Source organism: Williamsia sp. SKLECPSW1 (assembly GCF_054332755.1).
Map to the genome: position 1 here is coordinate 121044 of NZ_JBTGLI010000003.1, position 57461 is coordinate 178504.

General features: G+C 71.6%; 52 protein-coding genes and 1 pseudogene (1 of these 53 only partly in view). 16 read left to right on the forward strand and 37 right to left on the reverse strand.

Going from position 1 to position 57461, the window contains the following annotated elements:
- Positions 1-188: 188 nt before the first annotated feature.
- Positions 189-665: pseudogene (locus ACXVUM_RS19955) on the forward strand (MFS transporter); the annotation flags it as partial.
- A 208-nt stretch (positions 666-873) separates the two neighbouring features.
- Positions 874-1356, forward strand: coding sequence for a hypothetical protein (locus ACXVUM_RS19960; RefSeq protein ID WP_458523795.1), 483 nt, complete (start codon positions 874-876; stop codon positions 1354-1356).
- Here ACXVUM_RS19960 and dnaE read toward each other — a convergent pair.
- The 4 genes from dnaE to lspA form a co-directional block, all read right to left on the reverse strand.
- Positions 1346-4888 (reverse strand): DNA polymerase III subunit alpha, encoded by a 3543-nt coding sequence (gene dnaE / locus ACXVUM_RS19965; RefSeq protein ID WP_458523673.1) that lies wholly within the window; start codon positions 4886-4888, stop codon positions 1346-1348. The two genes, ACXVUM_RS19960 and dnaE, sit on opposite strands and share 11 nt — an antisense overlap.
- 145 nt (positions 4889-5033) lie before the next feature.
- The gene (locus tag ACXVUM_RS19970; protein ID WP_458523674.1) at positions 5034-5741 is read right to left on the reverse strand and encodes a hypothetical protein; all 708 of its coding nucleotides are present in this window, start codon (positions 5739-5741) and stop codon (positions 5034-5036) included.
- The gene (locus ACXVUM_RS19975) at positions 5731-6657 is read right to left on the reverse strand and encodes an RluA family pseudouridine synthase (protein ID WP_458523675.1); all 927 of its coding nucleotides are present in this window, start codon (positions 6655-6657) and stop codon (positions 5731-5733) included. The genes ACXVUM_RS19970 and ACXVUM_RS19975 overlap by 11 nt, the downstream gene beginning before the upstream one ends.
- Positions 6650-7252 carry a signal peptidase II gene (gene lspA / locus ACXVUM_RS19980; protein ID WP_458523790.1) on the reverse strand — a complete coding sequence of 201 codons (603 nt, stop codon included), beginning with the start codon at positions 7250-7252 and terminating at the stop codon, positions 6650-6652. Before lspA ends, ACXVUM_RS19975 begins: the two co-directional genes overlap by 8 nt.
- 32 nt (positions 7253-7284) lie before the next feature.
- Here lspA and ACXVUM_RS19985 point away from each other — a divergent pair, with 32 nt between their 5' ends.
- A complete protein-coding gene (locus tag ACXVUM_RS19985) occupies positions 7285-8268 on the forward strand; it encodes a hypothetical protein (RefSeq protein ID WP_458523676.1) in 984 nt (327 codons plus the stop codon).
- 66 nt (positions 8269-8334) lie between these two features.
- Here ACXVUM_RS19985 and ACXVUM_RS19990 read toward each other — a convergent pair whose 3' ends face one another.
- Positions 8335-8865 (reverse strand): hypothetical protein, encoded by a 531-nt coding sequence (locus ACXVUM_RS19990; protein WP_458523677.1) that lies wholly within the window; start codon positions 8863-8865, stop codon positions 8335-8337.
- A 196-nt stretch (positions 8866-9061) separates the two neighbouring features.
- Here ACXVUM_RS19990 and ACXVUM_RS19995 point away from each other — a divergent pair, with 196 nt between their 5' ends.
- Positions 9062-10003: an asparaginase gene (locus ACXVUM_RS19995; RefSeq protein ID WP_458523678.1), complete on the forward strand. Its 942-nt coding sequence runs from the start codon at positions 9062-9064 to the stop codon at positions 10001-10003.
- Here ACXVUM_RS19995 and ACXVUM_RS20000 read toward each other — a convergent pair.
- Complete coding sequence (locus tag ACXVUM_RS20000) at positions 9969-11468, reverse strand: DNA polymerase IV (protein WP_458523679.1); 1500 nt, start codon at positions 11466-11468, stop codon at positions 9969-9971. The genes ACXVUM_RS19995 and ACXVUM_RS20000 overlap by 35 nt on opposite strands.
- A gap of 34 nt (positions 11469-11502) precedes the next feature.
- Positions 11503-11970 (reverse strand): nitroreductase family deazaflavin-dependent oxidoreductase, encoded by a 468-nt coding sequence (locus ACXVUM_RS20005; protein WP_458523680.1) that lies wholly within the window; start codon positions 11968-11970, stop codon positions 11503-11505.
- Positions 11971-12071: 101 nt separating this feature from the next.
- On the opposite strand from ACXVUM_RS20005, the gene ACXVUM_RS20010 reads away from it, so the two are divergent.
- Complete coding sequence (locus ACXVUM_RS20010; RefSeq protein WP_458523681.1) at positions 12072-12752, forward strand: TetR/AcrR family transcriptional regulator; 681 nt, start codon at positions 12072-12074, stop codon at positions 12750-12752.
- Here the strand turns inward: ACXVUM_RS20010 and ileS are convergent, their stop codons facing one another.
- The 22 genes from ileS to ACXVUM_RS20120 form a co-directional block, all read right to left on the reverse strand.
- Positions 12753-15995 (reverse strand): isoleucine--tRNA ligase, encoded by a 3243-nt coding sequence (gene ileS / locus ACXVUM_RS20015; RefSeq protein ID WP_458523682.1) that lies wholly within the window; start codon positions 15993-15995, stop codon positions 12753-12755.
- A gap of 300 nt (positions 15996-16295) precedes the next feature.
- Entirely contained in the window at positions 16296-16808 is a 513-nt protein-coding gene (locus tag ACXVUM_RS20020) for a hypothetical protein (protein ID WP_458523683.1), read from the reverse strand.
- A 45-nt stretch (positions 16809-16853) separates the two neighbouring features.
- Entirely contained in the window at positions 16854-17687 is an 834-nt protein-coding gene (wag31, locus tag ACXVUM_RS20025; RefSeq protein WP_458523684.1) for a DivIVA-like cell division protein Wag31, read from the reverse strand.
- Between the two features lie 313 nt (positions 17688-18000).
- Positions 18001-18288, reverse strand: a complete 288-nt coding sequence (locus ACXVUM_RS20030; protein ID WP_458523685.1) for a YggT family protein — start codon at positions 18286-18288, stop codon at positions 18001-18003.
- 45 nt (positions 18289-18333) lie between these two features.
- Positions 18334-19068 (reverse strand): cell division protein SepF, encoded by a 735-nt coding sequence (locus tag ACXVUM_RS20035; RefSeq protein WP_458523686.1) that lies wholly within the window; start codon positions 19066-19068, stop codon positions 18334-18336.
- 86 nt (positions 19069-19154) lie between these two features.
- A complete protein-coding gene (locus tag ACXVUM_RS20040; protein ID WP_458523687.1) occupies positions 19155-19925 on the reverse strand; it encodes a YggS family pyridoxal phosphate-dependent enzyme in 771 nt (256 codons plus the stop codon).
- On the reverse strand, positions 19922-20653 hold the full coding sequence (gene pgeF, locus ACXVUM_RS20045) for a peptidoglycan editing factor PgeF (protein WP_458523688.1): 732 nt from the start codon (positions 20651-20653) through the stop codon (positions 19922-19924). Before pgeF ends, ACXVUM_RS20040 begins: the two co-directional genes overlap by 4 nt.
- 5 nt (positions 20654-20658) lie before the next feature.
- A complete protein-coding gene (gene ftsZ / locus ACXVUM_RS20050; RefSeq protein WP_458523689.1) occupies positions 20659-21828 on the reverse strand; it encodes a cell division protein FtsZ in 1170 nt (389 codons plus the stop codon).
- A gap of 204 nt (positions 21829-22032) precedes the next feature.
- Positions 22033-22788 (reverse strand): cell division protein FtsQ/DivIB, encoded by a 756-nt coding sequence (locus ACXVUM_RS20055; protein WP_458523690.1) that lies wholly within the window; start codon positions 22786-22788, stop codon positions 22033-22035.
- Positions 22785-24266, reverse strand: coding sequence for a UDP-N-acetylmuramate--L-alanine ligase (murC, locus tag ACXVUM_RS20060; RefSeq protein WP_458523791.1), 1482 nt, complete (start codon positions 24264-24266; stop codon positions 22785-22787). Before murC ends, ACXVUM_RS20055 begins: the two co-directional genes overlap by 4 nt.
- A gap of 44 nt (positions 24267-24310) precedes the next feature.
- Positions 24311-25435, reverse strand: coding sequence for an undecaprenyldiphospho-muramoylpentapeptide beta-N-acetylglucosaminyltransferase (gene murG / locus ACXVUM_RS20065; RefSeq protein WP_458523691.1), 1125 nt, complete (start codon positions 25433-25435; stop codon positions 24311-24313).
- Positions 25432-27027 carry a putative lipid II flippase FtsW gene (ftsW, locus tag ACXVUM_RS20070; RefSeq protein WP_458523692.1) on the reverse strand — a complete coding sequence of 532 codons (1596 nt, stop codon included), beginning with the start codon at positions 27025-27027 and terminating at the stop codon, positions 25432-25434. The genes murG and ftsW overlap by 4 nt, the downstream gene beginning before the upstream one ends.
- Complete coding sequence (gene murD / locus ACXVUM_RS20075) at positions 27024-28592, reverse strand: UDP-N-acetylmuramoyl-L-alanine--D-glutamate ligase (RefSeq protein WP_458523693.1); 1569 nt, start codon at positions 28590-28592, stop codon at positions 27024-27026. Before murD ends, ftsW begins: the two co-directional genes overlap by 4 nt.
- A gap of 1 nt (position 28593) precedes the next feature.
- Entirely contained in the window at positions 28594-29691 is a 1098-nt protein-coding gene (gene mraY, locus ACXVUM_RS20080) for a phospho-N-acetylmuramoyl-pentapeptide-transferase (RefSeq protein ID WP_458523694.1), read from the reverse strand.
- A 61-nt stretch (positions 29692-29752) separates the two neighbouring features.
- Positions 29753-30256, reverse strand: coding sequence for a UDP-N-acetylmuramoyl-tripeptide--D-alanyl-D-alanine ligase (locus tag ACXVUM_RS20085; RefSeq protein ID WP_458523695.1), 504 nt, complete (start codon positions 30254-30256; stop codon positions 29753-29755).
- Entirely contained in the window at positions 30253-31866 is a 1614-nt protein-coding gene (locus tag ACXVUM_RS20090; protein WP_458523792.1) for a UDP-N-acetylmuramoyl-L-alanyl-D-glutamate--2,6-diaminopimelate ligase, read from the reverse strand. The genes ACXVUM_RS20085 and ACXVUM_RS20090 overlap by 4 nt, the downstream gene beginning before the upstream one ends.
- 279 nt (positions 31867-32145) lie before the next feature.
- Positions 32146-34092 carry a peptidoglycan D,D-transpeptidase FtsI family protein gene (locus ACXVUM_RS20095; RefSeq protein WP_458523696.1) on the reverse strand — a complete coding sequence of 649 codons (1947 nt, stop codon included), beginning with the start codon at positions 34090-34092 and terminating at the stop codon, positions 32146-32148.
- Between the two features lie 110 nt (positions 34093-34202).
- The gene (locus ACXVUM_RS20100) at positions 34203-35123 is read right to left on the reverse strand and encodes a hypothetical protein (protein ID WP_458523697.1); all 921 of its coding nucleotides are present in this window, start codon (positions 35121-35123) and stop codon (positions 34203-34205) included.
- Positions 35124-35199: 76 nt separating this feature from the next.
- Complete coding sequence (rsmH, locus tag ACXVUM_RS20105; RefSeq protein WP_458523698.1) at positions 35200-36177, reverse strand: 16S rRNA (cytosine(1402)-N(4))-methyltransferase RsmH; 978 nt, start codon at positions 36175-36177, stop codon at positions 35200-35202.
- A 176-nt stretch (positions 36178-36353) separates the two neighbouring features.
- Positions 36354-36785, reverse strand: a complete 432-nt coding sequence (mraZ, locus tag ACXVUM_RS20110) for a division/cell wall cluster transcriptional repressor MraZ (RefSeq protein WP_458523699.1) — start codon at positions 36783-36785, stop codon at positions 36354-36356.
- 396 nt (positions 36786-37181) lie between these two features.
- Positions 37182-37592: a DUF3040 domain-containing protein gene (locus tag ACXVUM_RS20115; protein ID WP_458523700.1), complete on the reverse strand. Its 411-nt coding sequence runs from the start codon at positions 37590-37592 to the stop codon at positions 37182-37184.
- A 163-nt stretch (positions 37593-37755) separates the two neighbouring features.
- The gene (locus ACXVUM_RS20120; RefSeq protein WP_458523701.1) at positions 37756-38208 is read right to left on the reverse strand and encodes an SAV_6107 family HEPN domain-containing protein; all 453 of its coding nucleotides are present in this window, start codon (positions 38206-38208) and stop codon (positions 37756-37758) included.
- A gap of 290 nt (positions 38209-38498) precedes the next feature.
- Here ACXVUM_RS20120 and ACXVUM_RS20125 point away from each other — a divergent pair, with 290 nt between their 5' ends.
- The 5 genes from ACXVUM_RS20125 to ACXVUM_RS20145 are packed head-to-tail and all read left to right on the forward strand — an operon-like array spanning position 38499 to position 43536.
- Positions 38499-39080, forward strand: coding sequence for a GNAT family N-acetyltransferase (locus ACXVUM_RS20125; protein WP_458523702.1), 582 nt, complete (start codon positions 38499-38501; stop codon positions 39078-39080).
- 35 nt (positions 39081-39115) lie between these two features.
- The gene (locus ACXVUM_RS20130; RefSeq protein WP_458523703.1) at positions 39116-40765 is read left to right on the forward strand and encodes a phytoene desaturase family protein; all 1650 of its coding nucleotides are present in this window, start codon (positions 39116-39118) and stop codon (positions 40763-40765) included.
- A complete protein-coding gene (locus ACXVUM_RS20135) occupies positions 40762-41613 on the forward strand; it encodes a carotenoid biosynthesis protein (RefSeq protein ID WP_458523704.1) in 852 nt (283 codons plus the stop codon). The genes ACXVUM_RS20130 and ACXVUM_RS20135 overlap by 4 nt, the downstream gene beginning before the upstream one ends.
- On the forward strand, positions 41610-42347 hold the full coding sequence (locus ACXVUM_RS20140) for an LppM family (lipo)protein (protein WP_458523705.1): 738 nt from the start codon (positions 41610-41612) through the stop codon (positions 42345-42347). The genes ACXVUM_RS20135 and ACXVUM_RS20140 overlap by 4 nt, the downstream gene beginning before the upstream one ends.
- Before the next feature lie 4 nt (positions 42348-42351).
- Complete coding sequence (locus tag ACXVUM_RS20145) at positions 42352-43536, forward strand: glycosyltransferase (RefSeq protein WP_458523706.1); 1185 nt, start codon at positions 42352-42354, stop codon at positions 43534-43536.
- A gap of 29 nt (positions 43537-43565) precedes the next feature.
- Here ACXVUM_RS20145 and metF read toward each other — a convergent pair whose 3' ends face one another.
- Positions 43566-44513 (reverse strand): methylenetetrahydrofolate reductase [NAD(P)H], encoded by a 948-nt coding sequence (gene metF, locus ACXVUM_RS20150; protein WP_458523707.1) that lies wholly within the window; start codon positions 44511-44513, stop codon positions 43566-43568.
- 109 nt (positions 44514-44622) lie between these two features.
- On the opposite strand from metF, the gene ACXVUM_RS20155 reads away from it, so the two are divergent.
- The 4 genes from ACXVUM_RS20155 to ACXVUM_RS20170 are packed head-to-tail and all read left to right on the forward strand — an operon-like array spanning position 44623 to position 49847.
- Entirely contained in the window at positions 44623-45705 is a 1083-nt protein-coding gene (locus ACXVUM_RS20155; RefSeq protein ID WP_458523708.1) for a polyprenyl synthetase family protein, read from the forward strand.
- Complete coding sequence (gene crtI, locus ACXVUM_RS20160; RefSeq protein ID WP_458523709.1) at positions 45705-47243, forward strand: phytoene desaturase family protein; 1539 nt, start codon at positions 45705-45707, stop codon at positions 47241-47243. The genes ACXVUM_RS20155 and crtI overlap by 1 nt, the downstream gene beginning before the upstream one ends.
- A 52-nt stretch (positions 47244-47295) precedes the next feature.
- Complete coding sequence (locus ACXVUM_RS20165) at positions 47296-48831, forward strand: alpha-(1->6)-mannopyranosyltransferase A (protein WP_458523710.1); 1536 nt, start codon at positions 47296-47298, stop codon at positions 48829-48831.
- On the forward strand, positions 48828-49847 hold the full coding sequence (locus ACXVUM_RS20170; protein ID WP_458523711.1) for a phytoene/squalene synthase family protein: 1020 nt from the start codon (positions 48828-48830) through the stop codon (positions 49845-49847). The genes ACXVUM_RS20165 and ACXVUM_RS20170 overlap by 4 nt, the downstream gene beginning before the upstream one ends.
- Here ACXVUM_RS20170 and ACXVUM_RS20175 read toward each other — a convergent pair.
- A complete protein-coding gene (locus tag ACXVUM_RS20175) occupies positions 49844-50212 on the reverse strand; it encodes an Rv2175c family DNA-binding protein (protein ID WP_458523712.1) in 369 nt (122 codons plus the stop codon). The genes ACXVUM_RS20170 and ACXVUM_RS20175 overlap by 4 nt on opposite strands.
- Before the next feature lie 145 nt (positions 50213-50357).
- Between ACXVUM_RS20175 and ACXVUM_RS20180 the strand changes: the two genes are divergently transcribed.
- Complete coding sequence (locus ACXVUM_RS20180) at positions 50358-51761, forward strand: protein kinase domain-containing protein (protein ID WP_458523713.1); 1404 nt, start codon at positions 50358-50360, stop codon at positions 51759-51761.
- On the opposite strand, the gene ACXVUM_RS20185 is transcribed toward ACXVUM_RS20180, so the two are convergent.
- The gene (locus tag ACXVUM_RS20185; protein WP_458523714.1) at positions 51717-53117 is read right to left on the reverse strand and encodes a class II 3-deoxy-7-phosphoheptulonate synthase; all 1401 of its coding nucleotides are present in this window, start codon (positions 53115-53117) and stop codon (positions 51717-51719) included. The genes ACXVUM_RS20180 and ACXVUM_RS20185 overlap by 45 nt on opposite strands.
- Before the next feature lie 72 nt (positions 53118-53189).
- Complete coding sequence (locus ACXVUM_RS20190; protein WP_458523715.1) at positions 53190-53675, reverse strand: polyadenylate-specific 3'-exoribonuclease AS; 486 nt, start codon at positions 53673-53675, stop codon at positions 53190-53192.
- A gap of 44 nt (positions 53676-53719) precedes the next feature.
- Between ACXVUM_RS20190 and ACXVUM_RS20195 the strand changes: the two genes are divergently transcribed.
- Positions 53720-55033 (forward strand): glycosyltransferase 87 family protein, encoded by a 1314-nt coding sequence (locus tag ACXVUM_RS20195; RefSeq protein ID WP_458523716.1) that lies wholly within the window; start codon positions 53720-53722, stop codon positions 55031-55033.
- Here the strand turns inward: ACXVUM_RS20195 and ACXVUM_RS20200 are convergent.
- The 4 genes from ACXVUM_RS20200 to ACXVUM_RS20215 all read right to left on the reverse strand — a co-directional run.
- Positions 54991-55713, reverse strand: a complete 723-nt coding sequence (locus ACXVUM_RS20200; protein WP_458523717.1) for a lysophospholipid acyltransferase family protein — start codon at positions 55711-55713, stop codon at positions 54991-54993. The two genes, ACXVUM_RS20195 and ACXVUM_RS20200, sit on opposite strands and share 43 nt — an antisense overlap.
- Positions 55714-55816: 103 nt before the next feature.
- The gene (locus tag ACXVUM_RS20205; RefSeq protein WP_458523718.1) at positions 55817-56794 is read right to left on the reverse strand and encodes an ROK family protein; all 978 of its coding nucleotides are present in this window, start codon (positions 56792-56794) and stop codon (positions 55817-55819) included.
- The gene (locus tag ACXVUM_RS20210) at positions 56791-57174 is read right to left on the reverse strand and encodes a hypothetical protein (RefSeq protein ID WP_458523719.1); all 384 of its coding nucleotides are present in this window, start codon (positions 57172-57174) and stop codon (positions 56791-56793) included. Before ACXVUM_RS20210 ends, ACXVUM_RS20205 begins: the two co-directional genes overlap by 4 nt.
- A gap of 76 nt (positions 57175-57250) precedes the next feature.
- Positions 57251-57461, reverse strand: partial view of an ArsA family ATPase gene (locus ACXVUM_RS20215; protein ID WP_458523720.1) — the 3' portion only. The gene runs 938 nt beyond the window's last position; only the last 211 of its 1149 coding nucleotides appear in the window; its start codon lies beyond the right edge, outside the window; its stop codon occupies positions 57251-57253.

Consider the following 57461-nt stretch of genomic DNA (forward strand, 5'->3'; position numbering starts at 1 on the left):
GGATTCGTTGTGGTGACATGGATCATAGCGACGGCAGAGGGTGATCTGACATGCATCGCGACATCGGTCGTCTGCCCAGCCCACATAGTGATGCGATGGCGCAGGATCGACGAAGGGTCACCGTCATCGCGGCGGGTATGGCGGTCGAGGGGTACGACTGGGTGACATTCCTTGCTCTGCTCCCCTACATGACTCGGGCGCTGGTGAGTGACGACGGTTCCGGGCTGACCGTCGGGTTCGGAATCTTCGCCGCCGGGTTCGTCGTTCGGCCCGTCGGGGCGTACGCGCTCGGGCGGTTCGCCGACCGACGAGGCCGCACAGCCGCATTCATCACCTCCTTGTGGATCGGGTTCGGTGCGACGGTCGGGATGGCCCTTACGCCCGCGGTCGACGGCATCGCGTGGGCAGCACCGCTGCTGCTGTTGACCTTTCGGGTGATCCTGGGCGCGGCACACGGCGGCCAGTCAGCCGTGGTCAACGCCCGCATGTACGAGATGCGTCGTGTTGGGAGTCGACTCGACCCGTCAGCATTGATCTACACCATGGCGGCATCGGGCAAGGTCGCGTCGCTGACGGTCACCCTGATGTTGATTCACTGTCTCGACCGCGTGGACATGACCACATGGGGGTGGCGGATCCCCTTCGCGGTCGGGGCGGTCGGGGGCGCGGTGCTGGCCGTCGCTGCGGCTCGCGGCACCGACGCCGAAGGACAGCGACCGGCCGACACGGTGCCGGCGATGCCACGGAGCGCGGTGCTGGCGCGGATGGCGGCGGTCGTCGCCCTCACTCTCGGCACCACCCTCACCTTACAACATCTGGATCGCGAGTACCGTCCCGTACGCTGTCGCGCACCTCGGCGTCGGCGAATCCACGATGGTGGCCACGTCTCTCGCACAGACGGTCGGGTTCGCCGTTCTCGTCGTCGGTGTCGGAGTGGTGATGCGGCACCGATCGCGTACCCGTCTGCATCTGACATTCGCTGTCGCCAACGCAGCGTTCAGCCTGCCACTGCTCTACTCGACGCGGCCGACGGCCGGCCTCACGATCTATCTGCTGGGGACGTTGCTGGCGACGATCATCCTTGCGGGACTGTGCGCCACCTTGCCCGCCGTGATCAGCTCACTGTTCCCTTGGCCGATACGCGGCGCGGGCAACGGTCTGCCCTACGCAGTCGCCGTCGCGCTTGTCGGCGGGACGGCGCCAAGCCTTCGCGAGACGTTCTCGTCGGACTACCCGGTGTTCGTCGTGTACGCCGCGACGACGTGTCTCGTCACCGCCGGCGCCGCGATCATGATCGACCGCCGGTCGACCGATGTCGACGACCAGCCCGACCGCGCACCCGCGACTACCCGCTGAGGCAACTCGGCCCGAGGAGGGCCTTGAGGTCACCCATCAACGCCGAACTCGGGGTGACGCGGTAGGTGTCGTCGAGTCGGAGCAGAGTCGCGGAGTCACCGGAGATCAGCCGGACGTGGACGTCCGCGGTCCCCGGGTGCCGGGCGAGGACGCGCTTGAGTTCGCCCACCCGATCGCGGGTGCACAGCCGTGTCGACATGCTGACAGCCACCGGCCGTGACTCCCCCGCGTGGGAGAGGTCGGGCACCGCGAGGTCGTTGGCGCTGATCATCGTGGAGTCGTCACGCTTGTTGACCCGCGCCTTGATGAGGACGACGGCGTCCGGGGTGATGTCCATGCCGTAGGCCTGGAAGGCGCGGGGGAAGAAGTAGACCTCCACACCACCGACCATGTCCTCGAGGGTGACGACGGCGTACGGCTCACCCTTCTTGTTCACCCGTCGGGTGACGGCGGAGATGATGCCGCCGATGATGATCTGCGCGCCGTCGGGCACGTTGCCCTCGAGCAGGCTGGTGATCGACGTGTCGGTCTGCGCCGAGATGACGTGCTCGATGCCGCCCAGGGGGTGGCCGGAGACGTAGAGCCCCAACATCTCCCGTTCCAGCGCGAGTTTGTGCTTGGAGTCCCACTCCTCGTCGGGGACGGGGACGGCGAACACGTCCTCGACCGCGGCATCGTCACCACCGGCGTCACCGAAGAGGTCGAACTGGCCGACGGCCTCTGCCTTCTTCGTCCCGAGCACGGCGTCGACCGCGTCGGAGTGGATGAGGAAGAGCCCCTTGCGCGGGTGGTCGAGCGAGTCGAACGCACCTGCCTTGATGAGGGATTCGGTGACCTTCTTGCTGCACGCGACGACGTCGATCTTGCCGAGGTAGTCGGAGAAGGAAGTGAACTTCCCCCGGTCGTCGCGGGCGCGCAGGATCGCCGAGACCACGTTGGTGCCGACGTTGCGGACCGCGGCGAGGCCGAACCGGATGTCCGTGCCGACGGCGGCGAAGTTGCGCTGTGACTCGTTGACATCCGGTGGGAGGACGGTGATCCCGAGCTTGCGGCAGTCGGCGAGATAGATCGCCGCCTTGTCCTTGTCGTCGCCGACGGACGTCAACAGGCCGGCCATGTACTCGGCGGGGTAGTTGGCCTTGAGGTACGCGGTCCAGAACGACACCAGTCCGTACCCGGCCGCGTGCGACTTGTTGAACGCGTACCCGGCGAACGGGAGGATGGTGTCCCACAGCGCCTTGATCGCCGCCGACGAGAAGCCGTTGTCCTTCATGCCCGCCTCGAAGCCCTCGAACTCGGCGGCGAGCACCTCGGCCTTCTTCTTGCCCATCGCGCGACGCAGGATGTCGGCTCGACCGAGCGAGTACCCGGCGACCTTCTGCGCGATCTGCATGATCTGCTCCTGATAGACGATCAGGCCGTAGGTGTCGGCCAGGATCTCCTTCAGGGGCTCGGCGAGTTCGGGGTGGATCGGCGAGACCTGTTGCCGTCCGTTCTTGCGGTCGGCGTAGTCGTTGTGGGCGTTCATGCCCATCGGACCGGGCCGGTACAGGGCGAGGACGGCGACGATGTCGTCGAACCCGGTGGGCTGCATGCGCTTCAGCAGTTCACGCATCGCCCCGCCGTCGAGCTGGAAGACGCCCAGTGTGTCACCGCGGGCGAGCAGCTCGTAGGTCTTCGGGTCGTCGAGAGGGGCGGCGTCCATGTCGAAGTCGATGCCGCGGTTGGTCTTGATGTTCTCGATCGCGTCGCCGATGACGGTGAGGTTGCGCAGGCCGAGGAAGTCCATCTTCAGCAGGCCGATGGCCTCACACGACGGGTAGTCCCAGCCGGTGATGATGGCGCCGTCCTGCGCGCGCTTCCACACCGGGATCGCGTCGGTGAGCGGTTCGGAGGACATGATCACCGCGCAGGCGTGCACGCCCGCGTTGCGGATCAGCCCCTCGAGACCCAGTGCGGTGTCGTAGATCTTCTTGACGTCGGGGTCGGTCTCGATGAGACCGCGCACCTCGGACGCCTCGCCGTACCGCTCGTGGTCGGGGTCGGTGATGCCCTTGACCGAGATGTCCTTGGCCATGATGGGCGGCGGCAGCGCCTTGGTGATGCGGTCGGCGATGGAGAAGCCGGGCTGGCCGAACTGGACGCGTGCGGAGTCCTTGATCGCCGCCTTCGTCTTGATGGTGCCGAAGGTGATGACCTGGGCGACCTTGTCGCTGCCCCACCGCTCGGTCGCGTAGCGCACCATGTCGCCACGACGGCGGTCGTCGAAGTCGATGTCGATGTCGGGCATGGACACGCGCTCGGGGTTGAGGAACCGCTCGAACAGCAGACCATGCGGGATGGGGTCGATGTTGGTGATGCCCAACGCGTAGGCGACGAGCGACCCGGCGGCCGACCCACGACCCGGACCGACACGGATGCCGACCTCCTGCGCGTGGCGGATGAGGTCACCGACGACGAGGAAGTAGGCGGGGAACCCCATCTGGATGATGACGTCGAGTTCGTAGTCGGCACGGGAGACGTAGGCCTCGGGCACGGGACCGTCGGGGAAACGTCGCTTGAGACCGGATGCGACCTCGCGCCGCAGCCAGCTGTCCTGCGTCTCGCCCTCGGGCACCGGGAACACCGGCATCCGGTCGCGGTGGGTGAACACCTCGGAGTAGTCGCCGATGCGCTCGCCGATCTCCACGGTGTTGTCGCATGCGCCGGGCACGACATCGTCCCAGAGGGCGCGCATCTCGTCGGCGGACTTGAGGTAGTACCCGTCGCCGTCGAACTTGAAGCGCGTCGGGTCCGACAGCGTCTTGCCCGTCTGGATACACAGCAGCGCCTCGTGGGTGACGGCGTCGGTCTTGTGCACGTAATGGCAGTCGTTGGTGACGATGGGCTTGATGCCGAGTGTGCGACCGATCTCCAGCAGGCCGTCGCGGACGCGACGCTCGATCTCGAGCCCGTGCTCCATGAGCTCGAGATAGAAGTTCTCCTTGCCGAAGATGTCCTGCCATTTCGCCGCGGCCTCCAGCGCCTCACGCTCGTGGCCGAGGCGCAGGCGGGTCTGGACCTCACCCGAGGGGCAGCCGGTGGTCGCGATGATCCCGGAGGCGTGCTCGGCGATGAGTTCGGCGTCCATGCGGGACCACTTGCCGAGTTGGCCCTCGATCGACGCCAGCGACGACAACTGGAACAGGTTGCGCAGGCCGGTCGCGTTCTCCGCGACCATCGTCATGTGCGTGTACGCGCCCGAGCCGGACACGTCGTCGGACTTCTGGTCGCGGTCACCCCACAGGACACGCTTGGTGTCGAAGCGGGACGCGGGTGCGATGTAGGCCTCGATGCCGATGATCGGCGTGATGTCGTGCTTCGTGGCGACGTTGTAGAACTCGCTGGCGCCGAACATGTTCCCGTGGTCGGTCATGCCGATCGCGGTCATGCCGAGGCGCTTGGCCTCGGCGAACAGTGGCGCGACCTTCGCCGCTCCGTCGAGCATGGAGTACTCGGTGTGGTTGTGCAGATGAACGAACTGACCCGACACTCCACGACCTCTCTGCGACCCACGTCCTGCGATGTGCGACGGCGGGTGTGCACCCGCGCGCTGCGACCGGCCCAGTCTAGGTGGGGGCACCCACAGAACCGACCTCCCACGCGGTGTCGTCGGGCATCGGTTGGTGGGCCGCTGGTCAGCGGGCCGGGACGGGCGCCGTGTCGGGCAGCGGGGCCCCGCCGACGGTCTGTCCCGGCAGCAGCGGGACGACCGTGAAGCGGCCGCCGGCGGCTCCGGCCGGCAGCACCTGCACGACTCGCACGCGGGGGTCGGCGGCGAGGGTCCGCAGACGTGCGACCGGTCCGCGCACCACGATCCCGACGACACAGGCGCACCCGGCGCGCAGCCGCGAGGCCACCACCCTCGCGACGGCGTCGCCGCGGGCGCCGTCCTGTCCGACGATGCCGCCCGTCCCCGCGCCGGGCGACGCCGACCCGTCCAGCAGGCCGATCGCGAGGATCCGCGCGGTCTCCCAGGACAGCGGATCCGGGGTCACCGGCACCACGGCGGTCGGGGTGGCCACGTCGGCGAGGGGGACGTGCAGGGCGACCTGCCCCGCGTCCGTCCCGGCGACCAGCGACCGTGCGGCGGGGTCGTCGAGGGCCTCCCGCAGCGACACCAACGCCCACCGTGTCCCCGTCGCCGAGGCGAGTCCGGCTGCCGCAGCGGAGCGGTAGGCCTCCACCGACTGCCCCGTGTCGGGCCCGAGGCGGTCGGTGTCCACCCCAGCCGATCGCGGTGGGTGCGTGGCACCCAGCCAGTACAGACCGCCGACCACCGCGGCCACCGTGACGACGAGGATCGCCGCCCCGCGCAGGAGATGGACGGGACCGTCAGGTCGCACGCAGGACGTCCAGGGCGTGGGCGAGATCGGCCGGGTACGGGCTGGTGAACTCCACCATGCGTCCGTCGGCCGGGTGGGCGAACGCGAGCGCCCGGGCGTGCAGCCACTGCCGCTCCAGCCCGAGGCGGGCGGCGAGCGTCGGGTCGGCGCCGTAGGTCGTGTCCCCGCAGCACGGGTGGTGCAGGGCCGAGAAGTGCACCCGGATCTGGTGGGTGCGGCCGGTCTCGAGGTGGACGTCGAGCAGGCTCGCCGCGGCGAACATCTCCAGCGTGTCGTAGTGCGTCACACTGGGTTTGCCGGCCGTCGTCACCGCGAACCGCCATTCGCTGCCCGGGTGGCGACCGATCGGGGCGTCGATGGTCCCGCTCGACGGGTCGAGATGTCCCTGCACCAGCGCGTGGTAGCGCTTGTCGACGGTGCGCTCACGGAAGGCCCGTTTCAGCACCGTGTAGGCGCGTTCGGACACCGCGACGGCCATCACCCCGGACGTCCCGACGTCGAGGCGGTGGACGATGCCCTGTCGTTCGTGCGCGCCGGAGGTGGAGATGCGGTAGCCCGCCGCCTCCAGGCCCCCGATGACCGTCGGTCCGGTCCAGCCCACCGAGGCGTGGGCGGCGACACCGACGGGCTTGTCGACCACGACGATGTCGGAGTCGGCGTAGAGGACGTCCATGTCCTCGATCGGGGCGACGGGGTTCTCGACCGGGCGGGGCGGCTCCGGCAGCGTCACCTCGAGCCACGTGCCCGCGGCCAGTCGGTGCGACTTCCCCACCGCCGCACCGTCGATGCTCACGTCGCCGGAGTCGGCGAGTGCGGCGACGACCGTCCGCGACAGACCCAGGATGCGGCTGACACCGGCGTCGAGGCGCATGCCGTCGATGCCGTCGGGCACCGGCATCGACCGGCTGTCACGCATCGCCGGACCGCTTCGCGCGTCCCGAGGGGGTGCGGGTGCCGTCGATCTCGACGCCGAACACCGTCAGCGCGACGAGGAGCACCGCCCCGCACACGACGGCCGAGTCGGCGACGTTGAACACCGGCCACCACCCCACCGAGACGAAGTCGACGACATGGCCGCGCAGCGGCCCGGGAGAGCGGAAGAAACGATCGACGAGGTTGCCCAGTGCACCGCCGAGGACGAGCCCGAGGCCCACGGCCCACCACGCCGATCGCAGGCGGCCGCTGAACCGGATGATCCCGACGACCACCGCGGCGGCGACGAGGGTGAGCACCCACGTGTAGCCGGTCGCGAAGGAGAACGCGGCACCGGAGTTGCGCACCAGTCGCAGCGTCACGGTGTCGCCGATGATCTCGACGGGACGTCCCGGGGTGATGGTCGCGACGACGACGATCTTGGTGATCAGGTCGACGAGGAGCACCACCAGCGCGACCACGGGCAGCACGGCGAGGACGGTGCGCGACCGCCCGGGCGCCGCGGGCGCCTCCGGTACGGACTCCTCCACCGGGGCTGTCTCGGGGTCGGTGCGGGGGTCGTCGGTCACGGGGTCCATCATCCCCCACCGCCGTCGCTAGCCTGAACCGCGTGCCCGCCACCCGTCTGCTCTCGTCCCGTACGGGGGGCCGCCGCCTCCCCCTGACCGTCGCGTCCGTGGTCGGCGTCGCCGTCCTGGCGATGAGCGGCTGCGGCTCGTCGGGGTCGTCGGGAGCCGGCGAGGCGACCAGCGCGAGCGCCTCGGCCGGTTGCGCCGAGCAGACGACGGTCGGGGCGCCGGGCGCCTCGCTGCTGCCCATCCCGCCGGCCGCCGTGACGGTCGAGGACGCCGGTGCCGCGCCGCAGGCCGCCCTGGCCGGCACCCCGGATCGACAGAGCCCCCAGCAGGTGTCCCTGCGTGTGGTGTCGTCGTCGACCACCGCTCGCGAGGGGGAGCAGCCGTCGACGGTCTCGCAGGACGTGACCCTGCCGCTCACGGCGCGCGTCGCGTGCTCGGACCCGACCGACGTCGAGCTGGGGGTGGGCCGACCCACCTCCCCCGACACCGGGCTGTCGGATGCCCTCTCCGCGGTCGACGGGTCCCGGGCCGGGCTGGCCGTGGCCGCCGGTTCGGTGCCGGTGTCGCTACGGATCGTCCCCGCGGCCGACGCCGGCGACGAGGCGCGAGCCGCGGTCGAGCAGACCCTCGTCTCGGCACTGCAGCGATCGGTCGCGGTGCCGACCCGACCGGTGGGGATCGGGGCGCGGTGGCGGGCCGTGCGGACGCTCGACGGTGCCGCGACCGTCACCCAGACGACGACGGCCACGCTGCGTCAGCGGGACGGGTCGCGCGTGGTCCTCGACGTGACGGTGGACGAGACACCCGTCGACTCCACCTTCACCGTCCCCGGACGCGGTGAACGGCTCACGATCGGCTCCTACAGCTTCTCTGGCAGCGGGACGGTCACCGTGGATCTCGCCCGCGGGTTGCCGGTGGCGGGGTCGCTGACGATGTCGGGCGGGCGGACGCTCATCGGCGACGACCCCGCGCGCCCGCTGGTCCAGCAGACGTCGCTGGCGGTCACCTGGCGGTGACGACGGAAGCACTCCGCCCCGTCACCGGATCGGTGACGGGGCGGAGTGTTCAGGCGATGCCGGGTGTCAGCTGGCCGGCGGGCACATCGCGCTCTGGACGTTGTTCGCGGCCAGCAGCGGGCAGACGGTGGTCTTGGCGAGCTTCCACTTGCCCTGGTCGTAGACGATCGCGGCGTCGATCGTCTGCTCGGGGACGTTCGGCAGCTTCACCTTGACCTTGACGGTGGCCTGGCCGTTGCCCGACGCGATCACCGGCGGCACCAGCTGGTAGGTGACCCCCTGCAGGTCCTCCTTGGCCTTCACCAACTTGTCGAACAGCTGCGGATCGGCTTCCGAGCCCTGCACCAGGTCGGTCTTGTCCGAGGCCGGGACGTTCGGGTCGAGCGCCTTGGTGAGAAGGGCGTTCAGCGTGGCTGCGCTCGGCGGCGTCGACGGATCGGTGACCGAGGTGCCCCCGTTGTCGGTGGTCGTGCTGGTGGCCGACGAGGTCGCGGGACCGTTGTCGACGGCGCCATCACTGCCATCGCTGCAGGCAGCGGTGAAGGTCAGGGCGGCGACGACCGCCAGCCCCGCGGTCAGGATCTTCTGCAGCTTCACGACAGGTGAACTCCTTCGTAGTCGGTGACGTCATCGTCATGGGGAAGTCGGCCACGACGGCCGTGATCCCCCCGGATCGGACACCACTATGCCAAACGCGACGCCCGGCGAGCCCCGGACGCGTGGCCGCGGCCGTCGCCGACGCGTTGTCGGCCGAGTTGACCAGCAACGTCGACGCACGGTGAGGTGGGCCCTCATGAGCACGCGCGCACGGGTCGTCGTCCTGGGCACCGGCGGGACGATCGCCGCCGTCGACGGTCCCGGCGGCGCGGTGCCGACCGTCGACGTCGGCGATCTGGTCGGTCGCGCCGACACCGTCGACGTCGTCGTCGACACACGCACGGTGCTGTCGGTGGACTCCTCCGCGATGACACCTGAGCTGCAGATGCGCATCCTGCAGGCCGTCACCGACACCCTGGTCGACCCCGCGGTCGCCGGGGTCGTCGTCGCCCACGGGACCGACACTCTGGAGGAGACCGCCATGCTCCTCGACCTCGTCCACGACGACCCCCGGCCCGTCGTCCTCACCGGCGCCCAACGCACGGCGTCGCACCCCGAGTCCGACGGTCCCGCCAACCTCTCCCGCGCGATCGCCCTGGCCGCCGATCGATCGGTACGGGAGCGGGGTGTCCTCGTCGCCGTCGGCGGTGCGGTGCTGCCGGCGCGCGGTGTGACGAAGACGTCGACCACCGATCTGAATGCGTTCGACGCGCCCTGGGACACCCCGACGCGTCCGCTCATGCCGCCGGCGACCGGTCGTACGCTGCCACGCGTCGACCTGCTGACCGCGCACCCCGGCATGGACGCCGGGCTCGTCGACGCCGTCGTCGAGCGCGGCGCCGCCGGGTTGGTGGTGGCCGGATTCGGGTCGGGGAACGTCCACCCCGACCTGGCCGGGCGTCTGGCGGCCGCCGTGCACGACGGGACGGCGGTCGTCGTCACCTCACGTGTCCCGGGCGGGCGCGTCACGCCTGCCTACGGCGGCGGTGGCGGGGCGGTCGACCTGCAGGCCGCGGGCGTCCTGATCTCGCCGTGGCTGCGTGCGCCGCAGGCGCGAGTGGTGGTGCAGCAGGCGCTCGCCCGCGGGTGGGCGGCCGAGCGGATCAGTCCGTTCCTGGATCTGCACCCGACCGACTGATGTCCCGCTCCTGCTCGACCGCCCGTCCGTCGGCCGGCTGAGGAGCAGGGGCGTCGGGAGCGGTGACGTCGGTCCAGTCGAGGCTGTCGAGCGGGTCACCCACCCGCAGTTCGGCGGTGTCGACGCCGAAGGTGCGCACCGGACCCACACCCGAGGTGCGCGTCTCGAACCGTACGGTCACCACACCGTGGCCGCTGCCCTGCACCCACCCGTGTCCGAGTTCGGGGTGCACGACATCGGTGCCGGTCGCCCACGTCACCGCACCGTCCTCGCCGACCGCGCGTCCGCTCCCCTTCTGGACGCCCTCGTCGCCGTGATCGTCGGTGGCGGTGGCGGTCTCGCCGTCGACGGCATGCACGTCCACGGGGCCCACGCTGGCATCGGCCGGGAACAGCTGGAACTGTTGGTCGGCGGTGAGCCCGCTGAACCCGACCCCGACGAGCCGGATCGGCCCGACGTCGAGCGGATCGAGAGCGAGGCGCTGCGCAGCCGCGACGAGGACCGGCAACTCGCTGCTGGCGGGGGTGAAGGTGGTCGACCGGGTCAGCACCGACATGTCCGAGCGCTTCAGCTTCAGCACCACCGTGCGCGCCCCGCGTCCGTCGGCGAGGAGGCGCCGGTGCGCACCGGCGGCCGCCGTGTCGATCGCCGTGCGCAGGCGATCCAACGACGAGATATCCTCGGCGAAGGTCGATTCCGCGCTGATCTGCTTCGCCGACGCCCGCTCGGCGACCGGTCTGTCGTCGATGCCCTGCGCCAGTCGGTGCAGGGCCGGACCGACGGTGGCGCCGAGAACCGACGCGACCTCCACCGTCGACAGGTCCGCCAGGTCGCCGATGGTGTCGATGCCCAGCCGGTGCAGTTTGTCCCCCGCGACCGGCCCGATCCCCCACAACTTCCGTACCGACAGCGGACGGAGGAACGCACGGTCCTCCGCAGGGTCCACGACGACGACCCCGTCGGGTTTCGCGAGCCCGGAGGCGATCTTGGCGATCTGTTTGCCGCTCCCGGCGCCGATGGAGGCGGCCAGGCCCAGCTCGTCGCGGATGCGGCGGCGGACGTCCTCGGCGAACCGCGTTACCTCGTCGACCGCGGCGCCGGCCAGCGACTCCGGCTCACCGAACGCCTCGTCGAACGACAGCGTCTCGATCACCGGTATCGACTCACGGACGAGGGCGAACACCCGTCCGCTGACGACCCGGTACACCGAGCCGCGCGGCGGGACGACGACCGCTCCGGGACCGACCAGCCTGCGCGCCTGGTGCATCGGCATCGCGGAGTGGGCGCCATACCGCCGGGCCTCGTAGCTCGCGCCGGCGACGACACCGCGGCCACCGACCCCGCCGACGAGGACCGGCCGACCGCGAAGGGTCGGGCGCGTGAGCTGCTCGACGGAGGCGAAGAACGCATCCATGTCGATGTGCAGGACCCACCGCGCCGTCCGAGTCCGGTCTGCCTGCCCCACCGCTCCAGCCTAGGCAGCGGGGGCCGCCCGTTCGTCAGGGCTCGAGAGTCCGGGGCGCGGGGGTCAGCAGGAACGCCGGGATGTGCGGGGCGATCGCGAGCAGCTCCTCGTCAGTCGACGTGTGGGAGACCTTCTGCGGCAGCCAGGCCGACACCTCCCAGCCCCAGCGTTTCAGGTACGGACGCAGCAGCGCCGGCTTGTCCGCGTCGGCCATCTCGGTGGCGACGTAGGCCGTGGTCGAGTGCCCGCGACGGAGGTCGCACTCCCCCGCGGCGCGCAGGTTGCGCGACCACTGGGTGTTGCCGCGCGGCGACAGGAGGTAGGTGTGCCCGGCGACGGTGAACGGGTTGACCGGCGTCGACCGGGGTTCGCCGGTCGACCGGCCGACGACGGTCAGCGTGCGGGCGCCCGCGAGGCCGAGGCCGTGGTCGGCGAGCCAGCCGACGGCTCGGTTGAACACGGTCTGGGCGGGCGTGGGCTGGACGTGGTGGGTCGTGGTCATGGCGGGCTCCTCGGATCGGATGAGCGAGAGCACTGCTCTCTCGACCGAGTCTGCACCTCCGCGGACCCAAAAGCAAGAGCAGTGCTCTCGGTTGTGACAGGATGGCTGCCATGAGTCCCACCCGCGCCGACGCCCGTGCCGAGACCGAGCGCGACATCCTGCGGATCGGGCGGGAGCACCTGATCGCCCACGGTCCCACCGGCCTGTCGCTCCGGGCGGTCGCCCGGGACCTGGGGGTGGTCTCCTCCGCGGTCTACCGCTACGTCCGCAGCCGCGACGAGCTGCTCACGCTGCTGGTCGTCGACGCGTACACCGAACTCGCCGACGCCGTCGACGCGGCGATCGAGGAGACATCGGACGTGCGACGACGGATCGTCATCGTCGGCACCGCGATGCGGACGTGGGCGCGGGCCGAACCCGCACGATGGGCGCTGCTGTACGGCACACCGGTCGCCGGCTACGAGGCGCCCGGCGACCGGACGACCGGGCCCGGCACCCGGGTGATGGTGACACTCCTCCACCTCGCCGCCGAGCTCTCGCCCGCCGACCTCGACGACGTCCCGAGCCCGGTGCACGGCGACTTCGACCGCATCCGCACCGAGTTCGGGATCGACATCGGCGACGCCGCTCTGGTTCGGGCGCTGGCACTCTGGTCGGTGCTCGTCGGCGCGATCAGCTCCGAGGTGTTCGGCCAGTACGGCCGGGACACCTTCACCGACACCGCCGCACTGTTCGAGCTCCAGCTGCGGAGCGTCCTCGAGACGGCGTTCCCGCCGGACTGATCAGGCCGGGACGACCCGGGTCAGTTCCCCGCGCACACCGTCGCCGAGGTCGGTCGCGTCGTCGCCGAGGTCCGCCGGGTCGACGACGTCGAGCCGCACCGCGAGCACCTCGCCCGCGATGAGGTCCCGGTGCCGCTGCGCCCACTCCTGCCGCTCGGCCGGCACGCCGAGGCGCACCTCGATGCGGTCGGACACGTCGAACCCGGACGACCGTCGCGCGTCCTGGAGCTCCCGCACGCGGTCCTTCGCCCAGCCCTCGGCCTCGAGTTCCTCGGTGACCGTGGTGTCGAGGACGACCAACCCGCCGCCGGAGGGCAGCTCGGCCGTCGATTCCGGCTCGACGGCGACGAGCTTCCGGCTGAACTCACCGTCGACCAGTGCGATGCCGTCGGCGACGACGGTCTCGGTGCCGTCGACCTCCCGCAGCTCCCAGTTCCCGGACTTGACGGCCTTGATGACGCGCTGCACGTCCTTGCCCAGCCGCGGACCCGCGGCGCGGGCGTTCACGACCACCTCGACCCGTCCGAACTCCTCGGCGTCGTCGGCGAGATGCACCGCCTTGACGTTCATCTCGTCGGCGACCAGGCCGGTGAAGTCGGCGAGGCGACCCGCCGCCGGACCGGCGACGGTGATCGCGGGCAGCGGGAGTCGCACCCGCAGCCTGTTCGCCTTGCGCAGGCTCGACGCGGTCGAGCAGACCCCGCGGACCTCGTCCATCGCGGCGACGAGGTCGGCGTCGGCGGGGATCTCGTCGGCGGTCGGCCAGTCCGCGAGGTGCACCGACCGTCCCCCGGTCAGCCCACGCCACATGGCCTCGGTGACCATCGGCAGGAGCGGCGCCGCGAGGCGGCAGGCCACCTCCAGCACCGTGTACAGGGTGTCGAAGGCGTCGTCGGCGCGAGCCCCGTCGACCGACTCCCCCTGTCCCGCCCAGAACCGCGGGCGCGAGCGTCGGACGTACCAGTTGGTCAGCGACTCGCACAGCTCGCGGAAGGACTCGCAGGCACCGGCGATGTCGTAGACGTCGAGCGCCGCGGTCATCTCGTCGCGGGTCGCGGCGAGCTTGGCGAGGATGTAGCGGTCGAGCACACCGGTCGCGTCGGTCCGCCATGTCGCGGGACGGTCGGAGTACAGCGCGAGGAAGCTGTAGGCGTTCCACAACGGCAGCATCGCCTGCCGGACACCCTCGCGGATGCCCTGCTCGGTGACGATGAGGTTGCCGCCGCGCAGGATCGGCGACGCCATGAGGAACCAGCGCATCGCGTCCGCGCCGTCGCGGTCGAAGACCTCGTTCACGTCGGGGTAGTTGCGCTTGGACTTGCTCATCTTCTGACCGTCGTCGCCCAGGACGATGCCGTGGGCGGCCGCCGTCCGGAAGGCGGGGCGGTCGAAGAGTGCGGTGGCCAGCACGTGCAGGTTGTAGAACCAGCCGCGGGTCTGCCCGTTGTACTCCACGATGAAGTCGCCAGGGTTGCGCGCCGGCACGCCGGCGGCAGGATCACCGTCGAACCAGTCGGCGTTCTCGAAGGGGTAGTGCACCTGCGCGAACGGCATCGACCCCGACTCGAACCAGCAGTCGAGGACCTCGGGCACTCGACGCATGGTCGAGCGCCCCGTCGGGTCGTCGGGGTTGGGCCGGGTGAGTTCGTCGATGTGCGGGCGGTGCAGGTTGGTCGGACGCACGCCGAAATCCCGTTCGAGTTCGTCGAGTGAGCCGTACACGTCGACGCGCGGGTACTCGGGGTCGTCGGAGACCCAGACGGGGATCGGCGCGCCCCAGAAGCGATTCCGGCTGATGTTCCAGTCCTTGGCACCCTCGAGCCACTTGCCGAACTGCCCGTCGCGGATGTGCGCGGGCGACCAGGTGATCTCCTGGTTCAGTTCGAGCATCCGCTCCTTGATCGGCTGGACGGCGACGAACCACGACGGCACCGCCATGTAGATGAGCGGCTTGCCCGACCGCCAGGAGTGCGGGTAGCTGTGCTCGATGGTCTCGTGGCGCAGGATGCGGCCCGCGGTCTTGAGGTCCGCGATGATCGCCGGGTTCGCGTCGAACACCATCTGCCCCTCGTAGGGCGGGACGAGCGCGGTGAATCGGCCGCCCGGGTCGAGCGGCTGCACCACCTCGATCCCGTTGGCGGTGGCGAGCTCCATGTCCTCCTCACCGAAAGCCGGTGCGAGGTGGACGATCCCGGTGCCGCTGTCGGTGGTGACGTAGTCCCCGAGCAGCGTGCGGTGGGCGCGCGGGTGGCCGACGAAGAAGTCGAAGGGCGGCGTGTAGGTCGCGTCGGCGAGGTCGGCGCCGCGGTGCGTGCCGAGGACCTCGGGACTGTCGCCGAGTTCGCGGGCGTAGTGGCCGAGGCGGGCGGTGGCCAACAGGTATTCCTGGCCGTCGTCGCCGCGGACGTGGCTGTACTCGACGTCGGGGTTGACCGCGATCGCGAGGTTCGACGGCAGCGTCCACGGCGTCGTGGTCCAGATGAGGGCGTTCACGCCGACCAGCGCGTCGGGGACACCGCCGGTCAGCGGCATGCGTACCGTGACGGCCGGGTCCTGCCGCATCCGGTAGGCGTCGTCGAGCTTGCTCTCCTGGTTGCTCAGCGGGGTCTGCTCGTACCAGGAGTACGGCAGCACGCGGTAGCCCTGGTAGACCAGACCCTTCTCGTGGAGTCGGGAGAACGCCCACATCACCGACTCCATGTAGTCGATGTCGAGTGTCTTGTAGTCGTTGTCGAAGTCGACCCAGCGGGCCTGTCGGGTGACGTAGTCACGCCACTCGCCGGTGTAGCGCAGCACCGACTCGCGACAGAAGTCGTTGAACGTCGAGACGCCCATCGTCTCGATCTCCGACTTGTCGGTGATCCCGAGCTGTCGCTCGGCCTCGAGCTCCGCGGGCAGGCCGTGGGTGTCCCAGCCGAACCGCCGCTCCACCTTCCGTCCGCGCATCGTCTGGTACCGCGGGATGAGGTCCTTGACGTACCCGGTGAGCAGGTGGCCGTAGTGCGGGAGCCCGTTGGCGAAGGGCGGGCCGTCGTAGAAGACGAACTCCTCGGCGTCGTCGCGGGCGTCGATGGAGGCGCGGAAGGTGTCGTCGGTGGCCCAGTAGTCGAGCACCGCGGTCTCGAGATCCGGGAAGACCGGGGCGCGAGACCCGGTCCCCACGACGTCGACGACCGGGTAGACGCGTGCTGCGGCCCCGGTCTCGCCGGTGTCGCGTTCGGTGTGCTCCGGTGCGGTGGACACAGACTCTCCCTCGTGTCGGACGGGCCGCGTGTGCGGCCGGCTCGGACACGGGGACGACGATCACTCGCCGCGGTACCACCCCGCTTGCACCGGATCCCGGTGCCTCTCGGTTCCGGCCACCGGTGGCGGCGCGGACAGCGGCTGTGACGGGCCGCTCCCGTCCGGGTCTACTGCGGGCCGTGGCGGCCCCTCGGGGACCACAGGTCCGGTTCTTCCGGATGCTCCCCGGTGATGGCCGGATCGACGCGTGGCCAGTGTAGGTCAGCGACGACCGAGCCCACCAACCGGTTTCGCGGGGAGTCAGTCGGGGGTTCCGTGCCGGGGATGCCGGACAGACGCCGGGTGTCCCCCGGCGTCGTCGCCCCGGGAGACGTCCCCAGCCGGGTCGTGCCCCGCGGGGGCCTCGACGTCGTCACCAGTGGCGGGTTCCCGGTCGGGTCGCTCGTGTCGGCCGTGATGTACCGCGGTCTCCGGTGCGTCCTCGCGCGGCTCTGCGCCCACCTCTGGCTCTGCGTCGCCGAGGACCACCACGTCCTCGTCGGACACCCGCGGGAACTGTTCGGTCGGAGCGTCGTCCCCGTCGTCCACGGTGTCACCGTCGAGGACAGGGGCTGCGGCCTCCCCCGCCGTCCGTCGGCGCCGCAGACGCGCGGGAACCGGCGACCGCAGGCCCAGGGTGTCGGCGAGGAGCAACAGCGCGCCCCCCACACAGATCACTATGCAGGCGACCGCGAGCCACAACGTGCCCGTGACCAGGGCGAGGACGAGCAGGGCGAACCCGACCAGCGTCGCCCCGAGAGCCGACACGAGCACGGATGGACCCTTTCACTCACAACCGCGTCCGCAGGGACGCCGGGGTCAGTTCGACGGGCCGGCGAACCCACCCGAGTTGGTGAAGCCGCCGTTGCCGGGATCCGACGAGAAGGCGTCGCCGCCGCGCGCGTTGTCGACCGGAGCCGCGCTGCCACGCTGCTGGAGTTCCTCGAGCTGGGACTCCAGGTAGGTCTTCAGGCGGGTGCGGTACTCGCGTTCGAACGTCTTGAGCTGTTCGATCCGACCCTCGAGCACCGACCGCTGCTGGTTGATGGTGCCCATGATCTCGGTGTGCTTGCGCTCGGCGTCGGCCTGCAGGGCGTCGGCCTTCTCCTGCGCACTGCGCGTGGTCGCCTCGGCGCGGGTCTGCGAGTCGGCGAGGATGGCCTCGGAGCGCTGACGGGCGTCGGCGAGCATCGTCTCGGACTTCTGACGGGCTTCGGAGACCATCGAGTCGGCGCGACTGTGGGCGTCGGCGAGCAGGCTCTCCGATTCGGTGCGCGCGTTCGCGGTGAGTCGATCGGCGGTGTCCTGGGCGAGCCCGAGCACCTTGGCCGCCCGCACGTGCGGATCGTCGCCGGTCGACGCGGGCGCCGACTCCTGGGCCGCGGGGGCTGCCGCGGCGAATGACTGCGTGGGCGCCGGAGCGGGCTCCTCGGTCCGTGCGGGCTGCTGCGCAGCCCCGGACTTCGCCTGCTCCAGGTCACCCTCGAGCTCGTCGACGCGCGCCTTCAGGTCCGAGTTCTCCTCGAGCAACCGGGCGAGCTCGGCCTCGACGAAGTCCAGGAACTGGTCGACCTCGTCCTCGTTGTAGCCGCGCTTGCCGATCGGCGGTTTGCTGAACGCGACGTTGTGCACATCAGCCGGTGTGAGCCGCATTGTCGGTCCCCTTCAACATCAATCATCGTGTGGACGTGTCGTGGTCTCGGTGCGGGCTGCTCGGGACCGGTCACCAGAAGCGTTGGGGCGTGTCTCGCCTCGCCTCAGAGTAACTGGCGTCCCATCCTGTCACACGAGAACCGTTCGTCGCACCTCTGCATCACGACGCCGGATTCACCGGACTCGCGACGATCAGCACACACGGCGGGTTCCCCTGTGCTCGCGCACAACGAGTTCTTCCTGACGTCACAGTATCCACCCCGGCGTCCAGGGCACAGTCACGGTCGATCGTCGGGCCGTCGGGAGGTCCCGATCAGGGGCCGGGCGAGACCAGTGCCATGGCCACCAGCACCACGATCATCGTGATCATCAGGGACAGGTCCAGGCGGACCGGGCCGAGCGGGATCGGCGGCAGCACCCGTCGCAACGCCTTGACGGGCGGGTCGGTGGCGGTGAACACGCCCTCGATGACCACGACGGACGCACCCGTCGGACGCCACTCCCGGGCGAACGATCGCACCAACTCGATCACCAGGCGGCCCAACAGCAACAACCAGAAGAGGAAGAGCAGGTAGTAGATGATCTCTCGAGCAACCGTCACGGCGTCAACTCTGCCTGATTCGCCCGACCTCCGCCGAACCCGCTGCTAGCTCTGGTTGTAGAAGCCGGTCTCGGCCAGCTTGCGACGATCCTCGGCCGACACGTCGATGTCGGCGGGAGACAGGAGGAACACCTTCGTGGCGACCTTGTCGAACGCCCCGCGCAGCGCGAACGCCAGCCCGGCCGCGAAGTCGACGAGGCGCTTGGCGTCCTCGTTGCTCATCTCGACGAGGTCCATGATCACGGGGTTGCCGTCGCGGAACCGCTCACCGATCGTGCGCGCCTCGCTGTAGTCGCGGGGACGCAGCGTGGTGATCTTCGCCAACGGGCTGCCCTCCTCGAACACACGGTCCATCGAGTCGATCGCCAGCGCACCGCGCGTCATCCGAGCTCCCCCACCGCGGGCGACGCCGCGGGCGGACAGCGGCTCGAGCCGACCACTGCGACCCAGACGCTCCATCGACGACCGCTCGAGGCCCGACCGCTCCATGGCGGCGTGCTCCATCGTCGCGCTGCGCCCACCGAGGGAGCCGCGGACGGCTCCGGCGTAGGCGTAGTCGGGCACGCGGTCGTACTCGTACTCGAGGTCGTCGGCGTAGCCGGCCTCGTAGCCACGTCCGCCGTCCGCGTCGAACCCGCGGGCCCGCGGACGCTCGTCGCGCGCCCAGCGCTCGTCGTAGTGGTCATCACGGCGGACCGGACCGTCGTCGAGGTAGTCGTCCTCGTAGTCGCCGGGCGGGACCATGCCGAAATACGCCTTGAACCGCTGCATGGTGGTCATCGTGTGCCCTTCTCGCCGTCGGCTGGTGCCGGGAGTCCCGTGTGAAAACTGGTGTCGCTGATCCGCATGGTGCTCATGTGATTTGGCTACGGCGAGCGTAACGGCCGCTCTCCCAGGATCGCGGTACCGACACGCACGCATGTCGACCCGTGTCTCACCGCCTCCTCGAGGTCACCGGACATGCCGGCGGAGAACACGGTCGCCTCGGGGTGTGCCGCCACCAGACGGGCGTGGGCGGCGGCCGCCTGCTCCATCCAGTGGTCGGGCGTCCGCGTCTGCGGGGCGATCACCATCGACCCGCACAGCCGCAACTGATCGGAGCCGGCGACGTGGTCGGCCACCGCGTCGAGCTCGTCGAGGACGACGCCGCCGCGCGACGGGTCACCGTCCAGGTTGACCTGGACCAGCACCTCGAGGGGACCGTCGCGGTCCCCGTCGTCGCGGGCCGCGTCGACGCCACGGGCCAGGGCCTCGACGACGACGTCACGGTCGACGGAGTGGACCCGGTCGGCCCACCTCGCGATCGACGTCGCCTTGCGGCGCTGCACCGTGCCGATCATGTCGAATCGCAGCGTCTCGCCCGTGGCGGCGCGGACCGCCGCGGCCTTGCGGCCGGCCTCGGGCTCACGACTCTCGCCGAACGCTCGACATCCCTGGTCGACGAGTGCGCGCACGTCGGACGCGGGGTGGAACTTCGTCACGACGAGCAACTCGACGTCCTCGGGGTCGCGCCCGGCGTCGCGGGCGGCCGCGGCGAGACGCTCGCGGGCCGCACCGAGCCGGTCGGCCAGTTCCGCGACCCGCTCCGGCGACGCCCCGTCGTCGCCGGCGGGGTCACCGGCCGAGGGGTCGGTCACGTGGCGTCACCGCCCTGGTCGATCCAGATGACGGAGGCGATGCGGCCGGTCGGGGCGCCTCGTCGATGACTGAAGAGCGTGGTGTCGGAGATCGTGCACCGCGGGTCGCTCGCGACGGCCGCCACACCCGCCTCCAGCAGTTGTCGGGTGATGCCCGCGCGCAGGTCGAGACCGCAGGTGCCCTGACGGGTGCGGGTCGCGCTCCCCGGCAGGTGCTGCTCCACGTCGCGCTGCATCTCCGGCGGCACCTCGTATCGCTCCCCGCTCGCCGCGGGCCCGAGGAACGCCCCGATCCTGCCCCTCTCGGCACCGAGCCCGACCATCGCGTCCAGTACGCGCGGCACGATGCCGATGCGTGCACCCACCCGGCCGGCGTGGGCGGCCGCGACGACGCCGGCCTCGTCGTCGGAGAGCAGGAGCGGCACACAGTCGGCGCTGAGCACGGCCAGGGCGAGACCCGGGGTGGCGGTGACGAGAGCGTCGGTGGCGGGCACCGCGTCGGTACGAGGTCCGTCGACGACGGCCACGGACCGCCCGTGGATCTGTTCCATCCAGATCAGATGGTCGTCGGCGACACCGATCCGCTCGGCCAGACGCGCCCGGTTCGCCGTCACGGCGACCGGATCGTCGCCGACGTGGTCACCGAGGTTGAAGGAGTCGTACGGGGCGACCGACACCCCGCCCGCCCGGGTCGTGGTGACCCGGCGGACCCGTCCGGGACCGCTCACCGCGCTCAGCGCTTCATGAACGGCGGCACGTCGACGTCATCGTCGTCGTCGAGCTGGACCGCGTTGCGCCGGGGCGCGGGGGTGTCACTGTAGGACTCACCGCGGGCCGAGGCGTTGGAGGAGAAGATCGCATCCGACGCGGGCGCCGAACCCCCGACCGACCCTGCCGACGCGGCCTCCACCGCCGAACGCCCCGAGGCGGCCGTCGCCGGCCGCTGCCGCTGCGGCGTGCCGCCGTCGAAACCCGCCGCGATGACCGTCACCCGGACCTCGTCGCCGAGGTTGTCGTCGATCACGGTGCCGAAGATGATGTTCGCGTCCTCGTGCGCGGCCTCCTGGACCTGCGTGGCCGCGTTGTGGATCTCGAACAGACCGAGGTCGCTGCCACCCGCGATCGACATGAGCACGCCGCGCGCACCCTCCATCGACGCCTCGAGCAGCGGCGAGTTGATGGCCGACTCGGCGGCCTTCTTCGCACGGTCCTCGCCGCGGGCCGAGCCGATGCCCATCAGCGCGCTGCCCGCGTCCTTCATGACGCCCTTGACGTCGGCGAAGTCGACGTTGATCAACCCCGGGGTCGTGATGAGGTCGGTGATGCCCTGCACGCCGTTGAGCAACACCTCGTCGGCGCTGCGGAACGCGTCCATGAGGGACACGGCCGCGTCGCCGAGCTGGAGCAGACGATCGTTCGGGATCACGATGAGCGTGTCGCACGACTCGCGCAGCGACGCGATACCGGCGTCGGCCTGTCCGCCACGACGCTTGCCCTCGAACGAGAACGGCCGCGTCACGACTCCGACGGTCAGAGCGCCGAGCTTGCGCGCGATGCTCGCGACGACGGGCGCGCCGCCCGTGCCGGTGCCGCCGCCCTCACCCGCGGTGACGAACACCATGTCGGCACCCTTGAGCAGCTCTTCGATCTCGTCCTTGGCGTCCTCGGCGGCGCGACGACCCACCTCGGGGTCGGCACCGGCGCCGAGACCGCGCGTCGAGTCGCGGCCGACGTCGAGCTTGACGTCGGCGTCGCTCATCAACAGCGCCTGGGCGTCGGTGTTGATGGCGATGAACTCGACACCCTTGAGGCCCTGTTCGATCATGCGGTTGACGGCGTTGACGCCACCACCGCCGATGCCGACGACCTTGATGACGGCCAGGTAGTTGTGCGGTGGCGTCATGAGACTCGCCTTCTCCTCGGGTCATGCCCCCCGGCGGCTGCGTGCCGGGAGTACGTCTCCACCCGCTCCGACAAAAGTCTCAACCTCAACCACAGGTTTAGAGTTATGTCAAGTAGCGGCGTGATGGGGGAAACGCTAGGCATGGAACACGGTGGGAGCCAGCAGGCGCGCCGCGTGTCGCGCGTGTTGTCGCGCCGAGGGCTCTCAGCGGTACGTGGGGAACGACGGCGCGGACACGTTGTACTCGGTCCCGTCACGCGTCAGCAGGTAACCGAGGGTGCGTGCCTTGGCGGCGCCGTCCTCGTCGTCACCCCAGATGACCTTCTTGCCGCCCGCGAGCGTCAGGTGCACACCCGCCACCCCGTCGGCGCCCACCTCGGTGACGCGCCCCCGCAGGTCGGCGGGCAGACCGGCCACCACGGACAGGGCGGCGAGGTCGGCGGCGGAGTCGGTCGAGCGGTCGTCGGTGAGACGGGGCAACCGCGGGAGTGCCTTCTGCTGGGCGAAGTCGACACCGTCGACGTCGACGAGGTGCCACCGGCCCTCGCGCGCGACGAACGCGACGGCCACCCGTTCGACCACGGTGATGTCGATGGCGGAGGGGTAGGCGCGCTGGACCCGCACCGACTTGACCCGCGGGATGGCCGCGATCCGCTCGGCGGCGGGTGCGGTGTCGACCTGGAGCAACGGCGTGCCCCGGACGATCTGCGAGGTCGCGACGATCTGGGCGGGGTCGAGGACGTCGGTGCCGGAGACGTCGATCGACCGCACCGACATCAACGGTGTGAAGTACGAGACGAGTGCGGCGGCTACGACCACCACGATGGCGACGACGGTCCACAGGAGCCGCTTGGCACCACCGACCGGCCGACGACCCCGACGATCGCGTCGGTCGAGCGGGCCGTCGCGGACGTCGTCGCGAGGGCGCTCGCGGATCTCGTCGTCGACCGATGCGGTCATGTCTGTTCTCCCTGCTGTGCCTGCGCCGTCCGGTCCGCACCGGGCCCGTCGACCCGCGCCTGCAGCGCGGCGACGATCTCGGGCCCCTGCATGGTGATGTCACCGGCGCCGAGGGTGAGGATCACGTCGCCCGCCCGGGCGAGACCCGCCACGGCATCCGCGACCTCCGACAGGTGCGGGACGTAGGTCGTGCTCGCCTGCACCCGATCCGCGATCGACCGGCCCGTGACCCCGTCGATGGGTTCTTCCCGCGCGCCGTACACGTCGAGGACGACGACCTCGTCCGCGCCGTCGAGTGCGGAGGCGAACTCGGCCGCGAACGTCGCCGTGCGCGAGTACAGGTGCGGCTGGAACACGGCGACCACACGTCCGCCCGTGGTCTGCGTCGCGAGTTCCCGTGCGGCGGTGACCACCGCCGCGACCTCCGTCGGATGATGGGCGTAGTCGTCGTAGACCGTGATCGACCCGACCCGCCCCCGGAGCTGGAAACGACGGTGCACACCGGTGAACGACTCGAGACCGGCGATCGCACCGTCGACGGGGGCGCCGGAACAGACGGCGGCGGCGATCGCACCGAGCGCGTTGAGCGTCATGTGGATGCCCGGCACACCCACGGTGACGGTGTGCGCGGTGGACTCCCCCGCCCCGGAGAGACCCGGGTCGACGACGACCCGGCCGCGGCCACCGGATCCGTGGGCGGACCAGTCGACCAGTCGCACGGCGTGATCCACCTCGGGGACCCGATCGGCGTGCAGTCCGCGTCCGTAACCGATCACCCGGACACCACGGTCGAGGAGACCGGCCGCCGTGCGCTGCGCGAGTGCGACCGACCCCTCGTCGTCGAGGCACACGACGAGGACACCGCCCGCGTCGAGGCGGTCGACGAAGGCGTCGAACACCGCCACGTAGGCCTCGACGGTCCCGAAGTGATCGAGGTGATCGGCCTCGACGTTGGTCACGACGACGACGTCGGGCCGGTAGGCCAGCAGCGAACCGTCGCTCTCGTCGGCCTCCGCGACGAAGACCTCGCCGGAACCGTGGTGGGCGTTGGTGCCGGACTCGTTGAGTTCACCCCCGACCGCGAACGACGGGTCGAGCCCGCAGTGCTGCAGCGCGACGACCGTCATGGAGGTGGTGGAGGTCTTGCCGTGTGTACCGGCGATGAGGGTGGTGCGGTAGGGCGCCATCAGGTCGGCGAGGACCTGCGGGCGGAGTATCACCGGGATCCCCCGCCGGTTCGCCTCCACCAGTTCGGGATTCGTCTTGGGGATGGCCGCGTGCGTGGTCACCACCACGGTGGGGCCACCGTCGAGCAGGTCGAGTGCGGACGGGTCGTGACCGACACGGATCAGCGCCCCCCGCGCCCGCAGGGCCAACACGCCGCGACCGTCCTTGGCGTCGGACCCGGACACCGCGGCACCGCGGGCGAGCAGGATCCGGGCGAGACCGGACATCCCGGCACCCCCGATGCCGACCATGTGCACCCGACGGAGTTGCTCGGGCAACGCCGCGCTGTCGTCGATCACCGCCGCCCCCGATGCGCGCGCGCCGCCTCCAGACCGGCCCGCGCGACGACCGCCGCGGCGTCGCGGTGGCCCACACCGGATGCCGCGCGGGACATCTCGGCGAGGCGGCCCGGATCGGTGAGCAGGGCGACGATCTCGGTCGAGACGCGGTCGGCGGTGAGGTCACCGTCGTCGACCAGCAGTCCTCCCCCGGCCTCGACGACGGGCAGCGCGTTGAGTCGCTGCTCGCCGTTGCCGTGCGGGAGAGGGACGTAGACCGCCGGCAACCCGGTCGCCGAGATCTCCGCGACCGTCATCGCCCCCGACCGGCACAGCACGAGATCGGCTGCGGCGTAGGCGAGATCCATCCGCTTCAGGTAGCCGACGGCGACGTACGGGGGTGCGCCCTCCGGCGTCGACGGGCTGACCGAGTTCTTGGGTCCGTGTGCGTGCAGCACCCCGATCCCCGCCCGACCCAGCGCCTCCGCCGACGACGCCACCGCCTCGTTGATGGTCCGCGCCCCTTGCGAACCGCCGAAGACCAGCAACGTGGGCGCATCCGGGTCGAGCCCGAAGTAGTGGCGCGCCTGCGCGCGTGTGGCCGCACGGTCGAGGGTGGTCAGCGACCCCCGGACCGGGATGCCGACGACCTCGGCCTCGAGACCGGATCCGTCGACGGCCGCCAGCACGCGGTCGGCGAGCCTGGCACCCACCCGGTTGGCGATGCCCGCACTCGCGTTCGCCTCGTGCACGATGACGGGTATGCGCGACCGCCGCGAGATCTTCTCGCGCGCGGCGATGTACGCGGGGAGCGCGACGTATCCGCCGAAACCGATCACGACGTCGGCCTCGACGGCGTCGAGGACGCGCCGTGTCGCCCGGACCGACCGGCGCAACCGCCCGGGAACCGCGATCAGGTCACGGGAGAGCTTGCGCGGCAGCGGTACCGGCGGGATGAGTTCGAGGGTGTAGCCGCGCTCGCCGACGATGCTGGTCTCGAGTCCCCGCGCGGTGCCGAGCGCGGTGACCCGCGCCTCCGGGTCGAGGCGGCGCACCGCGTCGGCGACGGCGAGGGCGGGTTCGATGTGGCCGGCGGTGCCGCCCCCGGCCACCACCACCGACAGCGGCGCCCCGGCGGTCACCACCGGCTCCCCGGCGGGGACCGACGGGGCGCGCCCGCCGCTGTCCGCACCCGCGGTCGGGGCACCGGGGCACCCCGGGTCGACCGCCACTGCGAGGACATCTCGTGGTCCGGTCCGTGCGAGCGCTCGCGGCGAGGAGGGTGCATGTCCTGTCCGGGTGCGAACCCGAAATATGCTGCGGGACCACGCCGCCGGTGCGGATCCTGCTGCGGCGCACCGCGTTCCTCGCGTCGCGGCGCACCACGGCCCGCCGGCATCCGACGATCGGCGGGCCGTGCGGCGGGACCCGACATGCCGTCGCGGCGCGCCCGCCACTGCTGGACGCGCGGCGGGACGTAGGTCTCGGGCTGCGGCAGGCGCAGGAACCGACCGAAGCGGCCGTCTCCGGTCGCCGCGAGCGCGGCGACCGCCTCCGGTTCGTGACGGGCGGCGTTGGCCAACAACCCCATCATCACCAACACGGTGAACGTCGAGGTACCACCCGCCGACAGCAGCGGCAGCTGGATACCGGTGACGGGCAGCAGCCCGATGACGTAGCCGATGTTGATGAGCGCCTGCACGCTGATCAGCACGGTGATCGACGCGGTCATCATGCGCAGGAACGGATCCACGGCGCGCAGCGCGATCCGCAGTCCGACGAACGCCAGCAGCACGAACAGCGCGATGACGGTGAGGCCGCCGAGCAGTCCGAGTTCCTCGCCGATGATCGCGAAGATGAAGTCGTTGTGCGCGTTCGGCAGATAGTTCCACTTCGCGCGGCTCTGACCGAGTCCCTCACCGAAGACGCCGCCGTTGGCCAGCGCGTATCGCGCCTGGCGCGCCTGGTACCCGGCGCCCTGGGGGTCGTCGATGTTGCCCAGGAAGCTCTGCACGCGCTGCGAGCGGTACCCCTCGGCGAGCGCCAGCACGAGGGCCAGGGCTGCGCCCGCGACGACGAACATGACGAAGACGCGGATGTGCAGACCCGCGAACCAGAGCAGGGTGCCGACGATGATCGCGATCGTGATGGTCGTCGACAGGTTCGGCTCGAGGATGATCAGCGTGCAGACCAGGAAGGCGACCGGGATCAGCGGCACCATCAGTTCCTTGAGCGACGCCTGCTCCCGCAGACGCGACGACAGCAGGTGCGCACCCCACAGGCACAGTGCGAGCTTGACCAGCTCCGAGGGCTGGACCGAGAAACCGGCGACGAGGAACCAGCGCCGGGCGCCGTTGCTGAGGTTGCCGACCCCGGGGACCAGGACCAACGCCAACATCACCGTCGTCACGATCATCATCGGGGCGGCCAGGCGCCGGATGTGCCGGACCGGCACCCGCAGCGCGATGTAGAACAGCACGGCGCCGAGCGTCGCGAACACGACCTGGTTGGTGAACAGGCCGTACGCGGAGCCGTCGCGCGAATACCCCTCCACCGACGAGGCGGAGAGCACCATCACCAGACCGAACACGGTGAGGATCACCGCGAGCGTGACGACGAGGTGGAAGGAGGCGAGCGGCCGCCGCAGGATCGGCTCGACGATGCCGCGGGGGACGTCCCACCACGACGCCGCGCGTGACGTCGACTTCTCCGGCGGCGTCGCCGACGCCGTCATGCGCGGGCCTCGGGCACGGCACCGCACGCGATCGCGGCGGCGGCGAAGGCGTCACCGCGGGCGCCGTAGCCGGGGAACATGTCGAGGGAGGCCGCCGCGGGTGCGAGCAGCACCGCGTCAACGGCGTCCGGTGAGCCGGCGACGAGTGCGTGCGCGGCGGCGACCGCTGCCGACATCACCTGTTCGGCGGGGGTGTGGAACTGCTCGACCGGGTGCCGGGAGACCGCGGCTGCGGCTGTCCGGGCACGGTCGGCAGCGGCGGCGTCGACTCCCGAGACGACCGGAATGGCGTTCACCCGGCCATCGTCCCCTGTGAACAGTGTGACTGTTGGGATTGTAGGGGCGTGTCGCACGATCGCTGCCGCGATCACATCCCGGTCCGCTCCGAGCAGCGCGACCCCCGCCAGGCGATCGGCGACGGCTTTCACCAGGTCGTCGACGGCCGCACCCTTGAGCAGACCACCGGCGACGAGCACGACGCGGGATCGCGCGGCGATCGAGGCCTGGGCGGCATGCGGGTTCGTGGCCTTCGAGTCGTCGACGGCGAGGACGTCTCCCCATCGGGCGACGACCTCACCCCGATGCCGACCCGGCACGAACCCCGACAGTCCGGCGGCGACGTCCCCCGGGTCGATGCCGATGCCCAGACACAGCGCGGCGGCCGCGGTCGCGTCGGCCAGCCCGGGCGGGCCCGGGGGCCGCAGTCCGTCGACGGCGACGACGGGACGCGGCGAACCGTCGGGGCCGAAGGCACGGTCGACGATGTGGCCGTCGACGATCCCGACCTCCCCGTCCCCCGGGGCACCGAGGCGGGTGCGCACGGTGCGCGCGGCGGGGTCGGTGGCCGTCATCGACCCCGCGACCGGGTCGTCGCCGCCGACCACCGCGAGCGGACCGCGCAGCGCGCCCGCCTTGGCGGCGACGTAGGCGTCCATCGACCCGTGCCAGTCCAGGTGGTCCTCGGCGATGTTGAGCACCACCCCGGCGGTCGGGACGACCGACGGTGCCCAGAACAGCTGGAACGACGACAGCTCCGCGGCGAGCACCTCGACGCGCGGCTGCACCGACAGGGCGTCGAGGACGGGCAGGCCGATGTTGCCGCACGCGGCGACCGTCCGCGGGGAGGCCTCCACGATCGCCTCGACCATCGAGGTCGTCGTCGTCTTGCCGTTGGTGCCGGTCACCACCACCCACGTCCGGGGCGGTCCGAGCAGGCCCGAGGCGTCGACGTGCCAGGCGAGTTCGACCTCTCCCCACACCGGCACACCCGAGGCCCGCGCGGCCGCGACGATGTCCGCCTCCGGGCGGAACCCGGGTGACACCACGACCAGGTCGGCGTCGGCGAGGCGTCCGCCGCGCACGACCGCCGAGGTCGCGACGACGTCGAGCCCGGCGAGCGCGGCGCCGGGACGGTCGTCGGCGACGAGCACCTGCGCGCCGCGATCGGCGAGGAACCGTGCGGCCGACGCCCCGGCGGTGCCTGCCCCCGCGACGACGACACGCAGGGCGGCGACGTCCCGCAGCAGTGCGGGTCCCACGGGCTGTGCGCCGGTGCGGCCCGTCATGTCATCCACCGTTCGTGGTCAGGAACTCGCTGTAGAACAGGGACAGCCCGAGCGCGCAGGCGATGGCGGTGAGCAACCAGAAGCGGATGATGACGGTGGTCTCGGCCCACCCGCCGAGTTCGAAGTGGTGGTGGAACGGCGCCATCCGGAACACCCGCCGACCGGTGGTGCGGAAGAACGCGATCTGCATGACGACCGAGACGATCTCGGCGACGAACAGCGCGCCGAGGACGACGGCGAGGAGCTCGGTGCGTGTCGTGATGGACAGGCCGGCGAGCATGCCGCCGAGCGCCAGCGACCCCGTGTCGCCCATGAAGATCTTGGCCGGTGCGGCGTTCCACCACAGGAACCCCAGGCACGCACCACCGCCGGCCACGGCGATGAGCGCGAGGTCCAGTGGGTCGCGGACGTTGTAGCAGCCCGAGCTGACGTCGGTCCCGAGCTTCGGTCCCCCGGAACAGGCGTTGCGGTACTGCCAGAAGGTCACCAGGACGTAGGACCCGAGCACCATCGCCATGGAGCCGGCCGCGAGGCCGTCGAGCCCGTCGGTGAAGTTGACGGCGTTCGACCACGCCGCGACGACCAGCCAGCAGAAGATCACGAACGCGACCGACCCCAGGGTCACCGCGTTGATGTCGCGGACGTAGGACAGCTTGACCGAGGCCGGCGCGTCACCGTTGCCGTTGCGGAACTGCAGTGCGAGCACGCCGAAGAGCAGCGCCGCGATCAGCTGCCCGACCGACTTCGCGGTCTTGTTCAGCCCGAGGTTGCGCTGCTTGCGGATCTTGATGAAGTCGTCGAGGAACCCGACACCGCCCAGGACCGTGGCCAGCGCGAGGACCAGCATGCCCGACGCACTCGGACCCTGCCCGCCGTTGATGAGGCCGGTGAGGTGCGACGCCCAGTAACCCGCCCACAGCGCCGCGATGATCGCGACACCGCCCATCGACGGCGTACCGCGCTTGGTCTGGTGGCTCTGCGGGCCCTCGACCCGGATCTCCTGACCGAACCCCTGACGGGAGAAGACCTTGATCAGCACCGGGGTCAACAGGATCGACACCGCGAGCGCGACCGCACCGGCCACCAAGATCTGCGTCACCTGAGTCGTCCCCATCGTCCACATCCGGCCCGCGGGTACGGGCGGAACCCACCGGGCGGTGTCACGGCAGGGCCGTGCACCGTTGGTCATCCAACAATGTCCGCGCCAATCGGGACAACTCGCCCCCACCACCGGCGAGGAGGATCACGTCCCCGGCGGCGAGTTCGGCGTCGAGGGTCGCCCACGCGGCGTCGGCGTCGGCGACGAGCCGAGCCTCGTCGCCCCAGGACCCCTCCATCACCGCACCCTGGTGCAGCGCGCGCACCCAGCGCGACCCGCCCACCGACACGGTCGTGTCGACGGCGAGGCGCACGGCCCGACGGCCGATCCGGTCGTGGGCGACGGCGCGGCCGGTGCCGGCCGGGTCGTCGGGATCGATGCCGTCGGGGCCCTGCGCGCCGACGTCGAGGTCGCCCAGCACGGCCCAGGTCCGCGCCGGGCCGTCGGCGAGCTCGCGTCCACGGGCGGTGCGGACGAGGTCTGCGAGAGCGTCGGCGACGTCGTCGGGTCCTGCGGGCGCGCCGGTCCGGTCGATCACCCAGACGGCGGTGTCCATGGGGGTCATGCGTCCTCCCCCGTCGGCGTGTCCGTCCGGGCGAGCCGCGCGTCGATCGCGTGGGCGACGACCGTCCGGTCGTCGAACGGCGTCTTCACCCCGGCCACCTCCTGGCCCGTCTCGTGCCCCTTGCCCGCGACGAGCACCACGTCACCGGATTGCGCCCAGTCGATCGCGTGGGCGATGGCGGCGGCGCGGTCACCGATCTCGACCACGCCCTGCGCCCCGATCGGCCGTGCGTCGGCGTCGACCCCCTGGGCCCCGGCGCGCACCGCGGCCCGGATCAGTGCGGGGTCCTCGTCGCGCGGGTTGTCGTCGGTCACCACCACGAGGTGGGCGCCCCGTGCCGCCGCCGCGCCCATGAGGGGTCTCTTCCCGACGTCGCGGTTGCCGCCCGCGCCGACGACGACGGCGAGGCGGCCCTGCGTCTGACCGCGCAGCGTCGCGATCACCGCGTCGAGCGCGGCGGGCTTGTGGGCGTAGTCGACGACGGCGAGGAAGTCCTGGCCGCGTTCGACGAGTTCGACGCGGCCGGGCACCCGCACCTCGCTGACGCCGCGGGCGGCGTCGTCCACGGCGACGCCGGCCGCGTCGGCGACCGCCAGCGCGATGACCGCGTTGGCCACGTTGTAGCGACCGGGCAGCGGTACCCGCACCGGATGCGTCGACCCCATCGGGGTGCGCACCGTGACCGTCTGCGACCCGTCCTCGCGCAGCCGAGACGGTCCGGCGAACCAGTCGGCGTCGCTGTGGCGGGTGGAGGTCGTCACCGCTCCGTGCCCGACCAACGAGGCCAGGCGTTCGCCCCACTCGTCGTCGACGCAGATGATCGCCCGCGCAGCGGGTTCCGACGCGCCGGGGGTGCCGTGCTCGGACGGCACGGGCACGAACAGCCGTGACTTCGCCTCGAAGTAGTCGAGCATCGTCGGGTGGAAGTCGAGGTGGTCCTGCGAGAGGTTCGTGAACGCCCCGATCGCGAAGTGCGCACCCCGCACCCGACCGAGTGCCAGTGCGTGGCTGGAGACCTCCATCACCACCGTGTCCACGCCCTCCTCCACCATGGCGGCCAGCATCGCCTGCAGCGCGGGCGCCTCGGGGGTGGTGAGCGAACTGGGCTGGCGCACACCGGCGATGCGCGTCTCGACGGTCCCGATCAGTCCGACGGTGTGACCGGCGGCCATGAGCGCCGCCTCGAGCATGTAGCTCGACGTGGTCTTGCCGGAGGTCCCGGTGACGCCGATGAGACGCAGCCGTCGCGACGGGTCGCCGTAGACACGGGCGCTGACCGCGCCGAGCACGCTGCGCGGGTCCGGGTGCACCAGGACGGCGACGGTCGTGCCCGGGGGGACCGTCGACGCCAGCAGGGACTCCCCGGCGGCGTCGGTGAGGACGGCGGTCGCGCCGGCGTCGATCGCGTCGACGGCGAACTGTGCGCCGTGTGCGCGGGCGCCCGGCAGAGCGGCGAAGAGGTCGCCGGCGACGACGTCCTGCGCGCGCAGGGTGGCACCGGCGACCGTGGTCGACGTGCTCGCCCCGCCCCGGAGGTCGAGACGCGCCGACGCCGCCTCGACGATGACGTCGACGGCGAACTGTGCGCCGTGTGCGCGGGCACCCGGCAGAGCGGCGAAGAGGTCGCCGGCGACGACGTCCTGCGCGCGCAGGGTGGCACCGGTGACCGTGGTCGACGTGCTCGCCCCGCCCAGGAGGTCGAGACGCGCCGACGCCGCCTCGGCGATGACGTCGACGGCGCACGGGGTCACCGACCGCGGGCGGAGCACGGACCGCGGCGTCGGGTTGCTCACCTGATCACCACTCCTGTCGCACCCACATCGACACCCGGCCGCGTCTGCGGCCGCCTCCGAGCACGTCAGCCTACGCGGGCCGACCACCGGTGGGACTCAGGTCGCCTGCAGGATCATCTTCGGGGCGGGCTGCGGCGACATCCGGATGTGCTCGCGCTGCAGCATCCACGACGCGATCGTCTCGAACAGCGGCGCCGCGGACTCGCCGCCGCTCCCGTCGCTGCTCCGTGACGGGTCGTCGAGCATGATGCCGACCACGAACTTCGGGTCGTCGGCCGGGGTGATCCCGGCGAAGGTGATGTTGTAGCTGGAGTTGGAGTAGCAGCCGCAGTTCGGGTCGACCTGCTGGGCGGTACCCGTCTTCGCGCTCACCTGGTAGCCGGGGATGGCTCCCTTGGACCCGGTCCCCTGCTGCTCGCCGGTCGGATCGGACTGGACGATGGCGCGGAACATGTCCCGCACCGTCTCGGCCGTCTGCGGACTGACCACACGAACACCGGGCGGAGGCGGCGTCGGCCCACCGGAGCCCGTCGACTCGACGATCCGCGGCGGGATGCGCAGACCGTCGTTGGCGATCGCCTGGTACATGCTCGTCATCTGCAGCAGCGTCATCGAGAGGCCCTGTCCGATGGGCAGGTTCGCGAACGTGCCGCCCGACCACTGACTGCGGGCGGGGACGTCGCCTGCGCTCTCGCCGGGCAGTCCGACCTGGGTGCGCTGACCGAGTCCGAAGCGCTGCAGCATCGCCGCCAGCCGGTCCTCGCCGACCTTCTGCGCCAGCATCAGCGTGCCGACGTTCGACGACTTCCCGAAGATGCCGGTGGTGGTGTACGGAGCCAGACCGTGCGACCAGGCGTCGTGCACGGTGACGCCGGCCATCTGGATGCTGCCGGGCACCTCGTGCACCTGGGTCGGCGTGGTGAGGCCGTACTGGATGGCGGCCGACGCCGTGACGATCTTGTTGACCGACCCGGGCTCGAACGGAGACGTCACCGGGAGGTTGCCGAGCTGCGCGTTCTGCTGCTGCCCCAACGGCTTCGACGCGTCGAAGGTGCCGTCGTTGGCCATCGCGAGGACCTGCCCGGTGTGGGCGTCGAGGACGACGGCCGAGGCGTTCTTCGCCCCGGACATCTCCTTGGCCTTCTGCACCTGGGCCTGCACGAACCACTGCACGTCGGAGTCGATGGTGAGCTGGACGCGCTTGCCGTTGACGGCCGGGTGGACGTTGCGCGTGCTGCCGGGGATCACCGCACCGTCACTGCCGCGGTCGTAGGTCTTCGACCCGTCGGTGCCGTGCAGGACGGAGTCCATGGACGACTCGAGGCCGATGAGCCCGTTGCCGTCGAAGTCGACGTCGCCGACGATGTTGGCCGCCAACGACCCCCCGGGGTACAGACGGATGTCCTGGCGCTCGGCGCCGACCTCCGGGAACTCGTCGGTGATCTTCCCGGCGACCTCCATGCCCACCGATCGGGCGAGGTAGACGAACGACGAGTTGCTCGTCAGTTCCGACAGCAGCGACTCCCGCGAGACCGCACCGCCCAGCGCGGTGTAGACGCCGTCGGCGATCTGCCGGATCCGTGTCGACGCGTCGGGGACCGAGGAGTCCTTCGCGTGCGCGGCGTCCATCGCGGCGCGCTCCTTCACCGGTTGGAACGTGAGCGCACGCGCCTCCTCGGTGTAGGCCAGCGGCTTGCCGTTGCGATCGACGATCGGGCCGCGCTGCGCGGGCAGCACCTCGGTGACGGTGCGTTGGTCGGCCGCCTGGGCCGACAGCGAGGACGACTCGAACACCTGCAGTGACACCAGCTTCCCCGCCACCAGCACGACGGCGAGGCCGAGCACCAGCGCACCGAGACGGGTGCGGGTGACGAACTGCGGGACCTTCGCGCGGGCGCGTGCGCCGGCGCTGACACGACCGTCACCGCGAATGGATCCCGAGTGCGGACGTCCGGCGCGGGGCGGCGCGTCGGCGCGGTTGCGCGCACCCGAGGTGGCCTTGCGGGCACCGGAGGGCGGGCGGCGGGTCCGGGTGGTGCTCATGTCGCCGGTGCGGCCGCGACGGGCGGAGCGGTCGGGATCCGGTGCATGGGCCGAGTCTGCTCTCCGGAACGGGCTCCGTCCGGCAGCCCGCCCGGCGTGGCGCCGATCCGTCATCGCGGAACGGAGGAATCCGTCGAGCCGGACGTGCCGGCGGTCGACTGACCTGCCTGCGTACCCGGGGGCGCCTGCGTGGCGGGTGCCGGGTTCGCCGGTGCGGTCGCGGCGGGCGCTGTGGAATCCGGTGTGGTGGAGGTGCCCTGCGGCGCGGCGGCGGGAGCGCTGCTGCCGGGCAGGACATTCGGCGCCGGTGCGACGACCGGATCACCCGCACCGGGCGTGTCCGCAGGCGCGGGCGCCTGGGCGGTGTTGCCGTCGGTCGACGAACCCGGTTGCGGCGCAACGGTCCGCTGGGCGCCGTCGTTCAGCGCCGGGGCGGGTGCACCGGCGGCGGCCTCGGGCTCGCCCACGATCCGGATCTTCCCGTCGGGTCCCACGACCATCCGGGCGACGTCCTTCGCCGGGATCATGCCGAGCTCGCCGGCCTTCTTCGCCAGTTGCGGTGCGGCGTTGAACGACTCCCACGACTTCTTCAAGGCGTCGAGCTGCGCGGCACCGGCCGCGTTCTGCTGCCGGGCGTCGGACAGACCGTAGGAGTCCTCGGCCGCGGTCGTCGACAACCAGAGTGTCAACGCCAGACCGACGGCGAGGATGCCGATGACGAGGACGGCGAAGGGCATGCGGCGCAGGGCGTCTGCGGGCGAGGCGAGCAACCGTGCCAGTCCACCGGAGCGCTGTGGGCGTCCGACGAGTGTGGCGGTCGAGCGCTGCACGGTCCGACGGCGCCGTCGGTCGAGGGCGCGCTGTGCTGCCGGGGACCGGGTACCGCGGGTCCGGGTCGACGCGCCGCCGCGGTCACGACGGGCGGCGCGTGGTCCGGCGTCCCGGTCGGTGTCGCCGTCGCTGTCGTCGAGGACGGTCGTCGCACCCGCGGGGTCGCGCAGCAGGCCGTCGTCGTGGTCGTCACCGGTCATCGGCGGGTCTCCCTCGTGGTGCGTGCGGTCGTGAGAAAGGACATGGCTCGGGGGTGCCCCGCGGCAGCGGAGACGGTCACGGGCGCAGGGATGTTCGTTCCACGGCGCGCAGGCGCACCGGTGCCGATCGGGGATTGCGCTCGAGTTCCTCGTCGCTCGCGCGTTCGGCGCCGCGGGTGACGGCCGTGAACGTGGGTGCGGTGCCCGGCAGGTCGAACGGGAGACCCGGTGGGGTCGACGACGTCGTGCGCCGGGTGAACTCCTGTTTGACGATCCGGTCCTCGAGGGACTGGTAGCTCATCACCACGAGGCGCCCGCCGACGGCGAGCGCGTCGAGGGCACGCGGTATCGCGGCCCGCAGCGAGTCGAGCTCGCCGTTGACCTCGATCCGCAGCGCCTGGAAGGTGCGCTTGGCGGGGTGTCCGCCGGTCCGGCGGGTGGCCGCCGGGATGACGCGGTACAGCAGTTCCACGAGCCGGCCACTGGTGGTGAAGGGTTCGACGGCCCGCTCGCGCAGCACCGCCGACGCGATCTTGCCGGCGAAGCGCTCCTCGCCGTAGGTCGAGAGGACACGGGCCAGATCACCGTGCTCGTAGGTGTTCAGCACGTCGGCGGCGGTGAGGCCGCGTGAGGTGTCCATCCGCATGTCGAGCGGGGCGTCGACCGCGTACGCGAACCCCCGGTCGGCCTGGTCGAGCTGCATCGAGGAGACGCCGAGGTCGTAGAGGGCCGCATCGACCGCCGCGATCCCGGCGTCGGCGAGGACCTCGTCGATCGCGTCGTAGCGGCTGTGGGCGACGGTGATGCGATCGGCGAAGGGCGCCAGGCGCTCCCGCGCTCCGGCGATCGCCGCGCTGTCACGGTCGAGGGCGACAACCCGTGCCGCGGGGAAGGTCCGCAGGATCAGCTCGGAGTGCCCGCCGGCACCGAGCGTCGCGTCGACGAACACGGAGTCCGACCCGTCCGGGTCGACGCGTGTGAGTGCCGGGGTGACGAGGTCGAGCATGCGCTCGGCCATGACGGGAACGTGCCCGTGGTCGCCGGTGGTGGACATCCGCGACACCCTTTCGCGACGGCGGCCGGTCGTGACCGGGGCGGTGAGGCCGGGTCCCCGCCCGAGTCCGCACCTGGCGCTGGGGAAGTGCGTCAGGGTCGGATCGGGCGAAGGCCTGGCCTCGCCGCTCGCGGTCGCGGTGCGTCCCGCCGTCGTCTCCGGTGGCGGGACCGTGGTCACAGGATCGATCCCAGTGCCGGGTTGTCGCCGCGCGAGTAGCTCTCCTCGTGCTGCGCCTGGTAGGTCTCCCAGGCCTCGGCGTCCCAGACCTCCACGTTGTCGAAGTTGCCGATCACCGTGCAGACCTTCGACAGGCCGGCGTAACGCCGGTGCTCTGCCGAGAGGGTGATGCGCCCCTGAGCGTCGGGGGCCATCTCCTCCGTGCTCGACATGAGGGTGCGCTGGAACATGCGCGCCTTCTCGTCGACCTTGGACGCCGCTGCGGCACGCAGCGCGATCTCCTCGAACTTCTCCGGCGAGTAGATCGTGAGGCACCGGTCCTGACCGCGTGTCACCAACATCCCTCCCGCCAGTTGATCGCGGAACTTCGCGGGCAACGTGAGCCGCCCCTTCTCGTCCAACTTGTGCGTGTGGGTGCCGACGAACACGTTCGCGACACCTCCCGCCGGTGGAGGAGGGGGTCCGGCACTCCCTGCCTCCGCGAGCCACTCTACCCCACTTTCCCCCACTTGCCACCAAAATCTTTCGCATCGAGTCGACACACCGGCTTAAAATATGCTCTGAACTGCAGTTGTTCCGGTGGGGCACTATCGCGGACCTCGGACCGCGCGGCGGGCCGAGGGCGACGAAACGCCCAGGTCGCGCAGAACGTCCCGCCCACGACAGGGCCGATGGGGGCGCACGTGGGAGAAAGTGGGGATTCGGGGGACCCGCCTCAGAACCGGCGTGACCGGACCACGTGGGGTCACGAAAAAGGCCGCGCACCCGGATGGGTACGCGGCCTGTGCGAGCTCGCCGGGATCAGCCCCGACGAGGCGCGATGGTCACTCCTGGTCGAACCTGCGGTTGAACCGCTCTTCCATGCGCTCGCTGAACGACCGCGACGACTTGGTGCGGCCACGGCGGGCCGTACCGCCCGAGGAGCCGGACGACGAGTCCTCCGACTGCGACGACGACGAACCCGCACCCCAGAGCGCGAGGAGGCCGGCGCCGAACATGACGAGGAATCCGACGAGGCTGAGGATCGGGAACCCGCCGACGGTCACGTCGACGACGACACCGCCGATGAGAAGCGCGAGACCGATGACGAAGACCACGGCCGCCTGGAGGCGACGACGTGCCGCGGACCCACCGAACCGACGACGACGCACGTTCGACGCGAACTTCGGGTCCTCGGCGTACAACGCGTTCTCGATCTGTTCGAGCATCCGCTGCTCATGCTCCGAGAGTGGCACCGCCCCTCCTAACAGCACTCGTCCGGTGACCGGAATCGTTGCGAGTCGTCTCGCCCGTGTGGCGTGTCCGAGCGGCTCGGGCCCGCGTCCCGGGCCAGTGAGCCAATACTACGAGGTGTTCGGCGATGCGACCACCATTACTCGCTGGACACGGCGAGACACCTCACGCCGTCCGCATGTCCGGCGACGACCACCGCTGTGGCGCGACATCGCCGCGCGCGCAGGCGTCGACGAGTGCCTCGACGTCGGCGAGGAAATCGACGACGGCGCGACGCGTCGTCGTGACCGTCTCGGCGGGCACCTCGTGCACGACGCCGAGCTCGATGTCGGCACGGAGACGGGACAGGCCGGCGAAGTACGTGGCCCATCGCGTGAACGCCGGGACGCTGCCGGGCAGCCTCGCCCAGGCGCTGGACGACCCCCGGCGACGCGTCGACCCCTCGCCGACGGCCAGCGCCGCGCCGGCCGCGCGGAGGGCGGCGAGGTACAGGCCCCGCAGTTGCTCGGCGGTGTCGTCGACGTCGGTGGCGTGCACGGCCATGGTGTCGGCGCGGACCAGGAGATCGCGTGCGCGCATCAACGCCCTCGGATCGGGTGTCGACCGTCGTGTCGTCATCGCTCTCCCCTCTCCGGTGGTCTCGGCCGTGTCTCGTGTCAGGTACAACACCGCGACGTCGCGGCGCGTTCCGTGCCGACCTCGCAGAGACGGTGATACCTGCCACCACCGACAATCCGTGACCGCCGGGGATCGACCCGGCGGCAGACGCTTCCCTCGTCCACCGCCGAGCCGACCGCACGTCGTCGGGTACGAAATGACTCGTCGCGGAGGTTGAGCACTCGAACACCCGTTCGACCTATTCAATATAACCACCCGCCGCGCAGTGCTCAAGAGGAGGCGCCACACCCGTGCCCGTGCGACTCGTCGACCTGACCGTCGCCGACATGGACACCTGGCTGCCGCCTGCGCTGGACATCTACGTCGCCGCGATGGGGTACCCGCGCGGCACCCAGACCCATCGCGCACCGCTGTGGTCCGACCACACCCGGCGCAGCGGGTGGCAGGCCGTCGGCGCGGTGGAGACAGGACCCGACGGGTCGCAGCAGCTCGTGGCGATCGGATACGGGTACCGCGGCGCCCCCGACCAGTGGTGGAACCAACAGCTCTGCGCCGGCCTCCGGCACGCCGGGTTCACCGCACCCCAGATCACCGAGATCACCCGCGACTACTTCGAGCTGACCGAACTGCACGTCCACCCCGGGCACCAGGGCTCGGGACTCGGTGAGCGCGTCCTCGTCCGGCTGCTCCGCGACCGTCTCGAGAGCAGCGTCCTGCTCTCGACCCCCGAGGTGCCCCGCGACGACAACCGCGCGTGGCGGCTCTATCGGCGTCTGGGGTTCGACGACCTCCTGCGGCACTTCAGCTTCACCGGCGACCCGCGGCCGTTCGCCGTCCTCGGCCGTCGGCTGCCCCTGCGCACCGGTCGCTGAGACCCGCATCCCGGCAGACCGGGCACCATGGGGTGATGCACAGCTCGCACGACGTCGTCGTGGTCGGCGCAGGACACAACGGTCTGGTCGCGGCGGCCCTGCTCGCACGCTCCGGCCTCGACGTCGCCGTGGTGGAGCGCGACACGGTCCCCGGCGGGGCGGTGTCCACCGTCGAGCGGTTCCCGGGCTACCGCGTCGACCGGGGCTCGAGTGCGCACATCATGATCCGGCACACGGGCATCGTCGAGCGTCTCGACCTCGCGCGGCACGGCCTGCGCTACGTCGACTGTGACCCCTGGGCGTTCGCGCCCGCGGTCGGCGACTCCCCCGCGATCGTGTTCCGGGTCGACCTCGACGCCACCTGCGCCTCCATCGAGGCGTCCTGTGGCACGCGGGACGCGCAGGCCTACCGCGACTTCGTCGGGATCTGGGGGCCCCGGTCGGCTGCGGTCATGCGGATGTTCGGCGCGCGGCCCGCCCCGGCGGCGTTCGTCCGGGCGTTCTGGGGCATGCCCACCCGCGACGGCCGGTCCGGACGGAGCGCGGGACCCGAGCTCGCACAGGAGTTCCTGCGGTCGGGCGACGCCCTGCTCGACAGCTGGTTCGACTCCGAGCGGCTCAAGGCGGCCCTCGCATGGTTCGGCGCGCAGTCCGGTCCGCCGATGAGCGAGCCCGGGACGGCGCCGATGGTCGGCATCGCGGCGTTGATGCACACGGGCCCACCCGGTCGAGCGATCGGTGGCAGCGGAGCCCTGACCACAGCGCTGATCTCGTCGCTCGAATCCGACGGCGGCAGTGTGCATCTCGGTGACGCCGCCGTCGAGATCCGCCCCGTCGGCGACCGGTGGCGCGTCCGCACGGCCGCCGGCGTCGAGCACAGCGCGCGTCAGGTGATCGCGGCCTGCCACGTCATCACGACACTCGAGATGCTGCGCGAGGGTGGACACAACGGCGCGATCCTGGATCGCTGGCGGTCGCGGATCGACGTGGGACCCGGTGTGGGCAGCGCGATCCGCGTCGGCACCACGGCGTTGCCGAGGTATGCGAACCTTCCGGCCGGACTCCCCGAGCACGGCGTGCACTCCGGGCTGGGACTCCTCGTCACCGACCGCGGCCATCTCGCGCGCGCCCACGGTGACGCACGGGCCGGCGATCTCCCGCGGCGACCCGTGGTGCTGCCGATGGGGTTCTCGGCGATCGACCCCACGCTGGCACCACCGGGGCGGCACATGCTCACGCTGTGGACGCAGTGGCACCCCTACCGACTCTCCGGCGGACGATCCTGGGACTCGGTGCGCCGGCAGGCCACCGACGCGGTGGTCGCCGAGATGGAATCGTGGGCACCGGGGTTCGCCGACAGCATCGAGCACGTGTACGCCCAGACCCCCGACCGGCTCGAGTCCGAGCTCGGTCTCGTGGGCGGCAACGTCATGCACGTCGACATGTCGGCGGACCAGATGTTCGCCTTCCGGCCCCACCCCGACCTCGGGGGCCACACCGTGCCCGGCGCCGACGGACTCTTCCTGGCCGGCGCCTCCACCCACCCGGGCGGCGGGGTGTCGGGCATGTCGGGTTCGATCGCCGCGCAGGCGGTGCTGTCGTCGCGCACGGGCACCCTCGATCGGATGCGGTCGGTGCTCACGGACGCGTTGCCCGGCGTGCTCGGCACCGGCGGACGTCGATGACCCGCACCGACGCCCCGACCATCCGGTCCCGGGGCGCCCTGCCCACCGTCGCCCTGCTGGCCGTCGGGGTGTCCATCGCCGCCCAGATCGCCTACCCGCTGGCCGGTCCCGGGACGCGGGACACCGTGACCGTCGTCGTGCTCGCGGCGGCCGTCGTGGCGATGGCGATCGACGCCGTCGTCACACTCGGCCCACGACGCGGCGGCGTCGTGGTGATCGGTGTCCCCGTGCTCGCCTTCGCCGCGGAGTGGTCGGGGACGCACACCGGCTTCCCGTTCGGCTCCTACGCCTACGCCGACGACCGCCTGTGGCCCCATGTCGCCGGGGTGCCCCTGTGGATCAGCGCGGCGTGGCTGATCGGGGTGTGGGCGGTGTGGCGCGTCGCGTCGCTCGTCGTCCCGGACGGCGCCGTGCCCCGTGTCGCGCTGGCGACCGTCGGTCTCGTCGGCTGGGACCTGTATCTGGACCCGCAGATGGTGGCCGACGGGCTGTGGGCGTGGAACAGCACGGACGCAGGGCTGCCCGGCATGCGGCAGATCCCGTTGACCAACTTCGCCGGCTGGGCCCTCGTCGGTGTCGTCGCCATGACGGTCATCGAGCTGTGCCGTCGGGACAGGACACCTCCCGCGCTCGACGTCGGCCGCTCGGTGCCCGTGGTGCCACTGATCTGGGTGCTGTGGACGTGGATCGGCTCGGCGGTCGCGCAGTCGTTCCTGCTGCACGACGGGAATCTGCGTCCCGGCCTCGTCTACGGGGTCGTCGTGATGGGGCTGCTCGCGCTCCCCGCCGTCGTCGTCGCGGCGCGTCCGCGACGACACGCGGCGCGGGCTGGCACGATGTCCGCGTGACGTCCTCGCCGAACCCACGTCCGGTCCGCCACGCCCGGTCCCGCTTGGCCCGCGCCCTGATCGCGACGCTCGTCCTGCTGGGTGCCTGCTGGTCGCTCACGTCGTGCATGGACCGCTCCTCCTACGTCGGCGACCGGCTCTGGGGCGATCTGGTCGTCGCGCAGAAGTCGTCGGGCGACGCCAACGGCGCGACCGGCGCCTCGTCCGGGGTGCCGCGCATCGAGGTGCCGCAGTCGATGGCGGGCAACGTCGTGGCGCAGGACTACGACTCCGACGGCTTCCGCGGAACCCGCATCACCTACAGCGCCCTGCCCGTCGGGCAGTTCAACCAACTCGGCGACCTGTTGCTCGAGGCGTACCCCAACTCGTCGGTGAGCATGCAGCTCACGACCAAGCGCAGCGGTGACGTCGTCCGGCTGCGCGCCTCGGCGGACCTCACACCGCTGACGGAGGGGCGCGACCTCATCGTGCTGACCGTGCGCTTCGCCGGGTCGATCTCGGCGACGAACGGCCGGCAGATCGCCGACGACACCGTCCGGTGGACTCCGCAGCCCGGCACCACCGGCAACCTGTCCGCCGAGGCGGACTACCCGGACCCGGGCACGGCGGCATTCGACGACTGGACGTGGCTTCTCGTCGGCATCACGATCGCGGTCGTCCTCATCGTCGGCGGTGTCGCCTACCTCGCGCGGGACACCACCCCCCGCGTGACCTCGCCGCCGCGCGACTCCTGAAGCGGTGCGAGTGTCGCCGGACCGGTCCGGACCGCCCGCCTGGGTCGTCGGCCCCGTGCTGGCGCAGCTCGTCGTCGCGGCGGTCAACCGCACCACCGTCGGCGGGCTGTCGGCACCCGCCACCGACCGTCGGCCGGTGGACGAGCCCGTGACCGTCTGCGTTCCCGCCCGCGACGAGGCCGACCACATCGCCGACGTCGTCGCCGACCTGCGCGCGCAACGCGGCCTACGGGAGCTGCGGGTGATCGTCCTCGACGACGCCTCCCGTGACGGGACAGGACCGCTCGCCCGCGCCGCGGCGGGTGACGACCCCCGCGTCGAGGTGCTCGACGGCGTGGGGGATCCCCCGCCGGGCTGGACGGGCAAGGCATGGGCGATCGAACGCATGACGCGGGGGCGACTCACCCGTCCACCGGCACCCGGCTGGCTGTGCCTCGTCGACGCCGACGTCCGCCTGCGCCCGGACGCCGTCGCATCGGCGGTCGCGCTGCTGCGGGACGAGGACCGTCGTCGTCCCGCCGGACGGCAGGTCGGCCTGCTGAGCCTGTGGCCGCGTCAGGACACCGGATCGCCCACGGAGACCCTGCTGCAACCGTTGCCGTGCTGGTCGTGGTCGACCACGGTCCCGATCCGACTCAGCGAACGCCGGCCGTCCGCGGCGACGGCCCTCGCCAACGGACAGTTCCTCCTGATGCCGACGGATGTGCACCGGCGTGTGGGAGGTCACCGGTGTGTGGCCGGCTCGCCCGCCGACGACCTCGCCCTCGCGCGTGCGGTCCGCGACGCGGGTCTGGCCACCGTCATCCGCTATGGCCGCGATCAGGTGACGTGCCGGATGTACACCGACGGCCGATCGCTGGCGGCGGGGTATCTGCGGTGGCTGGGAACGGAGTTCGGCCGTCCTGCCGGACTCGCGGGGGTCGTCGGCACCGGCGTGGCTCAGGCGGCACCGACATGGGCGGTGATCCGGTCGCCGCGCAGCGTCCGCGCGTGGTGTCTGTACGCCGCGACCGTGTCGACCCGGGTGCTCGTCCGCTCGGCGGAGTGTCCACGCCTCACGCGGTCGGACGTGGTGTCCGCTGCGGCCCACGGCCCGGCGGTGCTCGTCGCGACCGGACTGGTCGTGGAGTCGGTGCGACGGACGCGCGCCGACGGTCTGCGGTGGAAGGGGCGCCGACTACGCACCTGAGGCGACCGACTCGCCGCGCGCAGCGGGTCTCAGGCGACGAGGGCGTCCATGCCGAGCCGCTGCAGGACCTCGCCCGTGGCGCGCGCGAAGTTCAGGCTGCAGAAGTGCAGGCACGGTGCGCCTTCGGCGATGAGCCGTTCGGCGATCTCGGTGGCGATGTCGATGCCGACCGCGCGGATGGCGTCCCGGTTGGCGACCTCGTCGTCGCCGGCCGCTCGGGCGAGCCGCTCGTCGAGGTCCGCGGGCATGGTCGACCCGGACAGCTCCATCATCCGGCGCACCGACGCCAGCGAGGTGATCGGCATGATGCCCGGGATGATCGGCTTCGCGCCCTGCTCGGGGTCGGCGGCGGCGACACGGTCACGCAGACGCAGATAGTCCTCGACGCGGAAGAACATCTGAGTGATCGAGTACTCGGCTCCCGCACGCAGCTTCGCCACGAGGTTGCGGGTGTCCTCCTCGAGATCGGGAGCACGGTGATGGCCCTCGGGGAACGACGCCACGCCGACCTCGAACTCGCCGAGTTCGTCGACGAGCCGGACCAGCTCCTCCGCGTAGGAGACCCCCTCGGGGTGCTTCGTCCAGTCCCCCAGCGGATCTCCCGGGGGATCGCCGCGCAGCGCGAGGATGTTGGTGATGCCCTGGTCGGCGTAGGACCCGACCAGCGCCCGCAGTTCGTCGATGCTGTGGTTCACGGCCGTCAGGTGCGCCACGGTCGTCAACGTGGTCTCGCGGGCCATCTCACCGGCGATCCGCACGGTGCGGTCGCGGCTGGTCCCGCCGGCACCGTAGGTGAGCGACGCGAACGCGGGGCGCAGCTGCTCGAACACACGCACGGCACGCCACAGGCGCTCTTCGCCCGCCTGGTCCTTCGGTGGGAAGAACTCCACGGAGAAGGGCACCGGACCGGCGTGCGGTGCGGACAGTCGTGCGATGACGGACTGTTGTGCGGTCGGTGATGTCACCTGAGCGATCATAGAGGTCGGGTCGGTCGACCACCCGTCTCGCCCGCGAGCGGACGCAGACGAGCGACGTCACCCCCCGTCGCCGCCCGGAGCCGTCGGCGACCGCCGGTAGTCTCGTGGCGTGCTGCCGACCACGATCGACGACGTCCCCGCAGCGGTCGGTCGCCTGCTCTCGGATCTGTTCGACGAGCGTCGGACCGCGACGTCCGCCGTCTCCGACCGCGTCGCAGACCTCACCGACCTCATCGGCGACTTCGTGCTCGGTGGCGGCAAGCGGGTCCGTCCGACCTTCGCGTGGGCCGGCTTCCGGCTGGCGGGTGGTGACACCGACGACCCCGACGCGTCCACGGCGTTCGGGGTCTGCGCCGCGCTCGAGCTGATCCAGGCGTGCGCGCTCATCCACGACGACGTCATCGACCGGTCCGACACGCGGCGGGGACGGCCCACCGTGCACCGTGCCGTCGCCGCCCGCCACCGCGAACGCGGGTGGCTCGGCGACCCCGACCACTTCGGGATCTCGACGGCGATCCTGCTGGGTGACCTGGCGTTGAGCTGGGCCGACGACATCGTCGCGCAGGCACCGCTGCACCCGGCTGTGCGGCCCCGCGTCGTCGAGGTGTGGACGGCGATGCGCACCGAGGTGCTCGCCGGCCAGACGCTCGACATCGTGACCGAGGCCGCCGCCGACGAATCGGTCGACGCCGCCTACCGGGTGATGCGGTTCAAGACCGCCGGGTACACCGTCGCCCGCCCGCTCCAGCTGGGCGCCTCGCTGGCCGGCGCAGGCGACGAGACCGTCGAGACCCTCGGTCGCGTCGGCGACGGGCTCGGTGTCGCGTTCCAACTCCGCGACGACATGCTCGGCGTCTTCGGCGACCCGGCGGTGACGGGCAAGCCCTCCGGCGACGACCTCGTCGCCGGCAAGCGGACCGCCCTGCTCGCGGTCGCGCTCCGCCGGACCGACGCCGACGACCCCGCCGCCGCCGCGCGTCTGCGGGCACTCGTGGGTCGCCCCCTGACCCCCGCCGAGGTCGACGAGGCCCGCGCGATCCTCGTCGACTGCGGTGCGGCCGCGGAGACCGAGGAGGAGATCGGGAACCTCGTCGACGGCGCACTCGCCGTCCTCGAGGGTCTCGACGCACCCGCCGGAGCTCGCGCGGACCTCACCGTCGTCGCCCATGCCCTGACCCGGAGGCGGCACTGATGTCCGGTCCGATCCCCGTTCCCCGCCCGTCACGGGCCCGGCGGGTCCCCGGTCCCGTCCGGCACGTCGTCGTCGTCGGCGCGGGCCTGTCGGGACTCGCCGCCGCGTTGCACCTGCGCGGCGCGGGACTCGACGTGACCGTGGTCGAGGAGGCCGCGACACCGGGCGGACGCGTCCGCACCGAGGTCGTCGACGGCGTCCCGTTCGACACCGGCGCCTCTGTGCTCACCATGCCCGCGTTGATCACCCGGCCGATGTCGGCGGTCGGCGTCGACCATGCCGAGGCACTGCGTCGGCTGGATCTGCGTGCCCTCGACCCGACCTACCAGATGCGCTACGCCGACGGCGTCGAGTTCGCCGTCCGCCGCGGCCTGCAGGACCGCCTCGTCGAGATCGAACGGACCTTCGGCGCCGCGTCCGCGGACGGTTACCGCCGCTACGACGCGTGGTTGCAGAGGCTGTACGACGTCGAGTTCGACCGCTTCCTCGACCGCAACCACGACTCCGTCCTCGACTATGTCGCGAGTTCCGAGATGCGTTCCGGGGTGCGCGAACTCGTCACGATGGGCGCGGTCCGCCGGCTGACCGCCGCGGTCGACCGCTTCATCGGCGACGAACGGCTGCAGCGCGCGGTCACCTTCCAGGCCCTCTACGCCGGTGTGCCGCCGAGCCAGGCCCCCGCGATCTACGCGGTGATCGCCCACATGGACGTCGGTCTCGGCGTCGACTACCCGATCGGCGGCATGGGTCGCGTCGGCGCGGTGATGGCGCAGGCGCTCGTCGACGCCGGCGGGGCCGTGCGGTACTCGCAACCGGCGACGTCGGTGCGGTCGGCCGGCGGACGGGCCGTCGCCGTCGCGACACCGGAGGGCGAGATCCCCTGCGACGCAGTGGTCGTGACCACCGACGCCCCGGTGACCCGACGTCTGCTCGGCGACACTGGTCGCACCCGACGGATCCGGCACTCACCGAGCGCCGTCGTCGCGCATGTCACGGTCGACCGGGAGGTCACCGCCACCTGGCCCGGCGGGCACCACACCATCGACTTCGGCGCCGCCTGGACGGGGACGTTCCGAGAACTGACCGCTCGTCACGGTCGGCTCATGAGCGACCCGTCGATCCTCATGAACCGCCCCGCGGTGACCGACCCCGATCACTTCGTCACCGACGGCGCCGAGTCGGTGTCCGTGCTCGCCCCGTGCCCCAACCTCGACTCGGCCGACCTCGCGTGGGATGAGATCGCGCGGCCGTATGTCGCCGAGTATCTGGGAGTGCTCGAGGAGAGGGGCTACAAGGGCATCTCCGACGCGCGGGTGCACCGCGTCGACCATCCCGGCACCTGGGCCGCCGACGGCATGTCGGCCGGGACACCGTTCGCGGCCGCGCACACCCTCGGCCAGACCGGCCCGCTGCGGACCCCGAACCTGTGGCGCGGCGCGGAGAACGTCGTGCTCGCCGGCAGCAGCACCGTCCCCGGCGTCGGGATCCCCCCCGTCCTCATCTCGGGTCGCCTCGCCGCGGACCGGATCACCGCCTGAGCCGCGTGGCCACGCAGGGGTGTGGCCGGCAGCGGCACTAACATCGACCACTGTGTCCACCGCCGTCGCCGATCCCGTCCGCGGGCCCGACGGCGCCGCGCGCACCGGCGTCGTCGCCCTCGGCGTCACCGGCGCGGTGCTCGTCGCCCTCGGCACCTTCGGCGTCGGCGACATCCCCCGGGCGCAGACGTGGTTGCAGGACGTCGGGATGGCGTGGGTCACCTACGGTCACGGCAAATCACTGTCCGCGCTGCTGTTCTGGGGTGGCGTGGTGTGTCTCGTCGGAGCGTGGGTGTGGCTGGGCCGTCGGATCCTGACGCGACCGCCGGCCGTCGGCGACGTGCACCGCCTCCGGTGGGCGGCGGTCGGGTGGTCGGCCCCCCTGCTGTTCGCCGTGCCCGTCTACAGCCGCGACGTGTACGCCTACCTCGCGCAGGGCGCGCTGCTGCGCGACGGCTTCAACCCGTACGCGGACGGACCGGCGACCCATCCCGGCCCCCTGCTCGACTCGATGGCGCAGGTGTGGGCGACGACCACCGCGCCGTACGGGCCGCTCTTCATGACCCTCACCCGCTGGGTGACCGAGATGACCGGCGACAACCCCATCACCGGGGTGCTCGCGATGCGCGCGGTGATGCTGCCGGGGTGGATCCTGGCGATCTGGGCCGTCCCCCGGCTGGCGACCGCGTTGGGCCGTGACCCGCGGATCGCGCTGTGGCTGGCGGTGCTCAACCCGATGCTGATCATCCATCTCGTCGGCGGACCCCACGTCGAGATGCTCATGGCCGGGCTGCTCGTGGCCGGGGTCCTCCTGGTGGTGGTGCGCCGCCACGTCGTCGGGACCGTCGTGCTCGCACTGGCCGTCGCGGTGAAGATCACCGCCGGCGTGGCGGTGCCGTTCGTCCTGTGGATCTGGTGGGCGCACGCCCGTGAGCGCGGACGCGCCGGGCCGCGTGCGGTGGCCGGGATCGCCGCCACCGTCGTCGCGGTCTGCCTCGTGGTCTTCGCCGCCTTCACCGTGCTCGTCGGCCACGGGCTCGGATGGCTCACCGGGCTCGGCTACGCCGACCGGATCATCAACTGGCTCACCATCCCGACGGCTGTCGCGCACCTGGTGACACTGGTGGCCGCCCCGTTCGTGGCCGTCCCCCTGCCGGGTGTGCTGGCGACCACGCGGTTCGTCGGCGCGGTGGTCCTGGCGGTGACGCTCGTCGTGGTCTGGTGGCGCAGCCGTGCGGATGCCCGGTCCGCGGTCGTGGGCATCGCCGTCGCGATGGCCGCCGTCCTGCTGTTGGAGCCGTCGACCCTGCCCTGGTACTACAGCTGGGCGCTCGTCGTCGCCGGCGCGGCGACGTTCGGCAGGCGGGGACTCGCCGCCGTCGCGGCGGGATGTGTGTACCTGCTCCTGGTCTTCCAACCGGACGACTCGATCCTGCTGTACGAACCCGTCGACGCCGTGTTGTGTCTCATCCCCGCGCTGGTCGTCGCGGTGGCGCTCCTGCGAGCCCGACCCGGCCCGACGACCGGACTCCCCGAGCAGCCCCGGGAGCCGTCGACCGCACCGACCGCGACGGAGGCCGCGCCGTGACCCACACCTCGACCCTGGGTGCGCTCGCCGCACTGCATCCCGCCGACCGGGACCGCGTCGAGCGGGGCTATGCCGTCGCCGAACGGGTCACCGCCGAACACGGTCGGACCTACCACCTCGGCACCCGACTGCTCCCCCTCCGGCGACGCCGTGCCGTCTACGCGCTGTACGGGTTCGCCCGCCTCGTCGACGACGTCGTCGACGTCGACCCGGACTCGGCTGTCGTCGACGGCGTCGTCGACTCCGCGTCGTCCGTGTGGGCCACGTCCGACGCCGCACCACTCGACCCGACCGTCGTCGTGGACACCCTCGACGACAGCCTCCGCCGCTCGCTGGTCGCGCGGCGGACACCCGGCGCACGTCTGCCCGACGACGCCGACGACCGCATCCTGGCGCTCGCGGACACGATCGTCGCCTTCGACATCCCCGAGGACCACTTCACGGCGTTCCTGACGTCGATGCGGATGGACCTGCCCGGTGACCCGCTGTTCACGAACCGCTACGCGACCTTCGCCGACCTCGACGGGTACATGTACGGATCGGCGTCGGTCATCGGGCTGCAGATGGTCCCGGTCCTCGGCTCCCCCGACCCGGAGGCCGCGCTCGCACCGGCCGCCGCGCTCGGCGAGGCGTTCCAGCTGACCAACTTCATCCGCGACGTCGGCGAGGACCTCGACCGCGACCGGATCTACCTGCCCACCGAGGAACTCGCGACGTTCGGCGTCGACGAGGACATGCTGCGCGCCGCCCGGCAGAGCGGGATCAGCCCGCCGCCGCTGCAACGTGCACTCGCGCACTGCGTCGCGGTCAATCGCGCGCGCTACCGCGTCGCCGAGCCCGGGATCGCGCTGCTGGACCGGCGTAGCCGACCGGCCATCCGGGCGGCCTTCGAGCTCTACCGCGACATCCTGGAACAGGTCGAGGCGGCCGATCACCACATCCTGGGCCGACGGGTCGTCGTCGGCGGGCCGCGCCGGGCCCGCCGGGCCGCCGCTGCCGTGTTGCGGGGGCGCTAGAAGGCGAGAGCCTGTGCGCGCCGGATCATCTCGCGCGCGGCGTGACCGTGCAACGCCCGCGCCGGGTGTTCACCCAGGTCGTCCTGGACGGTGAACAGCCAGGCCATCGCCTCGTCGCGGTCGAACCCGCCGTCGAGGAGGACCGCGATCAGTCCGGTGAGGTGCTTGGCGATGCCCTCGTCGTCGAAGAACACCTCCGGCACAACCGGTTCCCCGTCGCGCGAGACCGCGAGGACGTGATGGTCGGCGACGAGGGTGCGGGCACGACCGATCGACACGCCGAGTCGACGGGAGACGGCGGGGAGATCGAGTACGGGCTCGTCGGCGGGCAGGACGGCGTCATCCGTGAGGGGCAGTGAGACCACCGCGACACCGTACCGCCGCGGGCACACGCCCACGGCGGCGGTGACACCGGCCGCCCGGCGCGATCGGTGCACGGGCGCGACTAGGCTGCCGGGAGGGTCCGTCGAGGTCACGCGACGGACTGTTCGGACGGAGAGGGGTCGACGGGTGAGCACCGCGCGTGACGTCCTCCTCGGCGTCGCGCTCGACGGTCGCTACCGCATCGATGCGCTCATCGCCCGGGGCGGGATGTCGGGGGTGTACCTCGGCGTCGACCTGCGCCTCGACCGTCCGGTGGCGGTCAAGGTCATGGATCCCCGCTACAGCGCCGATCCCCGGTTCCTGTCCCGACTCGAGTTCGAGGCCCGGTCGGTGGCGCGGCTCAAGGATCCCGGCCTCGTCCCCGTCTACGACCAGGGTGTCGACGGCGAGTGGGCGTTCCTCGTGATGGAACTCGTCGAGGGCGGGACGCTGCGCGAGCTGCTCGCCGAACGCGGGCCGATGCCGCCGCACGCCGCCGCGGCCGTGGGGATCCCGGTGCTCGGTGGCCTCGGCGCGGCGCACGCGCACGGACTGGTCCACCGCGACGTCAAACCCGAGAACGTCCTCATCTCCGACGGCGGCGAGGTGAAGGTCGTGGACTTCGGCCTCGTCCGCGCGATCGCCGCGGCCGGGATCACCAGCGACAGCGTGATCCTCGGTACGGCCGCCTATCTGTCCCCCGAACAGGTCGAGTCGACCGACGCCGACGCCCGCAGCGACGTCTACTCCTTCGGCATCATGCTGTACGAGATGCTCACGGGCACCACGCCGTTCCGCGGCGACACCCCGTTGGCCCTGGCCTACGCACGCTTGAACTCGCCGGTCCCGCCGCCGAGCCGGGTCATCCGCGGCGTCCCCCGCGCGTTCGACGACCTCGTGCTGACCGCGACCGCACGCGATCCCGCCGACAGGTTCGCCGACGGCGACGAGATGCTCGACGCACTCGCCGACGTGGTGACGGAGCTGCACCTGCCGCCGTTCACCGTGCCGGCACCACAGGTGTCGGCGGAACGGGCCACCGCCCTCGCCCGGCGGCTCGCCGACGCCCGGCCGTCCGGGTCGGGACCGTCCGGGGACGCCGACCTCGACGGTGTCGACGGGCCCGACCGGCGTCGCGCGACGCGGATGATGGGTGACGACGGGCACACCCGTGTCGACAGGCGTCCACCCGAGGACGACGTGTTCGACGACCCCTACGACGACGACCGATACGACGACGGACACGCCGGGGACGTCCACGACGCGACGCCGCACGGGGATCGCCCCCGCCCCGCCCTGCTGGCCGCGGCGGACGCGGAGGTGGGCCGCCGGCGGCGTGGTCGTCGACGGGGCTGGATCGTCACCGCGGTGGTGATCACCCTCGCCGTCGCGATGGCCGCCCTGGGCTGGTGGGCCGGGGTCGCCGTCGCGGGGGCGGACACCCCCGGCACCGCGCCGTCCGCGTCGCACCGGGTGGAGCCGTCCGCGCCGGCACGGGTGGAACCGTCAGCCGCGCAGCATCTCCGCGACGAGGAACGCCAGTTCCAGTGACTGCTGGGTGTTGAGGCGCGGATCGCAGGCGGTCTCGTAGCGACCCGCGAGGTCCATGTCGGAGATGTCCTGGGCGCCGCCGAGGCATTCGGTGACGTCCTCGCCGGTGAGCTCGATGTGCACGCCGCCCGGGTGGGTGCCCAGCGCGCGGTGCACCTCGAAGAAGCCCTGCACCTCGTCGACGATCCGGTCGAAATGACGGGTCTTGAACCCCGTCGACGACTCGTGGGTGTTCCCGTGCATCGGATCGCACTGCCAGATAACCTTGTGACCCGTCGCCTCGACCGCCTCGACGATGGGCGGCAACACGGTTCGCACGTTGCCGTTGCCCATCCGCGCGACCAGCGTGAGACGCCCGTCGACCTTCTTCGGGTCGAGGCGCTTCACGTACTCGACCGCCTGCTCGGGTGTCGTGCCCGGGCCGATCTTCACGCCGATCGGGTTGGCGATGAGCTCGGCCAGTGCTATGTGGGCGCCGTCGAGGTCGCGGGTCCGCTCACCGATCCAGAGGAAGTGCGCCGACAGGTCGTAGAGAACCGGGTCGCCGTCGGGATCGCGCGGGTCCTCGGCCAGCCGGAGCAGCCCGCGCTCGTAGTCCAGGACGAGCGCCTCGTGGGAGGCGTAGATGTTCGCCGACTCGAGGTTGCTGTCCCGCACCTCGCAGGCGTCCATGAAGCGCAGCGCACGGTCGATCTCCGACGCCAGCGCCTCGTACCGCGCACCGGCGCGTGAGGTGCGCACGAACTCGCGGTTCCAGTCGTGCACCCGGTGCAGGTCCGCGAGGCCCGCGCCGGTCAGCGCGCGCACCAGGTTCATCGCGGCGCTCGCGTTGGCGTAGGCGCGCACCAGGCGAGACGGGTCGTGGATCCGGGCGGCCTCGTCGGCCGGGAAGCCGTTGACCATGTCGCCGCGGTAGGAGGTCAGGCCCAGCGCGTCGGTGTTCGACGACCGCGGCTTGGCGTACTGACCCGCGATGCGTGCGACCTTGACGACCGGGAGACTCGCGCCGTAGGTGAGCACCACCGCCATCTGCAGCAGGGTGCGGATGTTGCCCTTGATGTGGGGTTCGGTGTTCGCGACGAAGGTCTCGGCGCAGTCACCGCCCTGCAGGAGGAACGCCTCCCCGCGCGCGACCTTCGCGAGACTGTCGTGGAGCTGCGCGACCTCCTCGGGCATGCAGATCGGCGGCACGCTCTCGAGCACGGTGCGCATGGCACGCGCCTTGTCCTCGGGCCAGGTCGGCTGCTGCAACGCCGGCCGCTCGAGCACCCCGGCGAAGCGCTCGGCGAGATCGCCCGGGAGCGGCGGCAGCTCCGGCAGCTCGTCGATGGGCACGTCCACAGTCCAGTTCACCACGGCGACCAGCGTAATCGCCGGTGGTGTCCGGTCCTGACGGCCGGGTCCGGACAGACCCGCCCGTGCCCGTGCTCAGGGGTGTCGGACAGCCTGCATGGCCTCCCAGCGACGCAGGTTGTGCCGGGCGTCGACCAGCGCGTCGTGCGCGTCTGCGGGCGACGGCGGCAGGGCGGGCCGGTCGAGCGACTCCCAGAGCTGCTTGAGCTCGCGGGTGTAGCGCGGGATCGGTCGCGGCAGCTGCGGCATCGATCCCCACAGCTGGCAGAGCGCGACGTGGTCGTAGGCGCCGATCCACGCCCAGAGCTCGATGTCGCCTCCGAACGATGTGAGGAAGTTCAGCAGGTCGTCACGTATCCGTCGCCTGCCGGCCCACGTCCTCGACGACGGTGGTGGCAAATGTGGCAGGACATGAGCACGAACCCAGTCACCCGCGCGGTCGGGATCGAATTCGGTGGAGACCGCGTAGTACTCGCTGCCGTCCTCCGCGACCACCCCGATCGAGACGAGTTCGATGGTCCGACCGTCCTCGATGAACTCGGTGTCGTAGAAGAAGCGCACCCACCGAGCGTAGGCGTCGGGGGTGGTGCGCGATGATCGCCGTCATGTCCACGTACCGACGACAGGTCGCCCCGGCGGCGCCCCGACCCATCCTCGCGCGGTGGTCCCCGTCGCGCGTGACGATCACCGCCATCGTCGTCGCGTTCGCGCTGACCGCCGCCATCCGGGTGACGGGCACCCCGTTCACGCACTCGTTCGGGCGTTTCGACCGCATCGACATCGACGTCTACCGCCTCGGCGCACAGATGTGGCGCAACGGCGGCGCCCTCTACGCCTCGGGCTCCATGCCGTTCACCACCGACGGCATCTGGCTGCCGTTCACCTACCCGCCGTTCGCCGCGCTGTCGTTCCTGCCGTTCACCGTGGTCCCCCTCGTCGTCGCGGGCACGGTGATGGCGATCGTGACCGTCGTCGCGACCGTGGTGGGTGTCGCCCTGGTCGTGCGGGCACTGCGGATCGGGTCGGACACGAACCGACGCTGGGTGGTTCTGGCGGTCGCGACCGCCGCGCTGTGGACGAACCCGTACTGGATGACGCTCGGCTTCGGTCAGGTCAACGTGATCCTGCTGGTGCTCGTCGCCGTGGATCTGCTCGTGCTCGGGCCGCGGGGGTCACGGTGGCACGGCACCCTCATCGGTGTCGCCGCGGCGATCAAGCTCACGCCGCTGGCGTTCGTGCTCCACCTCGTCGTCCGGCGCGACGCCGCGGCGGTCGTACGCGCGGTGTCGGTGTTCGCGGCCGCCGCGGTGATCGCGGTGATCTGGGCGCCGTCGGACTCGCTCCGCTACTGGGGGCACACCGTGTTCCACACCGACCGGATCGGCGACCTCGCCGGTGGGATCAACCAGAGTGTCAACGGGATGTGGATCCGACTCCTCGGTTCGGGCGGCGCCGAGCAGCTCGTGTGGGTGGTGTCGGTCCTGGTCCTCACCGCGGTGGCGTGGGTGGCGATCTCCGCGGCGCGTCGGCTCGGCGGCGACGTCCTCGCGGTGTGCGTCACCGCGGTGTGGGCGGTCATGGTGTCGCCGACCTCGTGGGCGCACCACTGGGTGTGGGCGGTGCCCGCGGTGCTCGCCCTCGGCGCCGCCGCGGTGCGGTCGCAGTCGGTGGGCACCCGCCGAGCGCTGGCCGCCACCGCGGCGATCGGGCTGGCGGTCGTCACGGCCGCGCCGTTCCAGTTCCTCGACGACGACCCCCGGCGGTGGTCGTTCGTCGAGACGGTGGCGGGCAACGCGTTCTGCCTGTGGGGCCTCGGTCTCCTGGTGGTGGTCACCGTGCTCGGGCGTCGCCCGGGCGACGAGCTCGGGCCGACGGCTCAGGCCGCGGGCTCGGACCGGACGGTCGTCGCCGGGCGCTGATCGGCGTCGGCGTCCTTCTTCAGGCTCGCGGCATAGATGTCGACGTACTGCTGACCGCTCAGGCGCATCAGTTCGTACATGATCTCGTCGGTGACGGCACGCTCGATGAAGCGGTTGCCGTTCATCCCCTCGAACCGTGAGAAGTCCAGCGGCTTGCCGACTTTGATGGTCACCCGCGTCGGCCGGGGCAGGATCGTCCCCGGCGGGTTCAGCTGGTCGGTCCCGACCATCGCGACCGGGATCACCGGCACACCGGTCTCCATCGCGATCCGCGCCAGCCCCGTCTTGCCCTTGAAGAGGCGGCCGTCCGGCGAACGGGTGCCCTCCGGGTACATGCCCATCAGCTGCCCCTCCTCGAGCTTGCGCCGGGCGGCGATGAGGGCTCCCGCCGCGGCGTCGGCGCCGGTGCGGTCGATGGGGATCTGGCCGGACGAGCTGAAGAACCAGCGCTGGAACGCACCCTTGGGTCCGGTCCCGGTGAAGTACTCGCTCTTGGCGAGGAAGTAGATGCGGCGACGGACCATGAGCGGCAGGTAGAAGCTGTCGACCACCGCGAGGTGGTTGCTGGCCAGGATCGCCGGGCCACGGGCGGGGATGTTCTCGAGTCCCTCGATGCGCGGCCGGGCCATCAGCTTCAGGCCCGGGCCCATCAACACGTACTTGAACAGCCAGTACCACATCGCTGGACTCCGATCGTCGTCACCGCCCGCACGTCGTTGTGTCCGATCCGACACCGTGGGGTCCGGTGTCGCGTCCGACACGACGACACCGGGGAAACTCTACTCACCCTCGCGACGCGACGGACACCGGCGACAGGTCGCCGCGTGCGATCACCGAGGCCCCGATCACGCCGGCCGCCTCGCCGAGCTGGGTGCCCCGAATCCGGGCGAGGCGGCGGTGCCCGCTGCCGGTGAGCGATGCGCCGTAGTGGTCGCGCGCCTCGTCGAGGAACAGTCCGCTGGACGCACCGACACCGCCGGCGAGGACGATCAGGTCGGGGTCGAAGACATCGCCGATGAGGGCGAGCCCGTACCCGAGCCAGCGCGCGAAGTCGGCGACGGCGGCGAGCCCCATCGGGTCGCCGTCGTGGGCCGCGGCGGCGACGCGACGACCGGTCAACGACCCCGGGTCGAGCGCGGTCTCGCGGGCCAGCGGACTGGTGCGGTGCATCCCCGCGGCCACCAACTCGACGACGTTGTCCACGAGAGCGGTTCCGCTGCAATACCGTTCCCAGCAACCGAGCTTGCCGCACGGGCAGGGACGGCCGTCGGGCACGACGGGGAGATGGCCGAGTTCGGGTGCGACCCCGTTGCTGCCGCGGAACAGTTCCCCCTCCAACAGCAACCCTGCCCCGATGCCGGTGCCGATGGCCAGCACCAGGGTCGTGTGTCCGCCCGCCGCCGCACCGAAGCGCCGTTCGGCGACCGCGGCCGCGTTCGCGTCGTGCTCACACGAGACGGGCAGGCCGATGCGCTCGCTCATCTGCGCGGCCACGGGCACCTCCCGCCACGGCAGGTGTGGGGCGAAGCGGACCACCGAGCGATCCGAGGTGAGGAACCCCGCGACCGCCAGACCCACCGCATCCACCTCGGAACGGGAGCGCAGGTCCGCGACGAGGCGGCCCAGGCACCGTTCCAATGCCGGCGCGGTGGTCGGTGTCTGCGCGCGCTGCGAATCGTGGATCTGTCCGCGCTCGTCGACGACGGCCGCGCGGATGCTCGTCCCCCCGACGTCGATGCCGATCGTCAACGACCCACTCACGTCGGGTGCACCTCGACGGTGATGGGATGGAACGACCCGCTCCTCCCCGAGGGCGGGCGTCCGTCGGTCCGGACGCGTCCACGCCGACCGCGATCGGAACCGACCTCGTCGAGCGCGGCCGAGATCGCCTGCAGTGCGGCGATGATCGCGGTGACGACGCGGTTCACCAGCTCGGTGAGCTCCAGGACGAGGGCGTCGACCGCCGCCCGCACCGCGGGACCGATGTCGGCCGACGGCCGCGCCGGGTCGCCGCCCGCGACGTGCTCCCCGACCACACCGGTGGCGAAGTTCTCGACACGGTCGAGCAGGGCGAGGACCAGCGCACGCAACGGATCGGCGTCCGTGGCGTCGCGACGCCCGTCGGCACCCGTGCTGTCCATGCGTCCGTACTCCCCTGGCCATCGATGGCGACGTCGTCGCGTCGCGCGGTCGTGTGTCCTGCGGCGTCGGCCGCCGTCAGTCCTCCGTCCGGCCCGGCCGTGGCCACACCGCCGGATCCGGACTGAACCGGACACTCAGCGTCCCATCATCCCATCGAGCGTCGAGGACCGTACACCGGCGCAGGACAGACGGCAGGGTCAGGCGGTGACGGACCCCGCTGAGCGTCACCAGGAGGTCGTCGCCGGAGCGACCCAGCGCCAGGGTCTCGGGGTCGGGCAGGGGTTGC

What these genes read in the sequence shown, in the direction of transcription:
- murD (WP_458523693.1), bottom strand. Translation starts at nt 28,592, where the DNA reads ATGACGGGCCGCACCGGCGCACAGCCCGTGGGACCCGCACTGCTGCGG.
- ACXVUM_RS20035 (WP_458523686.1), bottom strand. Translation starts at nt 19,068, where the DNA reads ATGACCACCATGCAGCGGTTCAAGGCGTATTTCGGCATGGTCCCGCCC.
- ACXVUM_RS20130 (WP_458523703.1), top strand. Translation starts at nt 39,116, where the DNA reads ATGCACAGCTCGCACGACGTCGTCGTGGTCGGCGCAGGACACAACGGT.
- ACXVUM_RS20095 (WP_458523696.1), bottom strand. Translation starts at nt 34,092, where the DNA reads ATGAGCACCACCCGGACCCGCCGCCCGCCCTCCGGTGCCCGCAAGGCC.
- ACXVUM_RS19995 (WP_458523678.1), top strand. Translation starts at nt 9,062, where the DNA reads ATGAGCACGCGCGCACGGGTCGTCGTCCTGGGCACCGGCGGGACGATC.
- wag31 (WP_458523684.1), bottom strand. Translation starts at nt 17,687, where the DNA reads ATGCGGCTCACACCGGCTGATGTGCACAACGTCGCGTTCAGCAAACCG.
- metF (WP_458523707.1), bottom strand. Translation starts at nt 44,513, where the DNA reads ATGATCGCTCAGGTGACATCACCGACCGCACAACAGTCCGTCATCGCA.
- ACXVUM_RS20100 (WP_458523697.1), bottom strand. Translation starts at nt 35,123, where the DNA reads ATGACCGGTGACGACCACGACGACGGCCTGCTGCGCGACCCCGCGGGT.
- ACXVUM_RS19975 (WP_458523675.1), bottom strand. Translation starts at nt 6,657, where the DNA reads ATGCGTGACAGCCGGTCGATGCCGGTGCCCGACGGCATCGACGGCATG.
- ACXVUM_RS20135 (WP_458523704.1), top strand. Translation starts at nt 40,762, where the DNA reads ATGACCCGCACCGACGCCCCGACCATCCGGTCCCGGGGCGCCCTGCCC.
- ACXVUM_RS20200 (WP_458523717.1), bottom strand. Translation starts at nt 55,713, where the DNA reads ATGTGGTACTGGCTGTTCAAGTACGTGTTGATGGGCCCGGGCCTGAAG.
- crtI (WP_458523709.1), top strand. Translation starts at nt 45,705, where the DNA reads ATGTCCGGTCCGATCCCCGTTCCCCGCCCGTCACGGGCCCGGCGGGTC.
- ACXVUM_RS19960 (WP_458523795.1), top strand. Translation starts at nt 874, where the DNA reads ATGGTGGCCACGTCTCTCGCACAGACGGTCGGGTTCGCCGTTCTCGTC.
- ACXVUM_RS20210 (WP_458523719.1), bottom strand. Translation starts at nt 57,174, where the DNA reads ATGGACAGCACGGGTGCCGACGGGCGTCGCGACGCCACGGACGCCGAT.
- ACXVUM_RS20010 (WP_458523681.1), top strand. Translation starts at nt 12,072, where the DNA reads ATGGCTGCCATGAGTCCCACCCGCGCCGACGCCCGTGCCGAGACCGAG.
- ftsW (WP_458523692.1), bottom strand. Translation starts at nt 27,027, where the DNA reads ATGACGGCGTCGGCGACGCCGCCGGAGAAGTCGACGTCACGCGCGGCG.
- rsmH (WP_458523698.1), bottom strand. Translation starts at nt 36,177, where the DNA reads ATGTCCACCACCGGCGACCACGGGCACGTTCCCGTCATGGCCGAGCGC.
- murC (WP_458523791.1), bottom strand. Translation starts at nt 24,266, where the DNA reads ATGGTCGGCATCGGGGGTGCCGGGATGTCCGGTCTCGCCCGGATCCTG.
- ACXVUM_RS20120 (WP_458523701.1), bottom strand. Translation starts at nt 38,208, where the DNA reads ATGACGACACGACGGTCGACACCCGATCCGAGGGCGTTGATGCGCGCA.
- ACXVUM_RS20195 (WP_458523716.1), top strand. Translation starts at nt 53,720, where the DNA reads ATGTCCACGTACCGACGACAGGTCGCCCCGGCGGCGCCCCGACCCATC.
- ACXVUM_RS20005 (WP_458523680.1), bottom strand. Translation starts at nt 11,970, where the DNA reads ATGACCACGACCCACCACGTCCAGCCCACGCCCGCCCAGACCGTGTTC.
- ACXVUM_RS20085 (WP_458523695.1), bottom strand. Translation starts at nt 30,256, where the DNA reads ATGACCCCCATGGACACCGCCGTCTGGGTGATCGACCGGACCGGCGCG.
- lspA (WP_458523790.1), bottom strand. Translation starts at nt 7,252, where the DNA reads ATGGACCCCGTGACCGACGACCCCCGCACCGACCCCGAGACAGCCCCG.
- ACXVUM_RS20055 (WP_458523690.1), bottom strand. Translation starts at nt 22,788, where the DNA reads ATGACCGCATCGGTCGACGACGAGATCCGCGAGCGCCCTCGCGACGAC.
- ftsZ (WP_458523689.1), bottom strand. Translation starts at nt 21,828, where the DNA reads ATGACGCCACCGCACAACTACCTGGCCGTCATCAAGGTCGTCGGCATC.